The 57671-nt window shown below is 53.8% G+C and carries 34 protein-coding genes (1 of these 34 running past the window's edge); 31 read left to right on the top strand and 3 right to left on the bottom strand.

Features of this window, described 5'->3' with window-relative positions; genetic code table 11:
- Positions 1-849: the 5' portion of a T9SS type A sorting domain-containing protein gene (locus tag Q8902_14715; protein ID MDP4200810.1), read on the bottom strand. 390 nt of this gene lie to the left of the window's left edge; 849 of the gene's 1239 nt are visible here — the first part of the coding sequence; it begins with the start codon at positions 847-849; its stop codon lies beyond the left edge, outside the window.
- Positions 850-2010: 1161 nt separating this feature from the next.
- Here Q8902_14715 and Q8902_14710 point away from each other — a divergent pair.
- From Q8902_14710 to Q8902_14600, 23 genes are all read left to right on the top strand, one after another.
- Positions 2011-2682, top strand: a complete 672-nt coding sequence (locus Q8902_14710; protein ID MDP4200809.1) for an RNA polymerase sigma factor — start codon at positions 2011-2013, stop codon at positions 2680-2682.
- Positions 2683-2691: 9 nt separating this feature from the next.
- Positions 2692-3351 carry a hypothetical protein gene (locus Q8902_14705; protein MDP4200808.1) on the top strand — a complete coding sequence of 220 codons (660 nt, stop codon included), beginning with the start codon at positions 2692-2694 and terminating at the stop codon, positions 3349-3351.
- A 164-nt stretch (positions 3352-3515) separates the two neighbouring features.
- A complete protein-coding gene (locus tag Q8902_14700) occupies positions 3516-5588 on the top strand; it encodes an OmpA family protein (GenBank protein ID MDP4200807.1) in 2073 nt (690 codons plus the stop codon).
- Positions 5589-5612: 24 nt separating this feature from the next.
- Positions 5613-9584, top strand: coding sequence for a choice-of-anchor D domain-containing protein (locus Q8902_14695; GenBank protein ID MDP4200806.1), 3972 nt, complete (start codon positions 5613-5615; stop codon positions 9582-9584).
- Positions 9585-9676: 92 nt separating this feature from the next.
- The gene (locus Q8902_14690; protein MDP4200805.1) at positions 9677-11590 is read left to right on the top strand and encodes an aryl-sulfate sulfotransferase; all 1914 of its coding nucleotides are present in this window, start codon (positions 9677-9679) and stop codon (positions 11588-11590) included.
- Positions 11591-11842: 252 nt separating this feature from the next.
- Complete coding sequence (locus Q8902_14685) at positions 11843-12346, top strand: FG-GAP repeat protein (GenBank protein MDP4200804.1); 504 nt, start codon at positions 11843-11845, stop codon at positions 12344-12346.
- A gap of 510 nt (positions 12347-12856) precedes the next feature.
- Positions 12857-19267 carry a HAMP domain-containing protein gene (locus Q8902_14680; GenBank protein MDP4200803.1) on the top strand — a complete coding sequence of 2137 codons (6411 nt, stop codon included), beginning with the start codon at positions 12857-12859 and terminating at the stop codon, positions 19265-19267.
- Between the two features lie 110 nt (positions 19268-19377).
- Positions 19378-21180 (top strand): response regulator, encoded by a 1803-nt coding sequence (locus tag Q8902_14675; GenBank protein ID MDP4200802.1) that lies wholly within the window; start codon positions 19378-19380, stop codon positions 21178-21180.
- 711 nt (positions 21181-21891) lie between these two features.
- Positions 21892-25116, top strand: coding sequence for a hypothetical protein (locus tag Q8902_14670; GenBank protein MDP4200801.1), 3225 nt, complete (start codon positions 21892-21894; stop codon positions 25114-25116).
- Between the two features lie 21 nt (positions 25117-25137).
- Positions 25138-26955: a T9SS type A sorting domain-containing protein gene (locus Q8902_14665; GenBank protein MDP4200800.1), complete on the top strand. Its 1818-nt coding sequence runs from the start codon at positions 25138-25140 to the stop codon at positions 26953-26955.
- 171 nt (positions 26956-27126) lie between these two features.
- On the top strand, positions 27127-29232 hold the full coding sequence (gene fusA, locus Q8902_14660) for an elongation factor G (protein MDP4200799.1): 2106 nt from the start codon (positions 27127-27129) through the stop codon (positions 29230-29232).
- Between the two features lie 117 nt (positions 29233-29349).
- Complete coding sequence (locus Q8902_14655; GenBank protein MDP4200798.1) at positions 29350-31086, top strand: glycoside hydrolase family 57 protein; 1737 nt, start codon at positions 29350-29352, stop codon at positions 31084-31086.
- Positions 31083-32903 (top strand): POTRA domain-containing protein, encoded by a 1821-nt coding sequence (locus tag Q8902_14650; GenBank protein ID MDP4200797.1) that lies wholly within the window; start codon positions 31083-31085, stop codon positions 32901-32903. Before Q8902_14655 ends, Q8902_14650 begins: the two co-directional genes overlap by 4 nt.
- Before the next feature lie 3 nt (positions 32904-32906).
- A complete protein-coding gene (locus tag Q8902_14645; protein MDP4200796.1) occupies positions 32907-33704 on the top strand; it encodes a ribonuclease HII in 798 nt (265 codons plus the stop codon).
- A 10-nt stretch (positions 33705-33714) separates the two neighbouring features.
- On the top strand, positions 33715-34113 hold the full coding sequence (locus Q8902_14640) for a YraN family protein (GenBank protein MDP4200795.1): 399 nt from the start codon (positions 33715-33717) through the stop codon (positions 34111-34113).
- A 7-nt stretch (positions 34114-34120) separates the two neighbouring features.
- Positions 34121-34789, top strand: coding sequence for an ATP-binding cassette domain-containing protein (locus Q8902_14635; protein MDP4200794.1), 669 nt, complete (start codon positions 34121-34123; stop codon positions 34787-34789).
- Positions 34790-34846: 57 nt separating this feature from the next.
- Entirely contained in the window at positions 34847-35314 is a 468-nt protein-coding gene (ribH, locus tag Q8902_14630) for a 6,7-dimethyl-8-ribityllumazine synthase (GenBank protein MDP4200793.1), read from the top strand.
- 6 nt (positions 35315-35320) lie between these two features.
- A complete protein-coding gene (locus tag Q8902_14625; GenBank protein ID MDP4200792.1) occupies positions 35321-37603 on the top strand; it encodes a hypothetical protein in 2283 nt (760 codons plus the stop codon).
- Positions 37604-37612: 9 nt separating this feature from the next.
- A complete protein-coding gene (locus Q8902_14620) occupies positions 37613-37954 on the top strand; it encodes a zinc ribbon domain-containing protein (GenBank protein ID MDP4200791.1) in 342 nt (113 codons plus the stop codon).
- A 79-nt stretch (positions 37955-38033) separates the two neighbouring features.
- Complete coding sequence (pruA, locus tag Q8902_14615; GenBank protein MDP4200790.1) at positions 38034-39629, top strand: L-glutamate gamma-semialdehyde dehydrogenase; 1596 nt, start codon at positions 38034-38036, stop codon at positions 39627-39629.
- Positions 39630-39727: 98 nt separating this feature from the next.
- Positions 39728-41884, top strand: coding sequence for a hypothetical protein (locus tag Q8902_14610; GenBank protein ID MDP4200789.1), 2157 nt, complete (start codon positions 39728-39730; stop codon positions 41882-41884).
- A gap of 17 nt (positions 41885-41901) precedes the next feature.
- Positions 41902-42567, top strand: coding sequence for a Uma2 family endonuclease (locus Q8902_14605; protein MDP4200788.1), 666 nt, complete (start codon positions 41902-41904; stop codon positions 42565-42567).
- Between the two features lie 2 nt (positions 42568-42569).
- Complete coding sequence (locus Q8902_14600) at positions 42570-42920, top strand: VOC family protein (protein ID MDP4200787.1); 351 nt, start codon at positions 42570-42572, stop codon at positions 42918-42920.
- Here Q8902_14600 and cyaY read toward each other — a convergent pair.
- Complete coding sequence (gene cyaY / locus Q8902_14595; protein MDP4200786.1) at positions 42915-43229, bottom strand: iron donor protein CyaY; 315 nt, start codon at positions 43227-43229, stop codon at positions 42915-42917. The two genes, Q8902_14600 and cyaY, sit on opposite strands and share 6 nt — an antisense overlap.
- Before the next feature lie 74 nt (positions 43230-43303).
- Here cyaY and Q8902_14590 point away from each other — a divergent pair, with 74 nt between their 5' ends.
- On the top strand, positions 43304-43975 hold the full coding sequence (locus Q8902_14590) for a TylF/MycF/NovP-related O-methyltransferase (protein MDP4200785.1): 672 nt from the start codon (positions 43304-43306) through the stop codon (positions 43973-43975).
- Between the two features lie 15 nt (positions 43976-43990).
- On the opposite strand, the gene uvrA is transcribed toward Q8902_14590, so the two are convergent.
- Positions 43991-46909 (bottom strand): excinuclease ABC subunit UvrA, encoded by a 2919-nt coding sequence (uvrA, locus tag Q8902_14585; GenBank protein ID MDP4200784.1) that lies wholly within the window; start codon positions 46907-46909, stop codon positions 43991-43993.
- A 255-nt stretch (positions 46910-47164) separates the two neighbouring features.
- Here uvrA and Q8902_14580 point away from each other — a divergent pair, with 255 nt between their 5' ends.
- From Q8902_14580 to Q8902_14550, 7 genes are all read left to right on the top strand, one after another.
- On the top strand, positions 47165-49276 hold the full coding sequence (locus Q8902_14580; protein ID MDP4200783.1) for a hypothetical protein: 2112 nt from the start codon (positions 47165-47167) through the stop codon (positions 49274-49276).
- A 104-nt stretch (positions 49277-49380) separates the two neighbouring features.
- Positions 49381-50358 (top strand): aspartate carbamoyltransferase catalytic subunit, encoded by a 978-nt coding sequence (locus Q8902_14575; GenBank protein ID MDP4200782.1) that lies wholly within the window; start codon positions 49381-49383, stop codon positions 50356-50358.
- A 185-nt stretch (positions 50359-50543) separates the two neighbouring features.
- Positions 50544-51821: a dihydroorotase gene (locus tag Q8902_14570; GenBank protein MDP4200781.1), complete on the top strand. Its 1278-nt coding sequence runs from the start codon at positions 50544-50546 to the stop codon at positions 51819-51821.
- Positions 51822-52309: 488 nt separating this feature from the next.
- Positions 52310-53671: a cysteine synthase gene (locus Q8902_14565; protein ID MDP4200780.1), complete on the top strand. Its 1362-nt coding sequence runs from the start codon at positions 52310-52312 to the stop codon at positions 53669-53671.
- An 85-nt stretch (positions 53672-53756) separates the two neighbouring features.
- A complete protein-coding gene (locus Q8902_14560; GenBank protein MDP4200779.1) occupies positions 53757-53939 on the top strand; it encodes a hypothetical protein in 183 nt (60 codons plus the stop codon).
- A 112-nt stretch (positions 53940-54051) separates the two neighbouring features.
- A complete protein-coding gene (locus tag Q8902_14555; protein ID MDP4200778.1) occupies positions 54052-55839 on the top strand; it encodes an erythromycin esterase family protein in 1788 nt (595 codons plus the stop codon).
- A gap of 62 nt (positions 55840-55901) precedes the next feature.
- Positions 55902-57113, top strand: a complete 1212-nt coding sequence (locus Q8902_14550; GenBank protein ID MDP4200777.1) for a hypothetical protein — start codon at positions 55902-55904, stop codon at positions 57111-57113.
- The last annotated feature ends 558 nt before the right edge of the window (positions 57114-57671 follow it).

The raw sequence follows: 57671 nt of genomic DNA, 5'->3' as shown, positions 1-57671 counted from the left end.
CGGGGGAACGCTGGTCATGCACGTTGGGATTGCGATACAGACTTCCTGACAAGGCTCATAGTTGCCACCAGATACTATAATTGTACTGCCATCAGGTGAAATCGTATAGGTCCAGGGATACTGCGGGATGATAGTTGGATTGGTCCAACCCTCGCAAGGACCGTGTGGGTCCGTAGGGCTGGGATGATTGCAAGGCTGTAATGGTGGGTTGAAATTAAGAGTAAACGAATTCGGGCCAGAGCCAAGATGATTGACGCAGATGTCGATCCAGCAGTCCTGCTTGTAGACCATCAATGTATCACAGCCGCTACAATCAGTAGGTACAGGATTCCCTCCAACGCATCCTCCACAGTTCGGGATTACGCCACCTCCAACTCCAGCTGGCGCTCCAAGATTGGAGGTGTTGACGTTCCACCATGACCAGTTGCACCAGCAATTCGACGGTGCGCAGATGTAAATGTCATACACCATGCCAGGCTGTGCCGCTGGCGAGAAATCGAATTCGAATTCTCCCGCACTATTCTTTGTCACTGTAGCAACAGGCGGGTTAATGCAGGCGTGATCGATGCAGTCCGCTATTGGACTTACTGCCGAGGCAAAATCGACTACTGCCTTGTCCGTCGTCTGGTTGACTGTCAGTTGGAGATGAACGCAGCATTCGTTCGTAGTGCCACATGATCCATCGACAGCAGCCCCGATCGCATTTATGGTGTTTGGGGTTTGCGCAATGCTGACCATCGGTAGTGCTATTGTCAGGATAGCGAGTAGCGGCAAAAGGCTCCTCCATCGAGGAGTTGTGATGCGGCGGCCTGAGACCGCTCTGGGTAGTGAATTTGGCGTATTTGCCATAATCGTGTCGGTTTTGTTTAATAGAATTATTCCGAGCACGTGGGGCTTATAGCCTTGGGCGCACCAGTGGTGCTCCCCAGCCATAAGCCCACGCGCCGGAACTTTGCGGTATCGGTAATCCACTCGTGATTTCTCACGAATGGGGTGTGGCTTGGGTTAAGAAGGACGGACTGTTTCAGCAGTCCGTCTTTTTTTCGTGCCAGCCCGAAGAGAGCCAGCGCAAACTTTGATTGATCGGGACGTGCGAAGGTGCAGGAGGTGCATGGAACATCCGGACTCGTGGATGCACATAGTATTGCGACCGGCGAAGGGACGCTGGGCGAGAGAGCTCGATTGTTCGGACAATTCTTCATAGCGCTGCTCAATAACGAACACGGCTCTGAGCACCATGCTCAAAGCTTAAGCAGCCGCTTCTTTCGGGCGCGGCATCAGACGCGTCCTCCGCTTCTACTTTGTTGATCCCGGTGGCCGGGCGTTACCGAAGCGCTGGAGAACCGGAGACCCGGTCGCGCATCGGCAGGGAAAACTACCGTTCATCGAACCGCATTGCTGGGGCAAAGATTCTTGCTTCGTTCCAAAATGTCCGATCTAATTGAAACTGTGGAAATGGAGTAGTGGCTGTGCAAGGTCATGCTCGCGCACCGTTTCAATCGCACCCGATAGCCTGCCTTTTTAGAGCGACAGATATTTTTGGCGGAATTTGTATTCGTGCAAAAAATGTGTTATGTTACCTGCAAAGTGATGGGCACCAGTTTTCGGGGAAAATATGAAATATGAAGTATGAAATATGAAGAATGGGGACGGTCATTAGCTCATTGACAACTTGGGCTGTTTCCCGCAAATGGAGAGGCTGTTCATTAAATGACAATTCAAAAGAGAGAATTAAAGTTTTACTTTAACTTTGGGCACCTGTTTCAGTAGGCAAAGGCGAACTTGGCTTGAAATCGGCAGTCCGCCGAGGCGGATGAACATGAAATTTAGAACTTCTCGTGTCTTATCGGCAACTAAACGGAGGTATTTCCAGACCTCATGTAACAAACGGGCCTTGTGGCGTGTCGCTCAGATGATTCAGCATGCCAAGCTCTTCCAGAAAAATTGAAAATGGAAGGGAATCAGCGAAGGCAGGGCGTGAATCGGGTATTTCGGCAGTTGTAGACTACGATGCAGAAATCGGGAATAGGGCGAAGGCCCGCGATTGACAAGGTTTCGACGATCGAGGGGCTTTCGGGCCAACCGGATCGCGGAACGGTTCAGATCGACTCTCGAAATCGGCAGAAGGACCGCGACACCGGATTATTCAGTCGATTCCTGGATGGAAATGACGATGCATTCCGCGCGCTGTACGATCTGTACGAGCGGCCACTGTATCTTTACATCCTACGTCTTTTGAGTTCGGAGCAGGACTCTCAGGACGTGTTCCAGGAAGTGTGGGTTCGGATTTACCGGCTTCGAAACGAGAAGGCCGTCGTGACAAAGTTTTCGGGGTTGCTTTTTACGGTAGCTCGAAATCTTTCGATGAACGCGCTGAGATCGCGGAAGCTGACACCGGATCCGTTGGAAGATGCCTCTGCAGAGTTCGATGCCATGCTTCGAACGCACGAAGTCGAAGACTCGGATTTACGAGATCTCTTCGAACGAGCCCTGGCGCAGTTGCCGGTGGCACAGCGAGAGGCATTTGTTCTGAGGGAGTACAATGGGTATGCCTATCAGGAAATCGCGGACATTACGGGAGACACGATGGTCACCGTAAAGACCCGGGCCTTCAGAGCACGGGAGCGGCTCCGCAAGATCATTGCCGCATGGATGGAATTGAAAAGTGGAACAGACTTTTAAGAAAAGCCAATGACACACGACGAACGGATCAGCTCATACATCGATAACGAACTCACGCTCGAGCAAGAGCAGGAGTTCCTCATCTCGCTGGCAGCGAGCGATGGACTTCGAAAGTCCTTCCGCTCAGAGCTGGTGCTGAAGAAGGTATTGCACCGCGATGAATCGTCTGTGAATCCCCCTCACACGCTTCGCCGGTCGGTGTTCGCCGCGATTGGCCTTGCCGGCGCCGAAATGGTCGGCTCGGAGCACGCGAATGCTGCAACGCAAGCAGCGACGAAGGCGGTTACGCAGGCTGCGACCAAGAGCGCCTTCAAAACAATTTTTGCGACGAAGGTGAGCACGCTCATCACCGCCGCGGGTCTGGGTGTCTCTGCCATGGCGGGTTATGGACTTCACTCGGTCATTAGTCCGGCGCCGGTCACTCCGGCACCAGTTGTGATGCATGCAGCGTCCCCCGTTGCGCCCCTCGATCGGAGCCAGGCTGAGACCGCTATTGCGGCGCCGACCCCACAAGTTCAGGATAACCACCAGCGCGCCGCTACTGTCCGTCATCGGATGCATGAAAGCGTTAAGCTTGCGAGCACTCCGAAGGCAGCGGCAGATCCGGTCAGCGGCGTAGCTGGTGGTGGTCCGATTATCCTCGATCAACCGAAGATTGGCACGAAATGATAACTTGACACCGTAGTAACACGATCTCTCCCGATGGATGATCGATCATCCACGCAGCCCGCTCCTTTAAGCAAGGGGAGCGGGCTTCGATTTCTCCGGTGGCCAGAATGTGATTGTTTGCAGGATGTAATTTCCGTACCCTGGAAGGTGTTAATAAGGGAATCGTGACATGGAAATCGTTTGGGATTCTTTTACTGCTGTTCCGATCGGTGGCTGCACTAGCGCAATCGCCATCACGGGATACAACGGTCCTGCGCGATACCCTCGTCGAAAGCCGCTACACGATCGAGCATAGTCCACTTCGAGGTGGCTTCGAGTTGTTTGGCGGTTTGACGAGTTACTCGAACAGCAATTTTCAGGAGCCGATCTTCCAAACAGGCTGTGATCGGTTCGATCAGGGGACCGGCAGCGATTATGGTCTCCGGGCGATGGCGGAGATTCCTTTTTGGGGAGATCTTTCGAAGTGGAAATTTGCACCGGCAATCTCTGTCGATCTTCGGAAAGCGAAATTCGATTGGACGCAACGTGCGGAAGGGCTGAGCGTCGACGGAAATAGCCTCGACACGTTCACGATTCAGCACGAGATCAGCGCAACGCTAAGTACGGTTGGCATCGAAGGTCGGTTTGAGTATCAAGTGAGTCCAGCTTTTGCTCTTCATGCCGGCCCTGCAATTGGAATCTCGATCACGAGGAGCTACTCCAAAACGGAGCACATGACTGGAGCGGAATTCCTCAGCAGTCATACGCAAGATACGACACTTCAGAGTGGGTCACTAAGCGACAAGCTGACGATGTTGCCAAGCTTCTCTATTGCTGCAAGCTATGAAGTGCCTCTTTCGCGAACGCTACGTGCGGCGCCAAACATCGAGCTGGACTATCATTGGCTTGTAGCAGGAAGGTCGGCACTTTGGAGCGGAATCGATGCGAAGGCCGGTGTATCGTTAATGTTCGATCTGACTCCAAGACTAGAGACCGTTCCAACGTTTGTGAAGAGCGAGGTTCCGGTTGTGATTCATCGCGAGCCTGAGGTGGCTCCGCTGACCGCCTCCATCGAAGCAGTGGCTGTTGGCAAGAGTGGTAAAGAGTCCAAGGTCGTTCGCATGACGATTGAAGAAGTCCGCACCAGGAATGCCTATCCGATTCTGAACTATATCTTCTTCGATGATGGGTCATCGATTTTTCCCTCTCGTTACCTGCAATTCGCATCGTTCGATGAGGCGAGCCGAAGCTTCCGAGGTTCGACGGAGCGACAAGGTGTTGCGTTGATGGACCTCTACCGAGAGACGCTGAATATTCTCGGCGACCGATTGCGAAAGCACCCGAAGGCACAAGTGACGCTGATCGGAAGCACGAGTGGCAACGAACGCGGAGGATTGTCCCTTGCGCATGCCAGAGTCAATCGTGTCAAAGACTATCTCGTGCGTGTTTGGCAGATCGATCCAACCAAAATTCGCTGTGAGGCAACGCTGTTGCCGGAACGGCCAAGTCCAGTCACGACAGCCGAAGGCCAGGCCGAAAACCGGCGAGTGGAATTTCGAGTGGATGACGAGCGAGTGAATGACCCGATCGTCGTGACGAATATCGAGCACTTGGCAACACCAGATCAGATTCGACTGAAACCATCGGTTTCGCGACCAGATATTTTGCGGACTCATGCGTCGATTCAGGCTGGCGGGGTGGAGTTCCAATCCTTCAATGGCGATGCAAAATCCTCAACCACCGAGAAGTTGTGGGCTCCGACAGAAGAATTGCTTTCGAAGTTGTCGGATTCTCTTTCGATCGAATATGACGTTACCGATAGTGCGGGACATCACGCTCACGCACATTCGGCGATCCCGTTGGATATACAGCGAGTCACAAGCGACCGAGAGGAGCGAGTCGAGCGGTTCAGTTTGATCTTGTTTGGCTTTGATGAGTCGCGAGTCGAGCGCCGCAATGATCGCGAAGTTCGCAGGGCTGCGGACATGATTGCGCATATCCCAGTTCAGCGCGTTCTGGTGCAGGGGTTTACGGATGAGACCGGAGATGCTGCTCACAACGACCAGTTGAGTCAGGATCGGGCAACACAAATAGCGGATCGTTTAAAAATCGCCTTGAAGGATGAGAAGGCAGCTATTCCCGGCGATCTTCATACGGAGGGTCGGGGCTCTCACGATCTCCTCTATGATAACCGACTACCCGAGGGACGATTTTTCTCAAGAACGGTTAACATTACCATCGAGAGGGCAGTCAAATAGAATATGACATATGATGTATGAAACATGAACGGTGAAGCATTGTGTAGCACGAGTTTAGGCGGCAAGCGTTTGCGGCAATTGCGAACTGCTTCCGTGGCCCTGCTATGCTTCATATTCCATACCTCATATTTCATCCTTCCAGCCTCCGCTCAAATCGTTGCCCTTCGTCCCGATCAGGCCGCGCCGGGAATGACCGTGGTTCTTGAGCTGCTTGCACGGGCGAACGACTCTGGACGGTTTGGAGCGGACGGACTTGCGCCAGCTTCAACGGATTGCCGACTGTTATTCGCATCGGACACAAACCGAATCATCATTGGCCCGATCGAAACGAGTTGGAGCGGACGGCTCCTCCAGGTGCCTGTCTTCATCATGCCGAGCGACTCGCCCATGTTGGTGCCACTTGTGGTCAAGAATCCAAACGGCTCGGATACAGACACGGTCTTTCGCGTGGTTGGTCTACAGCAATTCACGACACTCTCCGGGAACGTCACAATTGGTGAAGGTGCGTATGGTCCGCTCTCCGATGGCAACACGATCGTCGTCGATAAGCTTATTGCAAACAATGCCACGATCACAGTCTCCGTTCAAAATCCAAATCCATTGCAACCTGGCAATCCGCGATACGTGCCGGTCACAATCCTTTCTAACGGTCCCATCATTTTAAATAACAGTACCATCTCGGTCAGGGCGCAGGGCGTGAATGCGGGACCCGGCGGCGGTGGAGGCGGACATGGCTTTGCTGGTGCAGGCGGTTTTGGGTTTACCGGCGGCGGTAATTGTGGTGTTCGTCCGCCACCTCCAACGTCGAATGCGGGTAGCGATTCCGATGCAACAATCAACAATGGTGGCAGATCGATTACCGGAGTGCTCGGCGGAGGTAGTAGCCCTGAAGAAGATCAAGGGGGCGGTGGGGGTACAGGCGCGCCATTCGGTTCCAGTGGGGCAGCGGGGCTGAACAATCATAACTCGGCGCCTGGCGGCTATGGTGGAGGTTCCGGAGGTGGTGAATCGACGCCGTCCAATCTGGCTTATGGCGGCGGCGGCGGGGGATTCGGTACCGATGGCGTAACCGGTGCAGGCGGCAGTCAGCCCAATAATGGTTTACGTAGCGGTGGCCGCTTTCTAATACCACTGGCCGGAGGTTCTGGTGGTGGTGCGGGCAACGCGGAAGGTAGCGACTCGTTGGCAGGATCGGGGGGCGGAGGTGGCGGCGCAATTTCGCTTATCACGTTCGATTCAATTTTGATTCAAAGGTCTAGCATCAATGCCTCCGGTGATTCGGGCACTAGCGACGGCGGGAAGAATGCTGCGGGCGGCGGCGGCGGCTCTGGCGGGGCGATTTATTTGGCCAGCGCGAAATCGATCACGTTCGCCGATTCCGAGCTTCTAGTATTAGGAGGTAAAGGCGGCAATGGGGGGGTGGGTCAATCCAACGGTGGTGCGGGCGGACTCGGACGGCTACGGATGGATGGCTCTGCCGTGCTGCCGGGCTCCACGACTCTTGCGCAAGTTGCGTCCGGAGGAATCTCAATCGATACTCAGCGGATGGGCAAGTTCGGCAATTTCATTCGGCTCACAGGCTTTGCACCAGACACAATCAACGATCTCGATTCAGTACGGATTTATTACAGGTCGCTTCATACCAATTGGCAACACTTCGATACAGTCCGGTCGCGGCGATTGGGTACATGGACCAAGTGGATACCAAAGAGCCATGACTCGATCGAATTTGTGATGGCGATGATAAAAGTCCGCTTCCCATCAAAGACTGCAGCGAACTCGGAGCCCGATTGGATCCTGTCGCACGTTGGAATGGCGATGCTGCCGCAGATCCCGTCTCCGTTCCTGGTGGTTGTCGATTCTCTTGATTTCGACACGGTCCGGCTGACACATTGCCGCACTCGAAAACTTATCATTGCCAACCAAGGTGCTGCGCCACTTCGCGTTGACTCGTTGAGACTCGCGGGTATTGTCTTTAGCGCCAATGCGTCGGGGCCTATCGTTCTTTCGCCAAATTCGATTGACACGATCGAAGTGACATTTTGCCCACAAGCGATTGGCAGCGCCACGGGATCACTCACGATATACTCGAATGATAGTCTGAGTCTCACACGTAGAATTACACTCAGGGGCTTTGGTGTCAAGCGCAATGACTCGTTGGTGCTGACGCCTCCCTTCATCCACTTCGCAAGGGTGTTGGTCGGTGCATGTGACACTGCGACGGTGACCTTCCGCTCAGCCGGCACCGACACGCTCTATCTGAATTCGACTGAGTGGAATTCTCCTCCATTCAGTTTGAGATTGACTCCACGAGATTCTGCATTGGCACCGGGTGCGACCGCCAAAGCCCAGATCATCTATTGCCCTTCGGATTCCGGCGATCAAGCATTCAAATTTCCGCTCGATGGAAAAGAGGATTCCCTCCTCGTTTCGGGGCATGCCGTTCTTCGTAGACTCGACATAGAATCCACCGCAGGCTTAGGAGATATTTGTCTGGGTGCCTCAACTTCATTTCAGGAAGCTATTTTGAATGTTGGGAATGACACAATAACGCTTGTCTCCGCTACGAGTGCCTCCCAGCAGATCCGGATTATTTCGCCAGCGGTCCCAACGATCATTCCGGCGCACGGCGAAGCAATCGTGCTATGGAGCTTGACAACCGATAGGGTTGGGATTTTTAAGGACACCCTTCACTATGTATCCGCCGATTCAACCTTCACCACTATCCTGGAATACCAGGTCTCGGCGCCATTGCTCGCGATGGATTCGGTTCTTGATTTCCATGATTTGTGTTTGGGCTCGAGTGATACTGCGACGATTCTGATTCGGAATCGCGACATGGATACAACCGCTCTGCATATTGATATGACACAATGGGGTGGAGCATTCGGGCTGCTGGATTCCCAAGCCACGATCTTGCCTTTGGATAGCGTGAAGATCCGTGTTGTGTTTTTTCCGGCTGCTGAAGCGATTGATTCGAACCGTCTTGATATTCTTGCGATGGCCGGACTCTGCGATTCGACTTATTCAGTGTTGCTGCGAGGTATGGGGAGCCTTTCGGTCATTAGGGCTGCGAATGTCATGTTCGATACAGCACTTGTAGGGGCTTGCATCGAGGACTCGATGCTTATCGAAAATCCGTGCGGGCCACCCCTCACAATCAATTTGCTTCCAGTCTCGGCTCCATTCGAGTTTCTGGATGCCGCGATGCTGCCAATAGTGATTTCCTCGGGCTCGTCCCGAGAACTCCATTTTCGGTTTTGCCCAAAGCAGGCAGGCGCGGCGTCCGACACGCTTCACATCGGTTCAACCGCCCGGCCGATTCTTTTTGGCGTCGGCGCGCCGATTGCCAAGCCGTGGGCACACTTTACGGTGGCAAGTGCAACAGTGCTGTCCGGAAGCATCATGCCCATCGACATTCGCCTGGACTCTTCAACTTTCAAGGATTCGATTCCTTTGTCTGTTACCCTGCTATATGATCCTCAAGTCGTGTGGCCGACCGGTGGAGGACAGAAGACGGCTTCGGGACAATACTCATTTGACCAGATAATCAACTTTGGCAAGGCCCCGCAACAAATTCATACAATACAATTACTTGGTCTGCTCGGGCCGCGGGCGAGTTCTGTTTTGAGTCTGGCAATCGAACCCGACTCGCTCTTCGAACTCCGAGTTTCTCCAGGCCAGATCACAGTTCAGGATTGTACTGGACTCAACGGCAGCATCTCAGTGAGTGGGGCGTATTCCCTGGGTCCAGTTATCCCAACCGTTGTTGCCGACGATGCAAGCGTGCCCGTCAAGCTTGGCAACGATGGCTATGTAACTGGAGAGATATTTGACATCACCGGCAATTTAGTGCGATTAGCATTTGCGGGCGGTTTTTCGCGCGGTAGCTATCGGCTGCCGGTTCAAGTTACCGGTTTGGCATCAGGGCGATATTTCCTTCGGGTGCGTTCACTGGACTGGGTGAGCACAGTGCCATTTCTAATTGATAAATAGCCGCCACAAAAGTTGATCGCGGTGTGTTCGTGATCAACGTCGCCGAAGCGTGTTTTTCTGCTTTGCGGTAGTCTGCCATTTCTAATGATGATATGAGGAATCTTCGTCGCCTTTCATGTCGGATCTTGTCGTTGCTGATTCTGCTCGCCACGCCAGGGATGGCGCAGCGGAGCAGCACGCTGAATGTTCAATATCAATTCCCATCCAGAGGCGCAACAGCGATACCTCGTCAGACGAATATTATCATTCGACCTGGCGATTCGATCAATCGTTCAACGGTCAAAGCATCGCTCCTCAAAGTTACAGGAACGTTTAGTGGCACGCATGCCGGAACATTCGTCCTTTCAGATGACAAGAAGACGCTCGTGTTTACGTCTAAGTTGGCGTTCACCTATTCTGAACGTGTCCGAGTCTCATTGGCGCGAGGAATCCGTACAACGGGCGGCAAGTTGGTGGATTCACTCTGGTTCTATTTTACAATACAGTCCAAGCCTCTTACAGGCCATTCGCAAATTCAGTCAGTGAGCAGTTTAGAGTTCGCGCCGGATGCGGCGATGGCCCCGGGCGCCGTCCCGATTCCATTCCTACCAAGTATGGTGCAGGATGATTCGTTGCCCTTTTTCCCGAAACTGACGATGACGACGATCGACAATCCTTCAGCCGGCAGTATCTTCATCGCTACATTCAATTCTGCCCAAGCCCCAACCCCATATATTCCATACCTTGCGATTATTAATGACTCAGGCCGGGTACTATGGTCCCGAGCCGGTGATAGTCGCATGACCGATTTCAAACTCAATCCGAACGGTCAGTTCAGCTTCTATCGCGACGCGACCTTCCGGTATTATGTCATGGACTCAACGTTTACTATCGTCGATAGCTTTTGGGCGAAGAATGGGTACGCGACCGATCTCCATGATATCGTTTTACTACCCAATCATCACGCATTGCTTATGGCGTATGATACGGAGCAGAAGATTGACCTGAGTCAATATGTCATGGGTGGCAACACCAATGCAAATGTTATTGGAGTGGTGATTCAGGAGTTGGACTCGGCGAAGAATGTTATTTTTAACTGGCGCAGTTTCGACTCGGGAAATTTCTCCGTTCCGGAGATGGTCGAGTACCCTCACGGCCTTGCGCAACAGAACATCGATGAAGTCCATGCAAACTCATTGGATATTGATACAGACGGCACGATTCTGCTTTCGGCCCGCCATTTGGATGAAATCACGAAGATTAGTAGGGATTCGAACCGGATTGTCTGGCGATGGGGTGGGAATAGAAATGAGTTTACTATAATCGGAGATACAATCGGCTTTTCGCACCAGCATCATGTGCGTCGAATCGCAAACGGTCATATCACCATTTTCGATAATGGTAACGACCACCGGCTTCACAATCCAAACGCCGCAAATTACTCGCGCGCTCTCGAATACGCGCTTGATGAGAAAGCGAAGACCGCTACACTTGTATGGTCGTACGATGAAGGCCGAAGAGATACCAGCACGTACATGGGGGATGTCCAGCGACTTCCGAATGGCAATACCTTTATAGGATGGGGTGGCGATAATATCCTATCGACTCGAAATCCAGCGTTCACGGAAGTGCACTCCGATGGTTCGATCGCACTCGAGATGGACATGCAGCAGCCGTATCTGACCTATCGGGCATTCAAATTCCCTTGGACTCCACCGGCATCGTTCGCTGGAGTCATCCCGCATTATCTCTCGGATATTCCTGAGTCAGCAGTACTCGGAGATGTCTACCCAAACCCCGCAATGAAGCTCACTACTATTTCGATCGCACTACCCCATGAGATGAGCGCGGACCTTCGCATTTTCGACGCACTTGGACATGAAGCTGCAGTGGTTGTTTCCGGATGGCTTCAGGCAGGCCCGCATGCATTCACAGTGGATGTCTCCGCACTCCAGAACGGTTTGTATCTCTGCGTGTTGCGAACCGGCGAGGGGACTTTCACCAAACGGATTGAGATCGCTAAATAGATGCACATACCCACCATTGGTCGAGACCGGCTCCAGCATTTTCCATTGATCACTCTTGCGATCTTCTTTGGGACGCTGGTTTTCGTTGGCTTTCTACGTATTCCAGGAATGTTGCTCGTCTGGTTGGCAGCATGGTGCGCCTATGGCCTAATTCGATTTGCCTATGTCATAAGTAAGCGGCTCCGGGAGCGTTGATCGCCATGCGATTGTGTTCCGGAGTTGTCTGTTTCCGTCACTTTTTCCAAAACAGCCATGATCATTCGATCGATTCGATTTGCTCTATTCGCGAGTGTGCTGATGTTTGCCTTCGCAGCCCCATCGAGAGCCGCGCTGAATTACTATCTGAAGATTGAAGGTGCCAAGGGGCCGGCCAAGATTGTCAAACTGATCCCATCCGGTGGTAAGCTGAAGGGGAGCTTTCCAATCATGGGAGGAGGCACCTACAAACTTTCACTCACGAATGCCAGCGGAGCCGGCCTTCCAATTAATTCGACGACTTCAGCCACGATCACTTTCACCTCGGTCATCACTGCTCATGAGACCTCATCGGGCATGGCCTCCGGTAAGCGCCAGCACCAGCCGATCACCATCACCAAAGAATGGGGCAGTGTATCCAAAGGTACTCCTCCGCAGCCAAATCTCGGATCGGTTGCAATCGGTGATGTGAATGGCGACGGCATGGCAGATATCGTAATTTCCGTCAGCAGTGCCGATGGCAGGATCAACAAGATTGAAGCGCTGACCATCAAGCAGTAAGACTGCCAGGCATTTAGAGTGTTGGAACCAGTTGTCTTTTGATATTCTGGAGTAACTGGGAGTTGCTCCAGACACTCGATTCGTGTGTTTGAAAAGTGGGTGGCCCGCTTTTTGTCGCACAGCTCTTCTGTTTTATCGCAAGACCATCAGGATGGAACAAGCTCGGTTATTGTCGCCGATTTGATGAAATCTTGCGGGGCCCGGTGTGACGGCGCGCAATTCTGTGACGCGAGTCCCGTTCCAATTTGAAATTGTAAGAGGACACCTATTTAGGAAACTGCCATGAAATCAAAGATGACGAGCAAACTGTCGAACGAAAACGGAGATGGTATCCGCAGTCGTGCTACAGAAAATCAATCCTTCGACAAGGCTGGTATGAGGGGACGTAAAGCTAAACAATCATCTTTGGGCGAGATTGGGACCGGCAGCCTTACACTCGGATCGTCGGGTAACAGCGGGTCAAATGGCCACAGTCCGAATGAAAAGGTACGTACGGAGCAGATCGATACGATGGCGGCCCGCCGATTACTTTCTACATTGGTTGCAGTCCGGAAGGGTGATTTCGCTTCGCGGTTCAATGTGGATGAGACGCTGGCCGTATCGGATCCGCTGACGTACCGGATCGCACAGGAGCTCAATGAGATCATCGAAATGAACCAGAGTCTGGTTCGCGAACTCGAGCGAACGAGTGCGGCTGTGGGCAAAGAAGGTAAGATTACCCAGCGGGCGGCGCTTCCGAATGCGGCTGGCGCATGGGCGGTCGCCGTCGAGGGCGTGAATACTCTTATTAGCGATCTGGCACAGCCACTGACGGAGGTTGCTCGCGTCATCGGTAGTGTGGCCAAGGGAGATCTATCGCAAACAATGACGCTGGAAATTGAAGGTCGGCCGCTCAAGGGTGAGTTTCTTCGGACGGGCAAGGTGGTCAATACGATGGTCGAGCAGCTTGCCTCGTTCGCATCGGAGGTGACCCGTGTGGCCCGCGAAGTAGGTACAGAAGGGAAACTTGGTGGACAAGCCGTTGTCAAGGGCGTTTCGGGAACGTGGAAAGACCTCACGGACAATGTGAACTTCATGGCCTCGAACCTGACAGGTCAAGTGCGTAACATTGCTGAGGTGACGACAGCAGTGGCGAATGGAGACCTCTCGAAGAAGATTACGGTGGATGTAAAAGGCGAAATTCTGGAGCTGAAGAATACGATCAATACGATGGTCGACCAGCTTTCGAGCTTTGCATCGGAAGTAACTCGTGTAGCCCGCGAAGTAGGTACGGAAGGGAAACTTGGTGGTCAGGCGCAGGTTAAGGGTGTCTCGGGCACATGGAAGGATTTGACAGACAATGTGAATTTCATGGCCTCGAACCTGACGGCGCAAGTCCGTAATATTGCGGAGGTTACGACGGCCGTTGCGACCGGTGATTTGTCCAAGAAGATCACGGTGGATGTGAAAGGTGAGATCCTGGAGCTGAAGAATACGATCAACACGATGGTTGATCAGCTTAACTCGTTTGCTTCGGAAGTAACTCGTGTGGCCCGTGAAGTAGGTACCGAAGGAAAGCTCGGCGGACAGGCCATTGTGAAGGGCGTTTCGGGTACATGGAAAGACCTTACCGATAATGTGAATTTCATGGCCTCGAACCTTACAGGCCAGGTGCGTAACATCGCGGAAGTTACAACGGCGGTAGCCAATGGTGATCTTTCTAAAAAAATCACAGTCGATGTAAAAGGGGAAATCCTGGAGCTGAAGAATACGATCAATACGATGGTCGATCAGCTTTCGAGTTTCGCTGCTGAGGTAACTCGTGTCGCCCGTGAAGTCGGTACGGAAGGAAAACTGGGCGGACAAGCCGATGTAAAAGGGGTTGCGGGCGTCTGGAAGGACCTTACGGATAATGTAAATTTCATGGCCTCGAATCTTACGGGGCAGGTGCGTAATATTGCCGAAGTTACGACGGCGGTCGCTAATGGCGATCTGTCGAAGAAGATTACGGTAGATGTTAAAGGTGAGATTTTGGAGTTGAAAAATACGATCAACACAATGGTCGATCAGCTTTCATCGTTTGCTGCCGAAGTGACTCGTGTTGCCCGAGAAGTGGGCACGGAAGGAAAGCTTGGCGGTCAAGCGGAAGTGAAAGGCGTCGCTGGTACGTGGAAGGACCTCACCGACAATGTGAACTTCATGGCTGCGAACCTGACATCTCAGGTGCGTAATATTGCGGAGGTTACCACAGCGGTCGCCAATGGTGATTTGTCGAAGAAAATCACGGTAGATGTTCGAGGCGAAATCTTAGAGCTGAAGAACACGGTCAATACGATGGTGGACCAGCTTAACTCGTTCGCGGCAGAGGTTACGCGTGTGGCTCGTGAAGTCGGTACGGAAGGCAAGCTTGGCGGTCAGGCCGAAGTGAAAGGCGTCGCCGGTACATGGAAAGACCTTACGGACAATGTGAATTTCATGGCCTCGAACCTCACCGGTCAGGTGCGTAATATCGCCGATGTCACGACGGCTGTGGCGAATGGTGATCTTTCGAAGAAAATCACTGTCGATGTAAAAGGTGAAATTCTCGAGTTGAAGAATACGATCAACACGATGGTCGATCGGCTCGGATCGTTTGCCTCCGAAGTAACCCGTGTGGCCCGCGAGGTAGGAACCGATGGCAAATTGGGCGGTCAGGCCGAAGTCCGTGGTGTGGCGGGTGTGTGGAAGGATTTGACAGACAATGTAAACTCGATGGCCGGTAACCTGACGGCTCAGGTGCGAAACATTGCAGAAGTTACCACGGCTGTGGCGACAGGAGATTTGTCCAAGAAGATCACGGTGGACGTGAAAGGCGAAATTTTGGAGCTGAAGAACACGATCAACACGATGGTCGATCAGCTCTCGTCATTCGCGGCTGAGGTAACGCGCGTCGCCCGAGAAGTCGGTACAGAAGGAAAGCTCGGCGGCCAGGCGCAAGTAAAAGGTGTCTCGGGTACCTGGAAGGACTTGACGGACAATGTGAATTTCATGGCCTCGAACCTTACGGCACAGGTGCGAAATATCGCAAATGTGACAACGGCTGTGGCGAATGGAGATTTGTCGAAGAAAATCACGGTCGACGTAAAGGGCGAGATCCTCGAGTTGAAGAATACGATCAATACGATGGTCGATCAACTTAACTCATTCGCATCGGAGGTAACCCGTGTGGCGCGCGAAGTAGGTACCGAAGGAAAACTTGGCGGCCAGGCGGATGTAAAAGGTGTTTCTGGAACGTGGAAGGATTTGACCGATAATGTAAATTTCATGGCCTCGAACCTCACGGGCCAAGTGCGAAATATCGCAAACGTTACGACTGCCGTGGCCAATGGTGATTTGTCCAAGAAGATCACGGTAGATGTAAAGGGCGAGATCCTGGAGCTAAAGAACACAATCAATACGATGGTGGACCAGCTCAATTCGTTCGCATCGGAAGTAACCCGTGTGGCCCGCGAAGTAGGCACCGAAGGTAAGTTGGGTGGTCAGGCAGAAGTGCGAGGTGTTGCCGGAGTCTGGAAGGACCTGACCGACAATGTAAACTTCATGGCGGCAAATCTCACGACGCAAGTGCGCGGAATTGCGCGAGTCGTTACCGCGGTCGCCAATGGAAATCTGAAGCGCAAACTTGCTGTGGAGGCCATGGGTGAAATCGCCGAACTTGCCGATACGATTAACGCCATGATCGATACACTCGCGACGTTTGCCGATCAGGTTACGACAGTTGCGCGCGAGGTCGGTATCGAAGGAAAACTCGGTGGACAGGCGAATGTGCCGGGGGCCGCCGGAACGTGGAGAGATTTGACTGATAATGTAAACCGTCTCGCGGCTAACCTGACAACGCAGGTGCGCGCCATGGCCGAAGTTGCTACGGCTGTGACCAAGGGCGATCTCTCCCGAATGATCACGGTCGAAGCGGCGGGTGAAGTTGCGTATCTCAAGGACAATGTAAACGAGATGATCCGCAACCTCAAGGATACTACTCGAAAGAATACCGAACAGGATTGGCTCAAAACGAATCTTGCAAGATTCACTCGACTATTGCAGGGGCAAAAGGACTTATGGACGGTTTCGCGCGTGATCCTGAGCGAACTGGCACCACTCGTCAATATGCAGCACGGTGTGTTTTATATTTCAGAGTCGACAGGTGATCAGCCGGTCATGAAGCTGCTTGCGAGCTATGCCTATAAAGAGCGAAAGAATTTATCGAATCAGTTCAAACTTGGAGAAGGGTTGGTGGGGCAGTGCGCGTTGGAGAAAGAACGCATTGTCATCAACGGAATCCCAAGCGAATATATCAAAATCAATTCTGGCCTTGGTGAGTCGGCTCCGCTGAATATTGTGGTGTTGCCGGTACTCTTTGAAGGCCAGGTGAAGGCCGTTATTGAACTGGCAAGCTTCCATGCGTTCAACGAGATCCATCTTGCATTCCTCGATCAATTGACGGAGTCGATCGGAATCGTTTTGAATACAATCGAAGCGAACATGCGGACGGAAGCACTGCTGGCGCAATCGCAATCGCTGACGCAGGAACTGCAATCCCAGCAGCAAGAGCTGACAGAGACAAATCGCCGTCTCGAACAGCAGGCAAAGTCACTTCAAGCTTCAGAAGAGCTGCTCAAAAAGCAGCAAGAAGAACTCCAGCAGACGAACGACGAACTTCAGGACAAGGCGCGTTTGCTGGGCGAACAAAAGACCGAAGTGGAGCGCAAGAATCGCGAAATCGAACTGGCGCGTCGAGCACTCGAAGAAAAGGCCGAACAGTTGGTGCTGACTTCGAAATACAAGAGCGAATTCCTGGCGAATATGTCGCATGAATTGCGGACTCCGCTGAATTCGATGCTGATCCTCTCGAAGATGCTCTCAGAGAATCCGGAGCACAATCTAACGGACAAGCAGATCGAATTCGCTGAAACAATTCATTCTTCCGGAGCCGATTTGCTTGCACTTATTAATGAGATCCTCGACCTGTCAAAGATCGAGTCTGGCACGGTGGCGGTGGATGTCGGGCAGGTCCAACTGAGCGAAGTTGAAGAGGACATGCACCGGACGTTCGAAAGTGTGGCCCAGGAGAAAGGACTCACGTTCGATCTCATGCGGGCCTCGGATGTGCCGGAAGAAATGATGACAGATGAGAAACGCCTGAAGCAGGTCCTGAAGAACCTGCTTTCGAACGCGTTCAAGTTCACTCATACCGGCGGTGTGAAGCTTGAGATCCGGCGCGCCCCAGATGACATGTTCTTCGGCAACGAACTGCTGAACAAAGCTTCAGCCGTGGTCGGGCTTTCTGTCATCGATACTGGCATTGGAATTCCGGCCGAGAAGCACCGTGTCATTTTTGAATCATTCCAACAGGCAGATGGTACGACGAGCCGCGAATATGGCGGCACGGGTCTCGGGCTCTCGATCAGCCGGGAGATCGCTCGGTTACTCGGCGGCGAGATTCAGCTTTCGAGTGAGCCAGGAAAGGGGAGCAAGTTTACCCTTTATCTACCGGAGAACTACGTGCCGACCACGATGGGGACGCACGAGAATGAAAACGGGAATTCAAGCGAATTTTCGGCTGGGAGCATAGAGAGAATTTCCATGCCGACCGAGCGCAATGGATTTCGAGCGAAGAACTCAATTGCCGCCTGGGAAGAACTTGCTACCAGTTCTGGCTCTAATGAAATGACTGCAACGAGTGCGGATCCCGAAGAGATCGAAGATGATCGAGATCAAATTGAACCGGGTGACAGCTTGCTGCTGGTGATCGAAGATGATCCAAAATTCGCGGCGATCTTACTCGACATGGCTCACGATAAGCAGTTTAAGGTCATTCACGCCAGCCGGGGTGAGACGGGGTTGGCCTATGCCAAACGCTACAAGCCGGATGCGATCACGCTCGACATTCTGCTGCCGGGCATTCATGGGCTTGCCGTGCTCGATCGTCTCAAGCACGACCCGGCAACACGACATATTCCGGTACACATTGTTTCGGTCGTCGACAGACTTCCACGACGCAAGCGAATGGGGGCTATTACCCATTTGCAGAAGCCGGTTTCTCCGGATGATGTAAATGAATCGCTGGAACGGATGCGCCAGTTCATCTCGCGGCCGGTCAAGCGATTGCTAGTCGCCGAGAGCGACGAGAACGACCGGAAATCCATTGCAGACATGATCGATGGAGGGCAGGACGTTGAACTGGTTTCGATCGGCACCGGACGTGAAGCACTCGAACGAGTGAAATCAGAACAGTTCGATTGCATGGTCGTAGATATGACTTTGCCGGATATGTCAGGCTTCGAAGTGATTGAAAACATCCGAAAGGACTCCCGGCTTGCCGATTTACCGATCGTGGTATATACCGGTCGAGAGTTGACGAAAAAGGAGAGTTCGCAACTGAATAAGCTTGCGGAATCCATCATCGTCAAGGACATGAACTCTGTCGACAAATTGCTTGATGAGACGGCGCTCTTTCTGCATCGAGCGCATGCGAACCTTCCGGAGGAAAAACGGCGACGAATCGATAATCTTCATACCAACGATGTGTTATTGGCTGGCAAACGGGTACTGATCGTCGACGACGATATTCGCAATATCTTTGCGATCACCAGCTTTCTCGAACGACACAATATGAAAGTCAGCTATGCGGAAAGCGGTCAGGAAGCACTCGACAAGCTGAATCAGAGTCCGGAGTTCGATGTCATCCTAATGGATATCATGATGCCGGGAATGGATGGTTACGAGGCAATGCGGCAAATCCGCCGGAATAAACGGTTGAAATCGATGCCAGTTATTGCGGTAACAGCTAAGGCCATGCGCGGGGATCGCGAGAAATGCATCGAAGCCGGAGCCTCGGATTATATTACAAAGCCGGTTGATGTCGATCAGCTATTGTCTCTATTGCGTGTATGGCTCTTCAAATAAAATACATGCATTCGGATGATCTTGGGCTAGACAAGAGCAATAGCCCTTCATCTGTGGCATCATGGTTGCCACATATTTACCGAATGCGCCATACACGATAAGAAACACACATGCCCGAAACGGATCAACCCGGCCAGCTCATCTATGGCGCACCGAATCCGCCGATACGGATTTTGCTGGTGGACGATCGGCCGGAAAACCTATTGGTCCTCGAAGCATCCCTTCGTGCCGGGCCTGAATTGCATGGGCCGCTCGAATTAGTGCGTGCCATGAGTGGCCCTGAGGCACTTCGGGCGGTACTCCAGTATGATTTTGCTGTGATCCTGCTCGATGTCCAGATGCCGGGTATGGACGGTTTCGAGACTGCTTCGCTGATTCGGTCAAAGCCGGGACGCGAGCATACTCCCATTATTTTCCTGACGGCGGTCAGCACAAGCGATAATAACGTCTTTCGCGGCTATTCGCTGGGGGCCGTTGATTATCTATTCAAACCATTCGAGCCGGAAATACTGCGCGCCAAAATCGCGGTTTTTGTCGATCTGCACCGAAAGACGCTCGAGATCGAGAGGATGGCATCAGAGGTCCGGGAGCGGGCAAAGCTTCTGCGAGAGACCAACGAAGAATTGGCAAAGACCAATAAAGTGCTTGGGGCACTATATCATGAGTTAGAAGCCAAGACCGAAGAGATGCGGCGTCTCAATGAGAATCTCGAGCTTCGAGTGATCGAGCGAACCAGAGAATTGCGTCAAATGAACGATGCCTTGCGGGTCGCGAAAGAAAGCGCAGAAATGGCGAGTCAGGCCAAGGACCAGTTCCTGGCGGTACTCAGCCATGAGTTGCGAACGCCCCTCACCCCGGCGCTTGCGATCGTTCAGATGTTCATGGAAGATCCCACGCTGCCAGCCGATGCGAAGGGATGGGTTGCTACGATTGGGCGCAACATTGAACTCGAGGCACGCCTGATTGATGATCTGTTGGATCTTACGCGGATCTCCAAAGGCAAACTCCCGCTTCATCTTGAACTCACGGATGCGCACCGGGCCATCGAGGAAACCGCAGCAATGTGCATGGATGGAATTCATGCGAAAAACCTTGAACTGATGCTTTCTCTCGAAGCATCCAACGCGCAGGTGGATGCCGACCCGGCGCGACTAAAACAGGTGCTCTGGAATCTCATCAAGAATGCCATCAAATTCACGCCCGAAGGTGGCAACATTGAAATCCGGACCGAGAGCACTCCGGATGGCGGATTTCGGTGTAACGTAACAGATACCGGCATCGGCATTCCACCCTCTTACATCGATCGCGTCTTTAATGCCTTCGACCAGGGTGATAACAGCATCACGCGGCGATTCGGTGGGCTTGGACTTGGACTCGCAATCAGCAAGGCGCTCGTCGAGCAGCATGGTGGCAAAATCACGGTCGCCAGTGCAGGAAATGAAAAGGGTACTACCTTCACACTCGAATTTCCACCGGTCACGGGGGAGTCACGTCCAACACGAAGCATAGGACGCACGTCCGAATTGCCATCTGCAGTGCATGAGAATTCTCCGCAACTCAAGGTCTTATTAGTCGAAGACAACGAAGACACCAGTCGCGCCTTGCAGGTACTTCTGGAGCGTGCCGGGTATCGAGTGCTGGCGGCACATTCCGCACAGGCGGCGCTCGAGATTGCCAAGACGTATCCGTGCGAGATTCTGATCAGCGATATTAGTCTGCCCGATGGCAATGGCATTGAACTTTTCACCCAGTTAAGCGCGCTTCGTCCGACCCGTGGAATCGCGATGAGCGGCTTTGGGATGCCGGAGGATATCCGTCGTTCGCTTCAGGCAGGATTCCATGCGCACCTGGTCAAACCTGTGAGTTTTCGTGATTTGCGCTCTGCTCTGGACCATCTGATGATGGAAGCGTAGGTCATGCCGCGATTTTGTTTTTTGAATTTCATATTCATAATCACTGCCGTTTCTGAGCCAATTTAGCCATTTGCCTCGATTTCATTCATGAATGAATTCTCTCTTTTGAGTTGTCATTTAATGAATGCCTAGCTCACACCCGCGATTCGAAATGCCTTATCTTTCAATGAGCAATTGGTGCCTGTCAACGACCCTGCAGGCATTTCCGCTAACAACGCCGTGTTCCTTCAGTTCCCAGGGGGCAGTGTCCGTCGCTGAGATTCGTCCGTCCTAAAATGACGCAACTGGCCGATAATGAGACACGCCAAGCGAAGAATTCTTCAAAGATATAATGGGAGCGAGAGCCAAATTGCTTGTACCGTCACTGGCAATGTGTTACTTTTGTGCAGGAATATTGGCGAGGTATCTCCGGTCCTCGATTCATTCGGGACTGGATGTGCCAAAACAATATTCCGCGGCTGATTTCATTTCGCCGGGTCTCCCGTTCCCTGACTCGTTCCGAGGCACTCGCACCGAGACACTCCTTCCGAGCCACCGCTCCCCGAGAACTTCTCCGATTTGATAAAAAATGGGACGAGCAATTGCGTTGCTCGTCCCAAGAATACTCTAAGCCGCTCACGATCCTCGTTTACTGGCTCACGTGAAGCTTCGAGCGTAGGCTTTAAGTCCGCGTGAGTCCAGTTAGTTTCTGAAAACTAACCAAGACATCACATGGGACATTCTAAGACCAAACTCGTTGCAGCCATGCTGCTACTTAGTATCCTTGCGGTCAGAGGGATTCATGCCCAGCCGGGGCATCCTTCGATCGCCACGACACCACGCACGCTCTCGTATCAGGGCGTCTTGCGTCCAACGGATGTGAACGGAAAGGAGGCGGCTCCCATTATAGGAGACAGGTTACTTACAATCTCGCTCTATGCCGATGAAAACGGCACGGCGAGACTTTGGCAACGAACCATGATGGTCACGGTCGGTCCGGATGGTGTCTTTAGCGTCCAGCTTGGGACGCCGGACAATCCATTGCCCGAAACCCAGGCGCTCGACCGCCCACTTTGGCTCGGCGTAGCTATTGATGGCGGTACTGAAATGAGGCCACTGGCGCAAGTCACGGCGTCCGCTTATGCGTTGAACGTCGCCGATAATGCGGTTACCACAGCGAAACTTGCCGATGGCGCGGTTACGGCCGCAAAGCTGGCGACTGATTATATTGCCGGGATCAACGTGGATGGCTACCGGCTCACCGGACATGGGAGCATCCTCAATCTCCATTCGGCGGATGATCTCTCGCTCAGATACGACTCGGCAACATCGAGCCTCACCATCGGACATCCGCAGGCGAGCTTTATCGGGTACCAACCAGCCGTCTCGCCGAACACAGACGACGGCACCTTCGGACCGAGTAATCCCGCAAGCACGAACTCGGTTGTCGGTGGCACAAATAATGAGGCGTGGGACCGACCACTCGGAGCTCCTGAGACCAATGGTCACGATTTTGTAGGGGGAGGCGCGAACAATAAGGCATGGGGGAATTATGATGCAATTGCTGGCGGCGATACAAACGTGATCATCGGGGATACATCGTTCATTGGCGGTGGACAAGCCAACCACGTAGATGCGAATTTTGGATCAGTTGTCGGAGGTCTGGGTAATCATATCTCGGGAACGGGGCCGCTGGGCTTCATAGGAGGAGGGGACTCGAACAAGGTAACTTCAAACGGCGGCATAGTCGTTGGAGGACATCATAATATTGTTGATGGATGGCCCAATGCGGATGGCGCAATACTTGGCGGAGCGAACAATTTGCTAAATGGCGCATCCGCATCAATCGCCGGTGGCGATTCGAACCATGTCGATGATTCAGCGCCAAACTCCTTCATTGGGGCGGGACATGTGAATACCGCCACGAGGTGGGGACACTCGGGCATCGTCGCGGGAGACTCCAACTATGCTTATGGCTCGAAAGCGTTCATTGGCGCAGGTATGGCCAACCGCAATCTTGGCAACATGGCAGCCATCGCAGCGGGGTATCACGGCTGGATCGATAGCACCGCAACTAACGCATTCATTGGAGCGGGTAACTACGACTCCATCGGACCGACGGGCGGCTCCTCGTTCATTGGAGGAGGCACCCTCAACCGCGTCTACGGCCTGAATGCCGCAGTGGTTGCCGGTACGACGGGAGGGATCAACGGCATCGGCAACGTCGCGTATGCCGACGCATCCGGTATCGTCGCCGGACGCTCGAATGCCACCACTGGAGCCAGCTCGTTCGTCGGTTCTGGCGCGAATGACTCCGTCGCAGCGAATGGTGCTGCGATTATCGCGGGTGAATTCAATACGATTGCCAACGGAAGCATCAACTCACTGATCGCGACTGGATACCAAAACAAGATCGACTCCGCCAGTCCATACTCGGCCATCACGAGCGGATTTAGCAATCGCATCCTTGGTGCCGATGCAACTCACGCGGCAGGCAGCCCGGCAGCATTCATCGGAGCGGGTAATGCGAATTCGATCGCGCAGGGAAGCGATAACAGCTTTATTGGAGCAGGAACTACGAACTCTCTCTCGCAGGGAAGTTATAATTCTAGTATCGTTTCCGGTGAGCAGAATATAATCGCTAGTGGTGACTGTGTAATTGCCGGGGGCGACACGAATAGTATCTTTGTAGGCTCCGAACACTCAGTCATTGCCGGCGGGAGCTCCAATGCTATCTATGAATACAATCCGTATTCGATGATCGGAGGCGGCGGACATAACAGCATAGCATCAGTTTATGCCTCGATCACTGGTGGGAAGAACAACGCTATTGATTATGCATCCGGATACTCGTTCATCGGAGGCGGACAAGATAACTGGATCCAGAATTATTATCGCTTTTCAGCAATTATCGCGGGCCACAATAATACAATCTCTACGATCAACTCGTCTCTGGGGCGCTCGAACTTCATTGGCGCGGGAGAGAACAATATCATAGATGGGGCTGGAGTGGATTTCGCTGCGGATCCGGCCTTCGCTTCAGCAATCGTCGCGGGTGTCTTTGATACAATCGATGAAGCGTACTCCTTTATCGGGGCAGGCCAAAATAATCGAAGTGAGGACGATGGCGATTTCATTGGCGCTGGGGACAGCAATAGGCTCATTGGCGGTAGCGAAAATGCGATCGTGGCTGGTCGGGGAAACTCGGCGAACCTGAGTCTCACGACCGCCCTTGCCAATGGGCTCGGCTCTGCCTTCATAGGCGCGGGCGATAGCAACGTGATTAACTCCACGGGCGTAATGGCTGCGATCCCCGCGGGGGACCACCTCACGGCCCAAAGCTATGCGCAAACCGTCATTGGCGCTTACAACGTACCGGCCGGTAGCGTTGCATATCAATCGCGGCTCGACTACGCCCACGGCGGCACGGCTATGGATGCACCAATTTTCGCTATCGGAAATGGTTCGGCTGTCGGTGGCACGTCCAATGCCGGCGAATGGTCGTATGACGGGCACTCCGTCGTGTTCGATCAGAACGACAATTCCCACGTCGTTCTCGGGACTCCAGGAAGATACCCAATCTACGGCGCTACCTACAACGATAATACGATCCTTGCGTGGGGTGATGTCAGCGCGGGTGGCCTCGTAAACGACGATTTCGGTGTAGCATACGTCACGAACCCGTCGGCGGGCGTCTATGTCGTGCGGCCGAGTACGCAGCTTCCAGATGCTCGCGGGCTACAGCAGTTCGCTCATGGATCTGTTACGGTCACAATCAATGACGACGCCGATTCCACCGTTGCGGTGGGGACATGCGGCTACGCGACAGCCTCACACCTTATCTCCGCAGCACCATATACGATGTTCATCGTGCGGACCTACTCGGGGAGCGGTTCGGCCCATATTTGCACGGATGCCGATTTGCCATTCTTCTTCAAGGTCTGCGCAAGACCGTAAGAATCGATTAACTATTTCATCATGTCGAAGAGAGAGTTCAATCGGTTCTTAAGAGTCGATGGCAATTTACTTAACAGCGCCCAGCTCCTCACGAAGAGGGGCTGGATGCCTTTCGCTTTTGTATTGATGCAATTCGTGCAATTCGTCTTTCCACGCAACTGTGATGGGCAGTGGAAGAAGCTCCTCGATGGAGGCGATTTTGGCGCCATTTACTTTCTAAACAATCAAGGCCATCCCGAAATCGGTTTCGCCGCATCCGCCTTCTATACATGGACCCAGCCGATCTTATATAAGACGACAGACGGAGGTACAACGTGGAAGGGGCTTTACAACGGTGATCTCGGCACGACCGCCCAACAATTTGACATTCGGGACATCGTATTCAAGGATAGCCTTATAGGATGGCTTGCGGATGGCTACGGGATATTCAAAACGACCAACGGTGGTGATAAGTGGCAGAGAATCGGCAACGGAAATCTGCCCGATCCTTTTCTGTGTGGATCCGTTGCGTTCGACAGCAGTAGTGGTGGGCTGTTCACAAATGCCCACGGCACGCAATACCAATTCACGTCCTGGGACGAGGGTACGACATGGACACACGTCATGGACGATTATCATGCAGGCTATGAGTTCGCCAATGGAAATTTAGGAGTAGCGACGTCCCAATATGCGGGTTTTGCGCCTGGGACGACTCATTGGTCGCGCACGACGGACGGCGGACATAACTGGCGTTCGATTGCTATGGACAGCGAGTGCTGGCAGCCACTTGCGGTCAAAGGCACCGGCACACAGTTCGCTATCACGGACCTTAGTGCAGCGGTTTTTGTGAGCGACGACGCATGGGACACTTGGAGAGAGGTCCCATTTCCTCAAAAGGAGGCCACACCCGATGCGTTTCACGTAATGAGTACCGGCTGTATTCGCGGGGATTTTTGCCATCTTTTCGTCCAAATAAAGAAGGGCTGCTATCTTTCCACTGACCAGGGCAACACGTGGCGATATACTGGAGGTCCGGTCAGTCAGCCACTGATCTTCGGACGCAGGTCTTGGGTGAACGGCAGCAAGATATTTATGGCATCGACGGACTCAACGGGCCTGAATTTTCCGCCTTTCACTTATCATCTTTGGATGCTCAATCTCGATTCGCTCGAAGTGGCGAATGTGCAGCTATCAGTGAATGGTGTGCGCATTCGTGGCGGGGACACGGTGCGGTTGGATGCCGGGTTGTCTCAGCTTGTGCCGGGCTATGATACTATCTCGTTTCGGATGCGCTATGATACAATGTCGTCGGAGCTTGTGCAAATTCAGTCTTCACCTAATTGGCTGCTATTCGATTCCAGTAGTTCGGAGGGTTACTTGCGGCTTGTCTTCAAGCGCAGAGACAGCACGATGGACGGCCACATCGCGCAGCTATTTTTTCGCACACTCGTGTCCGAAAACACCTCAGCACAATTTGTATTAGACAGCATCCACTTCATCGGCCCACCCACCCGCGCCGGCTGCGCCACACTCGCGCTCGGCGGCGGAGATTCCGTTACAATTGCAATCCAAGGCTGCGGCGACAACACCTTGCGGCAGCTCATGGCGGATTCGATTCTGTTCCGCATCGTGAGCGTCGTACCGAATCCCGCGCAGAGTGAGGTCGCCGTAACTTTTGCTGGCGAAGCGGGTTCTTCTATCGAGTACCGGCTCTATGATGCACTCGGCACCGAGCGTCTTCGCGGCGAATGCTCGAACGACCTGGCACTCGATGTTGCACCGCTCCCATCTGGCATCTACTATCTCCGGTGTTCATCCAATGGCAATGCACAAACCCGCACGCTCTCTATCGAGCGATAGTTGCCTAATGGAATTTCCGCATTGTCATTTTACGGGCATTTTTTAAGTTTGTAGTAACTTATAAGAGATGGCGTGTCACATCGCGTCTTTGAATTGCACTCCAAATGCAATCGCGCTCATGCGCTCACGCAGAGTCTTTATGTAACACCACAATTGAAAGGAGATTAAGCCATGGGAATTACCAATGGCGCTCATATCAGAAATCTTGCCCTCGTCGGTCATGCCGGCTCGGGGAAGACGACGCTGGCTGAGGGCATTGCATTCGCCGCGGGGCTGACAAACCGCCGCGGCACGATACTAGAAGGAAGCACGCTCTCGGATTATCACCCCGATGAGATTGCTCGAAAGCATTCCATAAATACCTCCCTCATCTCCCTGACCTCCGGTTCCTCCCCAAACGACACCAAACTCAATCTATTAGACTCGCCGGGTTATGCCGATTTCGTCGGTGAAGTCCGCGCAGCACTGCATGTGGCCGACACCGCTCTGATGGTCGTCGATGCCCAGCATGGAGTCGAGGCCGGCACGGCAACCATATGGCAATTTTGCGCGCACGATCAGAATTCCGTTATCTTCATCGCCAATAAACTCGATCACATCGAGAGCCATTTTGACGATACTGTCGCGCAATTGAAAAGCCGCTTCGGGCATGAAGTAGCCGTTGCCCAATTTCCACTGGACCCGGGTGAAGGCTTTAGCACAATTATCGATATCGTCAAGATGAAGGCGCTGAAGTTCGCCGCCGATGGCACATATACCGAATCGGCAATCCCTGCCTCGGTGCAAGCTCGCGCCGACGAACTGCATCGTGAGTTGGTCGAGATCGTCGCAGAGAGCGACGACGCGCTGATGGAAGAGTTTTTTGCGAACGATGGAAAGTTGGAGGAGTCACATCTATCACAGGGGCTGAAGGCGTCACTCGCGCATCGCAGACTCTTTCCGGTTCTTTGTGCATCTGCGGAAAAAAATATCGGCACGCGGCGCGTGCTGGATTTTATTATAGCAAATGCCCCGGCACCAGAGGAGCACATTGCTGATGTTCATGGCGTCAATCCGGATACGAAAAAGGAGGTAAGCCTCAATACGGCTCCTAAAGATGCGACCACGCTCTTTGTATTCAAGACGGTCAGCGAGACTCACCTCGGCGATCTCTCGTTCTTCCGTGTGTTTCATGGCGAGTTACATCCGGGTACCGATCTCGTTAACGAGTCGAACGGTAAGACCGAGCGCATCGCGCAATTGTTTGTGATGAGTGGTAAGAACCGCAAGGAAATGACCTCGGTCCCGTGTGGCGATATTGCTGCAGCCGTTAAGCTGAAAGATACGCATACCAATAATACGCTATCATCGAAGAGTTTCCCGGTCGTGCTCACGCCGATCGACTTTCCCGCGCCGGTCATCACGAGCGCGGTGCAGGCAAAGAATAAGGGGGACGAGGAGAAAGTCGCGCTGGGCATGCACACGCTGCACGAGGAAGATCCGACGTTCATCGTTCGTTTGGACCCCGAACTTCATCAAATGCTGATCGAAGGGCAGGGCGAACTCCATTTGGATATTGCTGTCAAGCGACTCCGCGAACGCTACAAAGTGGATGTCGAGATCGTCGAGCCTCGGATTCCGTTTCGTGAAACGATCAAGTCTCCGGCGGATACGCGCTATCGTCACAAAAAGCAATCAGGCGGGGCCGGACAATTCGGCGAGGTTGCGATCAAGCTTCAGCCACGCAAGCGAGGCGAAGGATACGAGTTTATCGATGCGATTGTCGGCGGAGTAATTTCCGGCAAACATATTCCGGCAGTCGATAAGGGCATTCACGAATTTCTCAAAACAGGTCCGCTGGCCGGGTATCCGGTCGTCGATCTTGCCGTGACGCTCTATGATGGTAAAGAACATCCAGTCGATTCGAATGAGAATGCATTCAAAACTGCTGGCAAGATGGCGTTCAAAGAGGCGTTCTTGTCCGCCAGGCCGGTTCTGCTCGAGCCAATTTGCGATGTGGAAGTGGCCGTGCCGGGCGATCACATGGGCGACGTGATGGGTGACATTTCTTCGCGTCGTGGCAAGATCATTGGCATGGACTCCACCGACGGATTAGAGGTTATTCGAGCACAGGTGCCGCTGGCTGAACTCTATCATTATTCAACGCGGCTTCGCTCACTAACGCAGGGCCGGGCGCAGCACAAGCAATCCTTTAGCCATTACGAGGAAGCTCCGCGTGATGTTGCCGAGAAGATTGTTGCCGAAGCCGCCAAGCATCATGTGGCGGAAGTGGAGTAGAGGGATATCGACTCAATGGGATTCCATGCGAGGCATGGGTCCCATTGGTCTCATGCGGGAGATCGAGACAATCAATGAATCATCGCATGAAGTGATTCTGCCCTGCAAAGATCACACGTGATCATTCCACCTATCAAACTTTGCCTTCTTTGGCATCAGCACCAGCCCTACTACCGGGCTGGAGCGCGCTTTCTCATGCCGTGGGCGTGGCTTCATGCGACCAAGGATTACCTGGAGATGGCGCAACATCTCGAGCGGCATCCAAAGATGCGGGCCACCATCAATCTCGTTCCCTCGCTCCTGAAACAGATCGAAGAATATCTGAGCGGTGAGGCATTCGATCCGGTCATTGATTTGATGACGAAGCCGGCCAGCGCACTCTCGCCCGCTGAGCGAACAGAGATGATTGACAATTTCTTTTTGGCAAATCAGTCTACGCTGATCGACCGCTCCGCACGCTATCGTGAACTCTACGATCTTGCGCAGTCTGCGCCAGCGAAGTTTGTCGAGCAGGACTTTCGCGATCTCGCCGTCCACTATTCGTTGGCGTGGACCGGTGAAATGGCGCGTCAATCAGAGCCATATGCAAGCCTTGTCGCCAAGGACCGTGTCTATAGTGAAGATGATAAGCAAGCGCTGATGGCGGCACAGATCGAAAATGTGCGGCGTATTATCCCGCTTCATCAAACGCTGAGTGATGGCGGGGCTGTCGAACTCACGACCACGCCGTTCTACCATCCGATACTTCCGCTGCTCATTGACACCGATATTGCCCGTGAGCCCCAGCCGCACGTTTCGCTACCGCACCAACGATTCGAAGCTCCCGAGGAAGCGGAACTGCAATTAAGACGGGCTCGCGAGTTCTTTGCGTCGCGCTTTGGTGCTGCTCCGCGTGGCGTCTGGCCCAGCGAAGGAAGCATTTCCGATGCTGCCCTCACGTTGATTCGAAAAAGCGGATTTCAGTGGGCGGCGAGTGATGAAGCTGTTCTGGCACAATCGCTGGGGGCAGAATCATTTCGAATTGGCGCGATCGAGGTTGACCCGAAGCACGCAAAGTTCTTCCCATGGCGAGTATCTACGCCGAGCGGTTCCATCTCACTGTTTTTTCGCGATCGCGGGCTTTCCGATGATATTGGCTTTAATTACCAGTCGTGGAATGCCACGGATGCCGCGCAGGATTTTGCGCAAAAGATTACCGAGATCCGCTCGACGCTCGTTGCATCCTATGGCATGGAGATTCTTCGGACGGCCTGCATCCCCGTCATACTCGACGGCGAGAATTGCTGGGAGTATTATCAAAATAACGGCTATGAATTTCTGGACGAGCTGTACTCGGTGCTCTCCACGCATGCCTGGATTCAGCCGATGACCTTCAGCGGGGCCCTTCGGGAAGCTGGTGCGTCAAATCTACCGCTTCTGGATCATGTTGTTGCGGGATCGTGGATCAATGCGAATTTTCGCATTTGGATCGGACATCCTGAGGATAACCTAGCCTGGGATCTATTGAGTGCAGCGAGGGAAGCATACGACGATGCCAAGCGTCGGGTGGTGCATCTGAAGGGTTCGGCCAAACAGCTTGCAGTGGCCAATCTCGAGCGCGCACACGAGGAACTGCTGATTGCCGAAGGTAGTGATTGGTGCTGGTGGTATGGCGATGAGCATCACAGCCCGCAAAAGAATATTTTCGATGAGCTGTTTCGGACCCATTTAAGGTCGGTCTATGCGCATCTCGATCTGATGGTGCCGGAGTCCCTGTTTCTTCCGATCCCAGTTCAGGTGGATGAGATTGGAGCGCCGGAGCCAACGGAACATCCAGACGATCATTCTCCAGCGATGTCGCGGAGCAATGGATGAAACGCAGTCATTGCTTAGTGATTACCGCGCTCACATTCTGGGCGCTTTCGCTCGCGGTGCCATTATTCGGGTATCCGATCACTAAAGTCGTTTTTCGAGGCAACGATCGCCTTCCCGCCGCCCGACTGACCGCTGCAATTGCCGAACTCCCCGAGAACCCACTGAAGCTCGATTTTACCGGTCGATCGGAGTTGTTACTCGCAGCGCAACAGATCGAAGAGCGAATTTTGCGGCTCTATATGCATGAAGGATACTTCCATGCTGGTATCGATTCGTTTCAAGTCGCTCTTGCGAATCCGGCGGATTCCGGACAGGGATACCAACTCATATTTCTGATAACGGAAGGATTCGAGTATCGCGTCCGCTCAGTGGCATTCACGGGAGTCACCCTGCTGCCTACGAGTGCGTTGCTCGCTTCGATGTCGACTGTTGCCGGTTCGCGGCTCGATAATGCGGTGCTGAAATCGGATATCGATGGCATTCTCACGATGTATGAAGCGCGTGGCTATCCCTTGGCGCACGTGCAGATCGCGTCGGTAACACCATCGTTTGATTCCGCCACTCGTATGGGCACGCTGGACATTAAACTTGCGGTTACTGAGGGCCCGCGAGCCAGGATAGGAAAGATCGTAATTACGGGAAATGAGACAACCGATCCGCAAGTGATTGTGCGAGAATTACGATTGACACCCGGGAGTTACTATAATTCGGTGGCGCTCGCATCGTCGCGAGCTCGAGTCGAGCGGCTGGGGTTTTTCGAATCCATTTCGGAGCCGGAGTTGTACCTGACTGGGGATTCCACTGTCGCCGTTGTGCTTCATGTAAAGGAAGCGAGCACGAGCGCCATTGATGGTGTGCTTGGCTATACGCCGCCGCGGAACACGACAGAATCCGGCTTTATCAGCGGTCTTGCGGATCTGAGCTTCCGGAATATCTCTGGCACAGGTCGGAGCGCATCTCTCACCTATGATCATCGAACGCAGCAATCGCAAACCCTCGAAATCCATTACCTCGAACCGTGGCTGTTTGGATATCCATTAAATGTGCAGTTCGGGTTTCTCCAGCGGCAGCAGGATTCGACCTTCACGCGGACCGAAGGTCGTGGCGATCTCATTCTTGCCTTTACACCAGATATTGGACTCATTGGTCAGCTTTCCATTGAACGAGTCATTCCGAACGATCAGCCAGACTTGCCATTCACAACGTATGACAGTCGGACGATCACGACTGGACTTTCGGCGTCGATCGATACGCGGGACAATGGGATTGCTCCCAGATCCGGAGTGTCTGGACTTCTTGGAGCGAGTTATGGTCTTAAATCGATTTACGGTCCGGCGAGCACCCTCGACTCTGCAACGCCCACGGTGGCCGGAATTCGTACAATCTTGCTGGATGCGAGCGGCTATCAAGCGATGTTTTCCTCGACCATCGTCGGCGCAATCGGCTTGCACGCTCGAAGTGTCTCCGCTCAGGGAGCGGCGCTGGATGCGGGCAATCTGTTCCGAATCGGTGGGTTATTCACGATACGAGGTTACCGAGAGGAAGAACTACTCGCCTCCCGGTATGCCTATGCGAACACTGAATTGCGATTCATGACCGGCCGATTATCGTTCTTCGATGTCTTCTGCGATGGCGGATTAACGGCGAAAGACTCGACGAATGCCGCACCGGCGGAACAGGCCCGGTACCTGCTGAGTTACGGCATTGGCGCGCAGGTGGAAAGTCCGCTTGGTGTGCTTGCTGTTTCCATCGGACTTGCGCGCGGGGAGCCGATCGATCAGGCGAAGTTTCATTTCGGACTGGTAAAGCAATTCTAAAGCGTGGAGAACGAAGACGTCATAGCCGTGACCTTTAGGTCACAATCTGATAGCGAAGAGTCTTTTGGCGATGCAGACCGTGACCTAAAGGTCACGGCTATACTGCCACGCTCGCGCAAACCGCTCTCCTGGAAGACCGAACGTGCGCATTGGAAACGCGGCGTCCGCACGATTCTTGGTATTGACGAAGCCGGACGCGGGCCACTCGCGGGTCCAGTGGTTGCCGCCGCAGTGTTCTTCGATTATGACAAGTGCCAGAAATTTCCGAAGACGCTCCGCGACCTGAACGATTCGAAGCAATTGATCGAGGAAGAACGCGAGCGATTCTTCACATTGATTCAAAAGCATGCTCGAGCCTGGGGCATCGGCATCGTTTCACGAGAAGACATCGATCGTCATAATATTCTGCAAGCAACGATGATGGCAATGACGCTTGCAGTCGATGAGGCCGCAAGGAAACTTGCCACGGAAGACACCGTGCCCGAGATGCTGCTGGTCGATGGCAATTATTTTCGGACGACGTTGCCGTATGAGTATCAGACTGTGGTCGATGGCGATGCCAAGTCCCCGCTCATTGCGGCAGCATCGATTCTCGCGAAGGTGACACGGGACCGGATCATGGTCGAGCTCGACCGCGTGTATCCGCAATACAATTTCAAGTCTCACAAAGGCTACAGCACGCCGGAACATATTCGAGCAATCAAAGAGTACGGTCCTTGCCCGGAGCATCGCATGACTTTCAATCCGGAGCGGTACGCGCAAGCGGAACTGGCGTTCGAAGTCCTTCCCGAATTGGTTTAAGCGCATCGACATGACAAATCCCGCAGATGCCCCCGGACCCAAATCACGTAAAACACTCGCTCAGGAAAAGGCGAAAGAAGGAGAGGAGCACGCCTGCAAGCATGTTGCTTCGCTTGGGTATCGGATCGTCAAGCGGAATTTCCGGTTTGGTCAGGTCGGCGAGATAGACATTGTTGCTTACGATGGCGAAGAACTGGTGTTTATCGAGGTCAAGACCCGTTCGGACCACAGCTTTGGCACTCCGGAGGCATCAGTCAATCCACGGAAGCAGGCTCAGCTCAAGCGCGTGGCGAGAAGTTACTACTATGTCAATGCTCTGCAGGACGTTGCTTGCCGATTCGATGTCATTGCGGTCGAGCTGATCAACAGGAAGGTCGAAATCCGCCACCACAAGAATGCCTTCTACTAATAGACCCATGATCGCATTTCAGAATGTGACGGCGCGGCATCCCGATTCGGAACGTCCGGTGCTTCAGGATTTCAATCTTGCCTTGGAGAAGGGGAGCCTCACCGTGCTGCTCGGTGGAAGCGGCAGTGGAAAGAGCACGGTTTGCGCATTGCTGGTGGGCGATTTGCAGCCGGAAGTCGGGAGCATTCTGGTCAATGGTGTTGACATGACATCCGCTCGGGAGCGTGATCGTGCGGAGCATCGCAAGATGCTGGGGATGGTCTCATCTTCTATGCCCCTTCTGGATGACCGGAATATTGGCGAGAACATCGCCTTACCGCTAGAACTGAATGGCGTTAGTCCAAAGCGGCGCGAGATCCGCTTGCGGGATGTTCTCGATCGATTCGAGCTCACCGCTCTGGCGAGCGCACGGCCGCAATCGCTTTCGATGGGCGAACGGCAGCGCGCGGCCATTGGTCGTGCCGTCATCGCCGAGCCATATCTTCTGATTGCGGATGAACCCACTGCGCACCTGGATGTCGTTGCATCGCAGGACATTGCCAATGCTCTGATTCGAGAGGAGCGTCGGGGTATGACGGTTCTCATCACCACCAGCGACGAAGCATTTGCCTCCTGCTTTCCGGATGGAAGAATCCTCCGCCTGGAGCGGATCCAAGGGCATCGAGAATTGCCCTAACTCAGGAGCCGCCACTCCGTACGAAGTGTTTCCATACATCGATTCTAAAATAACACTATGTCGCCCGTAATAAAAGGGAGTTTGGATGGCCACCAATTGCAGATTGGCATTGTCGTGAGCCGCTGGAATGCTGAAGTCACTGATGGATTACTCGCGGGCGCCAGACAGGCGCTGAGCTCCTGCGGAGTGCCGGACGAGCGGATTACGATCGCGGAAGTGCCCGGGGCGTTTGAGATCCCCTTGGCCGCGCAGACACTTGCAGAGCGCGCTTGCGACGCGATTGTCGCACTGGGCTGTGTCATCAAAGGAGAAACCGCTCATTTTGAGTATGTCAGCTCGATTGCGATGCAGGGCATTGCCAAGGTATCGCGGGACTATGAGGTACCCGTAACTTGCGGCATTCTGACCACGTATGACGCGGACCAGGCCATCGCGCGGTCGCGCGATGATGATGATAATAAAGGCGCCGAAGCGGCGTTGGCAGCAGTTGAGACCGCAAATATCCTCAGGGCGCTTCGTTCATAAGAATCCATGAAGTTAATCCTTCGAGTAGTTCTAATCGGTTTGGCCGTTGCTTCTCCGATTCACGCACAGTCCCTCAAGCCGGGTGAGTGGCGTAGTTACACTTCGATGCGGGACGTCCGGGCAATAGCAGTCGCTGGTGACGGCCTTCATCTTTGGGCTGCGACCGGAGGCGGTGCGTTCCGCGTGAGTCTTCGCGATCCCGGCGAGCCAATCGTTGCACTCCGAACGACAGACGGCCTTTCGGAAAATGACTTGACCGCCGTCGCCTCGGATGGAGGAGACACATATCTGGGTGGTCGCACCGGCGCCTTCGATGTCTATCATAGTTCGAAGGGAACCATCGAGAAACTTGGCAGCGACATTCAACACTCGGGGTATCCGGGAAAGGCAATTAATTCGTTCGCGGTTAACGGGGATAGTATCATCATTGCGACGGCCTATGGCCTCGAGGTGTACCGGAAAAGCGGCGCATACTATGCGACGACCGTAGCTCAACTTGGAAGTAATGCGCATCGAGGTGACAGTGTCCGTCAAGCGATTGTTGCGGGTGGGTACATCTTTGCCGCGCTTCCGAGCGCGCTGGCATCTGCTCCCAAGGATAGCGATCTTCCAACCCCATCAAGCTGGTCGTTGACGACCGATAGTGTTGGCCTGGTTATGACACTCGCGTCCTTGGGTGGCAATGTGTGCGTCGGTACGTCCACCGGGCTGTATACGGTCTCTGCCAATCGGTTGTCCCTTGTGAGGACTTCGTTTCATGCGAGCATCGACCGCCTCGCTACATCCGGCGATACCCTATACATCCTCGATAGTCTCGGCAACGTTACCGCTACACACGATCTGCAAAACTTCACGCTCGAGCCGTTTGCGAGCACCCTCGGAAGCCATGTAAATGCTCTGAGCCCGGCACCGTATGTAACGCTGGTCCTTGGCACCTCATCGAGCGGGATTGGATACTCGGCCGGTGATTCAATTCATACCAGTATTTTCCCCGCGGGACCGATTAGCAATACGATTGCGGATCTCTATTTTTCATCTGCAACCGACAAGCTCTATCTGGCGAATAAGGGCGATGGCATTGGACTATTCCAGCCGGACAGCGAAAAATGGACTAACTACCGAAACGACGCAGGCGTGATCCCTAATGTAAAATGGGAGAATATCTTCTATGATTCGGTCCGAGATGTTACGTGGTTGATGACGACCGGCGATCCGATTGTCTTGCATGGCATTGGTGGTGCATCGCCAAGTTTTCAAACCATCGATGTGCATCATAATGGCTTGCCCACGAGTGATTACAAAGATCCGAATTCGGAATTTCTTTCCGCGCCCGGCCAGCCCATTCTGGATAATAGCGGACGCATCGTGCTGACTTCGTATGCGGGTCAGGGAGAAGCCCTATCCGTGATGGACCCAGGGACAACCTATCACTTTACCAATTATAAGCTTATTGATGCTTATGATTCGTGGGGTTGCGTCACGCAAGATCACGAAGGGAACTTCTGGGCCGGAGGATTCTTCTGGCAAGATGCGCCGGCTCCCGCCGGAGTTTCCTGGCATAACATGTCCACGCATGCCTATGGCAATATCGCCGGAGGCTCCGGACATCCGTTAGCAAGCAATTACGTGAATGCGCTGTTGACCGATCAGGATGATGAAATCTGGTGTGGAACCTCCTATGGACTCCAAATCATATCGAATCCGTACGCGATCCTGGAGCCCAATCCAGATTTGATTATCCGGCCAGTTGACTTTTTGAAGTTCCAAATCATTCACGCGATGGCCACCGATGGCGTCGGCAATAAGTGGATTGGTACCGAAAACGGGATTTTTGTCGTATCGCCTGATGGCTCCGATTCGGTCGCGCATTTTACGAAAGAGAATTCGCCGCTGATCGATAATACAATTTACACAATCGCGCTTGATCCAGGGCGCGGCGAGGCCTACGCTGGAACGCCGTCCGGAATTTCGCGCTTTAGTACGCTCTTCAAGCAGGGCAAACCAGACTACAGCCAGATCCGGGTGTACCCCAACCCGATCGTGCAGACCCGAGAGACAAGCCCGACTGTTTACATCGATGGGCTGGTTGCTGGTTCAACCGTCAAGATCTTCACGCTCGATCGGAAACTTGTGGCATCGATCAATGGTACGAATCTTGGCTCTATCGTCACCTGGAATGGCCGCGACGATCTGGGCCGGCAAGTGACAAGCGGGGAGTACCTCGTGACGGCCACATCGCCGCAAGCCTCGGATAATGGCGCGGCGAAGTTAGTTATCATCGGAAAATAGCGTTGTATTATGCCCACGTATGAATACCGGTGCCAGGCCTGTGGCCAGCGACTCGAAGCAGACCAGCGCATGAGCGATCCGCCGCTCGTGCTGTGTCCCAATTGCGGTAAGGAACAGTTGACGCGGATCGTCTCTGGTGGCGCCGGCGTGATCTATCGCGGCGAAGGCTGGTACGTCACCGATTATTCAAAAAAGTCTTCCGGCGGGAAAGACACTGCATCCCCGAGTGTGACGAAAAGCGATTCAACATCGAAAGGCGCATCGAACGACACATCGAAAGAGGCAACTTCAACCCCGAGCACCGATGCGCCGAGCACAGTAACAAAACCCTCCGCACCAAAGGTGGATTGATCCGCACCCAGTCGTGCGGAGCGTTCACGACGATATTTTGTTTAGGGCCGCTCATATCATTACAGAAACATCAGAACTCATGGCCAAGACCAAACTCCCACCATTTAAGAACGAAACCTACCTCGATTTCAGCCAGCCGAAAGAGCGCGCGGCAATGCTAAAAGCCCTGGCAGCGACGGGCAAGAACTTGAGTAAGAAATACCCGCTCGTTATCGGCGGAAAGAAGATTCACACGGAGCAGCATATCACGTCGCGCAACCCGGCTCGCCCGACCGAACTCATCGGCAGTTTCGCAAAAGGCGGACTTGACCACGCGCAACAAGCCCTCGATACCGCACTGGAAGCGTTCAAGACGTGGAGCCAGGTGCCGTTTGAAAAGCGTGTGAAGCTGTTGCTCACTGCCGCAAAGATCACCCGCCGCCGCCGCCTCGAAATCGACGCGTGGATGGTCCGCGAAGTGGGTAAGAACTGGTTGGAGGCCGACGCCGATACCTGCGAAGCAATCGACTTCATGGAGTTCTACGCCCGCGAAATGCTTCGACTCGGTGGTCCGCAGCCACTCGTGCAACTCAAAGGCGAAAAAGATTGGCTCGAGTATATTCCACTTGGCGTCGGTGTGATCGTCCCACCGTGGAATTTCCCCTTCGCGATTTTGGTGGGAATGAGTGCCGCCGCGATCGTGACCGGCAACACGATCGTGCTGAAGCCATCGAGCGACTCCCCGATGATGGGCTGGCTCTTTATGGAAATCATGGAAGAGGCCGGACTGCCAAAGGGCGTACTCAACTTCGTCACCGCGCCGGGTGGGGAAGTGGGCGATCATCTGGTCAATAGCCCAATTACGCGGTTTATCTCCTTCACAGGGTCGAAAGAGGTCGGATTGCGAGTCGCGCAAAACGCGGCAACACACCGCGCCGGACAAAAGTGGATCAAGCGCGTTGTCGCTGAAATGGGCGGCAAGGACGGTATTGTCGTTGCTAAGGATGCCGATCTGGATTCCGCTGCGGATGGCATCGTGGCCAGTGCCTTTGGATTCCAGGGACAAAAATGCTCCGCTTGCTCGCGCGTCATTATCGAGCAACCAGTTTATGCGAAGATGGTGCAGAAGATAGCCGATCGCGTCGCAGCGCTCGAAGTAGGCGATCCCTTAGAGAACAAGCGCGTCGGACCGGTCGTCAACGAGCGGGCATTCAACAGCATCAAGGGCTACATCGAGATTGGCCGCTCGGAAGGACGGATCGTTGCCGGCGGCGGAACGGTCGGAAGCGAAGGATACTTCATCGCACCGACTGTTGTTGCAGACCTTTCGCCAACATCACGCATGGCACAAGAGGAAATATTCGGACCCGTACTTGCGCTGATTCCAGTCAAGAACTTCAACGAAGCGATGGAAGTCGCAAATAACACGGAGTATGGACTCACGGGCGCTCTCTACTCGAAGAGCCGCAAGAATATCGAACGCGCCGAGCGTGACTTCTTCGTGGGCAATCTCTATATCAATCGCAAATGCACGGGCGCGATGGTTGGCGCCCATCCGTTCGGTGGATTCAATATGTCCGGCACCGATTCGAAAGCCGGCGGTCGGGATTATCTGCTCCTCTTTTTGCAGGGGAAGAGTATTGCGGAGAAGGTGATGAGTCCGGCGAAGACCAAGAGAACGATCACGAAAAGATGACGTAAATTGGTTTCCGAAGACCAACGAGCGGCATTCGGTGGATTTTGAATGTAACAATCGAGCCTCGTGGGGTGTCGCTCGGTGAAATGGCACCCACCATGAAATATAAGATTGTTGGAGTACTGTTGCTGGTCGCAGCTCTTGCTCCTCATGCGTACGCCCAAAATTCGTACTTCTGGCAGCAGGGCACGGCACCTTACGTCGGATCCGTCTACGATATACTTCTCGATTCGGCAAAGCAGGACGTGTTCGCGGCGACTGACAGTGGTCTGTATCGCCTCAGCAATCATCTCCAAACGTGGACGCAGCTCTCGACTCCATTCCCGGGTGGACGCGTGGCCAGGAGACTTGCCCGGTCGGCTGGCGGAGTTATCATCGCCGCATTGGTGGATGGCTCCATTGCTATGTCCTCGGATGAAGGCAGTTCATGGGCAATCAAACCGTGTCCCATTCCTGACTTCCAAATCCAGGGTGATTTTGCAGTCTCCCGAAATGGGACAATCGCCCAGATATCCTATAGTAATACTCAGAGCATTAGGCTGCTATTCATCACCCGAAGTGCGGATTCCGTCGGAACAGTAGTTGCACTGCCTTTGAGAGTCACACCATATTGTGTCGCATTTTATGGAGATAGCACGTTGCTCGTTGGAGCCAACGGGATGGTTCTGACCAGCGATTACGGGAAGACGTGGAGTTCGATTAAGTTTCACCAGCAGAGACTTCCATCTTCTACGACAATAAGCAGTATTGCCTGTTCTAAGGACGGGTTTGCTTGCGCTGTGGATTACTCCGGCTTTTACCGTTCCTCCGATTTGGTACACTGGGACAGTATGCAGTCGCCTATCGACCCCTGGGAGCTCAGCCCGGACTCCTGGGGGCTGATATCGATCGATTCACAAAATCAGGTTTACCTGTATGGAGCCAATAGACGCGGCTTATTCGTGTCCGCAAATCAAGGAGATTCCTGGCGCACGCTTCCGCAATATTACGGGTCGAACTGGGAGGTGCCATATACGATCTTGCGTGACAGGTTTGGGGATTTGATCGCAAATCCAGGAGCCAATCAATACGTTTATCCTTCAATCCTGACTCCGACCGATACGGCCTGGCGCGTGCCAAACTTTGGACTGCGAAATGATGGAGTTGGCGCTATTCATCAACTTGGCGATTCGCTTCTCGTTGTCGTTACGAGCACATATTCTGCTTTGTCGAAGGATGGAGGCAATAACTGGTTTTTGAGTGCCAAGCCGAATGGTGATCCTTTCTTGATTTCAAGTAAGGTGTGGTTGACGATTCACTATGGTGATCTCTATGAATCGCTTGATTCTGGACGTTCCTGGGAATTAGTCCCATCGTTCCCCGGAGAAGGCCAGCAGATTAGTAGTCATCGAGGATACTTGTTCATTCGTTTTGCTCAAGGCCTCTACCGTTCCAGCGATTTGGGCCTCTCGTGGGACACCATCATTCTGGCCGAGAACCCGTCGTGCATAGTATGGGCACCTGATGGGATGGGCTTTGGTCTCCATTCCATATACCAGTCTGGTACTATTAGTACTATTGATCTTCTGGTTACCACCGATGACGGGTATTCATGGAAGGATTTACCCTCGCTCCCATTCATTCTGAACGAAGGCACCTACATGACGATTGATTCGAGTGGAGTGATGTATGTTAATGGGGGAGATTCCCTCTGGCGCTCATCCGACCGAGGAGAGACCTGGCATCCGATTATGACATTCTCTCAGGATACTAACCCACCGGGTTGCTTGGTAGCGACATCAAAAGCGCTCTATCTCGGCACTACAAAAGGGGTATTTGCGTCGACTGACCACGGGGATTCCTGGCAGAATGTCGCTCCCCCGGTTGAAGTTGCTGGCGGCTTGTTCTATATGGAGTCTATGATGTTCGATCGTCAAGGCTACCTTTGGGTTACAAGCGCAGGGCTGTTCAGGAGTCGAACACCGATCATGGACCAGTTTAGTGCTGTTCAGACTCGTCCAATCGCTTCAACAGAATGGTCCTTCAACGTCGAGAATAATCGTTTAAGACTCACGCCTCCATCGGCATCCATAAGCCTCACACTTTACGCTTACAATCTGCTCGGTGTTTTGGCCGCGGAATGGCAACCTGCTCCTGGAATGTTGAGTGCTGGTACATCGGAGTATGATCTTTCCGGGCTTGCCTCCGGTTCGTATTTCTTCATTGCCAGGGCCGAGAGTGGCAGCTTTGGCTTCAGGATTGGTGTGGAACATTAGACATTTCTTCTTCTCTGATGCGCAGCTTAACCTCATCAATCTCAAAATCCGGAACGGGATCCCATGACTCAATCCGTGAGAACCAAACGCTCAGAAAGCCGTTTTTTGACTCCAATACGATGTACCTCACAACGGGACAACCGAAGAAGATCGCAACGGCCCTCGACTATGATCGATTGCCCGAGGGTGCGCCGTATCAATTGATAGGAGGGAAGCTGATGTTGAGTCCGATCCCATCGTTCTTTCACCAGAATATCGTCGGCGAACTCTTCGCTGAACTTCACGCCTTCGTTAGACAGTACGATCTTGGTAAGGTTGTGCTCTCACCGATGGATGTCCACCTTACGGTCGTGGATGTTTATCAGCCGGACCTGCTCTTCATCTGCAAGGAGAACTTGTCGCAGATCAATCCGAATGACCGAATCCGCATCGTGCCGGACCTTGTCGTCGAGGTGCTTTCTCCCTCGACCGAGGAACAAGACTACGTCAGGAAACGAATGATTTACGGCGAGTGCGGAGTGGCGGAGTATTGGATCGTCGATCCAGCGGAGCATACGGTTGAGGTGTTGCTCAATGACCAGGGCAGGTTCGAACGAGCTTCGTTCGTCAAGGAGCCCAGCGAGCTTACTTCCCCAATGTTCCCGGGCTTCTCTATGAGTCTACAGAAGCTCTTTCAGCATTGAGGATGCACCTCAATCTCATCAATCTCAAAGTCCAGGACTGGGACCGGATGGTCCTGTGGTATCAGGATGTGCTCGGGCTCACCGCGGTCTATCTCGAACCGCACGACAAGTACGGCCAGCTCGATGCGGGTGACGTGCGTCTCTCGCTGCATTCGGGCGGTGTGCTTGCGGAGGCAGGTGTGTCGAGGCTCTCGCTTCAATTTCAAGTCGAGAATCTATTGCAAGAAATCGAGCGATTGGAATCGCTTGGATGTGTCTTCTTCGACAAGCAACTCGCGACCGGCGAAGCCTATCGCATGGCGCAATTCCGCGACCCGGAAGGGAATGCGATCACGATTTACGAACTTCTATAGCTCGATAAACTGTCCCAGATGCGTTGAGAACGTTCGCGAGAGGAAGTCATTGAGCGGCTGATCGTTCTTCTCCTTCAGCCAGTCGCCATCCTTAAGATTGAAGCGGTGACCGGCGAAGTCGGCACTGATCCACAACTGTTCGAGCGGCGACTGTGGCGTGATGACGACCCGCTCGCCATCCGAGAATTCAATTTCGAGGACATCGCCTTTGCGTTGAAAGTCGAAGTCTTTACCGGCATCCACGAGATCGCTCAGTCGAGACTCGAGATCGCGGATGGTGGTATCGTAATTACGGGCAAAACCGGACATGGCATTTAGTGGTTATCCGTTACAAACCCGATATTGTCCCGCTGAATTCACACAGTTCTGAAGAACCTTGCCGGATGAAGAAGATTAACATTGTCTCGCTGCTCGATCAATCATATAAGCTCCTTGGGGGATACGATCTCCCGCTCCCGCGTAAACTTGCATACACCTGGGAATTGGCTACGCGGTATCGTGATGTTCAGCGCCATACTCTTCTGAGCTTCGAGAAATTTTCCTCGCTCTACCGGTATCTGAAGATGAGTGCTCCCATCGCGGGATCGATTGCAGAGTTGGGCGTCTATAAGGGCGGCGCTGCAAAGCTCACTGCAACGGTCGCGTCGAACAAGAAAGTGTTCTTGTTCGACACGTTCGAAGGGATGCCGAACGAGCAACCGATCGACAAGCACAAGGCAGGCGATTTTCAGGATACGTCGATCGAGCGTGTCTCCGACTTACTTCATGGCTTGACGAATGTCGTCTTTCGCAAAGGGTATTTTCCAGACACGGCAAAGGGATTGGAAGCAGAGCGGTTCTCCTTTGTTCACATCGATGGTGATCTCTACCAGTCCACGCTCGATGCACTCCAGTTCTTCTATCCGCGTATGGCGATCGGCGGAATCATCATCCTTGATGACTACGAATGGGAGCACTGCCCGGGGGTAAAGCAGGCAATGGATGAGTTCTTAGTGGGAAAGCCGGAGCAGCCGTTTGTTCGGCGGCAATATCAAGCGGTGCTGGTGAAGGAATAAGCACGATACCACTCATCAGTCGATCGGCATCCCCAGCTCTTTCCTGAGATAGAAAGCCGTATGGCTTCCGCTGGTGCTGAAGCGGCTGGCAACATCCTCCGGAGTGCCTTCATCGACGATGAGCCCACCGCCGGAGCCACCTTCGGGTCCCAGATCGATGACCCAGTCGGCCATCTTGATCACGTCGAGATTATGCTCGATCACGATGACAGTGTTGCCGCGCGCGCGGAGTGCGAGCAGCACATGCATCAGATGGCGGATGTCTTCAAAGTGGAGACCGGTGGTTGGTTCGTCCAAAATGTAGACGGTCTTGCCGGTCGCAAGTTTGGATAGCTCGGTTGCAAGCTTCACGCGTTGCGCCTCGCCGCCGGAAAGCGTCGGCGCGGGTTGACCCAGACGGATATAGCCCAGACCAACGCCCGAAAGTCCGCCGAGTTTGCGTTTGATGCGCGGAATCTCCGAGAAGAACTGCTCGGCTTCAGTGACGCTCATCGCGAGCACGTCCGCGATCGACTTGCCTTTGTAATGCACTTCCAGCGTCTCGCGGTTGTAGCGCTTGCCTTTGCAGACATCGCACGTGACATAGACATCGGGCAGGAAGCTCATCTCGATCTTCTTGACGCCATCGCCTTCGCACTCTTCGCAGCGGCCACTCTTGACGTTAAAGGAGAAACGACCAACTTTGTAGCCGCGAATCTTCGCCTCGGGTAGCGTTGCGAAGAAATCGCGGATGTGCGTAAAGAGTCCCGTGTAAGTGGCAGGATTCGAGCGTGGCGTGCGGCCGATCGGGGACTGATCGATCTCGATTACTTTGTCCACAAGGTCCAGGCCATCCACTTTCGTGAATGGCATCGGGACGGTGTGCGAGTTGTAGAAGTGCCGATTCAGAATTGGCGCCAGCGTCTCATTGATGAGCGTTGACTTGCCGCTGCCGGATACTCCAGTGATGCAGGTGAACGTGCCGATCGGAATTCGCAGATCGACGCTCTGCAAGTTGTTGCCGGTCGCGCCCTCAAGCACGATAGTCGCGTTTTCGCGAGGCTTCAGACGCTCCGCAGGAATTTCAAGTTGCTCCTCGCCAGAAAGATACCGGGCAGTCGGCGAATCGCCTGAAACGAAATACCCTTGGGACGGATGGGTCTCATGAGTCCCATGCGCCCCATCAGTCCCATTGCTCTTCGCGGACCATCCTCGAAAATATTCCGGTGGCCCATAGGCCACAAGGTGCCCACCATGTTCGCCAGCGCGCGGGCCAATATCGATCAACAGATCGGCGGACTCCATCATCTCGCGGTCGTGCTCTACGACGATGACGGTGTTGCCGAGATCGCGCAGTTGTTCGAGCGAGTGGATGAGCCGCCGGTTATCGCGCTGATGCAATCCGATGCTCGGCTCATCCAGAATGTAGAGCACGCCGACAAGCTGCGTGCCGATCTGAGTTGCCAGCCGAATACGCTGCGACTCGCCGCCTGAAAGCGAACGCGCCGAGCGGTCCAGCGAAAGATAGCTGAGTCCGACTTGCAGAAGGAATTCGAGTCGTGGGACAATCTCGCGCAGGATCGGCTCCGCGATCGTCTGTTTGGTGCCTTCGAATTTGAGCGAGCGGAAATACCCAACGGCCTCCACAAGTGATTGCGTGACGACATCCTTTACGTTCTTGCCATGGATGCGGATTGCGAGATGCTCGGACTTGAGCCGTCCGCCATTACACTCCGTGCAGGGACTCGCAGCCATGAACTCCTCGGCCCACGACCGTTGTGCCTCGGAGTTCGACTCGCCGTACCAGTATTTCAGCGTTTCGAGAATCCCGGCCCATTTGGTTTTGTAGAGACTCTTGCGTCCCGTGCCCGAGACCCAGTTGACCGTCATCTTCGTCTTGCCCGAGCCATTCATCAACGTATCGAGCAATTCCGGCGAAAGCTTTTCGATTGCAGTCGAGACTTGCTCGCCGAATGACGCATACACCGATTCGACCTGCGCCCAGAGCCAGTTCGATTTGGGCTTGCCGAACGGGATTATCGCGCCATCATCCGCGGATTTCGTTTTGTCCGGAATAATCAGGTCCAGCACGAAGTCGCGGATCTCGCCCAGACCATGGCAGCGCGGACACGCGCTCACCGCCGAGTTGAACGAGAACGTATTCGGCTGCGGCTCTTCGTACGACCGCCCGCAATTCGGACAGCTATACTTCTCGCTAAAGAGCATATCCTCCGAGGTAGTCTTGTCGCGTTCGATAACTGCCGTCATCACGCCCTTACCCATCTTGAGCGCAGTTGTGGCGGAGTCCGTCAATCGCTGGCGGATGCCATCGGCCAGCACGAGGCGATCAACGACAGCCTCGATCGTGTGCAGCTTGTACCGATCGACTTCGAGGCCATCCGTAATTTCCTGAATCTTCCCATCGACTCGAACGCGCGTATAACCTTGTCGCAGGGTATCGCGGAACAGCTCGCGGTAGTGTCCCTTGCGCCCACGAACGAGCGGCGCAAGGATCGTAATATGCGTACCCGATGGCTGACGCAAGAGAGCGTCGATGATCTGGTCGATGGTCTGTTTCTCGACGGGAAGATTACAATCAACGCAGAACTGCGTACCCGCGCGCGCGAAGAGGAGTCGAATGAAGTCGTAAATTTCGGTCACAGTGCCGACGGTCGAGCGCGGAGTCGAGCCGATGGTCTTTTGTTCGATCGAAATGGCCGGCGAGAGGCCGTCGATGTAATCGACATCGGGGCGGTCCATCATGTCGAGGAACTGCCGCGCGTAAGCCGAGAGCGATTCGACGTAACGGCGCTGGCCTTCGGCGTAGATCGTGTCGAACGCCAGCGAGGACTTGCCCGAACCCGAAATGCCGGTAATCACGACCAACTTCTCGCGCGGAATATCGACATCCACGCCCTTCAAATTATGCACGCGCGCACCCCGTACGACGATCATGTCGCTTGGTGAAATCTCGGTGTTGGGTTGTGCCTGTTTTGCCACTAATTAGAGCTTCGTTTTGCGTGCAACCTACCTACAACACCAAATCACCCGCTCCGTGTGCCGCGCGGTGCACCATTACTTGGTGGGTGTAGGGGCGAGCTCCAGCTCGCCCTTACGCGCGACCTGGAGGTCGCGCGTACACGGTGTTTGGCAGGAACGGGAGGCTTGATGCACCCGTTGCCTCTGCGGGTCACGTTTTCACACCTCCTCATGAGTTCAAAATCTTCGTTCTCGTCCGTGGTTGCGATTGCGGCCACGCTTTCCATTTTGGTTGTTGGAGTAACATCATCGGCGTCGGCTCAGTGGGTTCGAACCCGTGGACCGTATGGTGGGTCGGTTTCATCATTAGTCTCCGACGGGGCGACGGTATACGCCGGCACAGGAGCTGGTGTGTTCAAATCAACCGATTCTGGAGTGAGCTGGTCGGCTACGGCCTGGTTAGGGTTGGGATTGGGCAATACTTGGTCGCTCGCTCTCGACAATCGCACTCTCTATGCGGGAACTCAGGATAGTGGGCTCTATCGCTCAACGAATGCCGGAGTCACGTGGAATTATCTCGGACTATCAGGAGAAACCGTGTTTTCTATCGTTATCTCCACAAATACGGTGACTGCCGCGACAAACCGCGGGATATCCCGCACGACGAATGGTGGCGATCTGTGGCTTCCTTGTAATCGTGGACTGCCGGAAAACCGCAGGGGGCTGACGCTTGTGTCGCGCGATACTACTCTCATTGTCGGGACCGATAGTGGCCTCTTCCGCATGAGTCTGAACGATACAAGTTGGACGTGGATCAACTGCGGTTATTCTACGCTCAATATCCATCAATTTGCAGCGGATAGTTCGGGGGTGTGGTCCGCGACTTCCGGCGGTGTGTATCATTCGACTGATGAAGGCAAATCCTGGGACATTCTATTGTCTGCTTCTCCAAGTCGTCAATTCAGCTCGATCTTCGCCGATCACAATGTGGTCTATGCAGGGTCAACTGTTAACATATTTCGATCAACCGATCATGGTGGAACGTGGACCTTAGTTGATAGCACCGTCGCTCAATACGCGAATGCATTCGTGTCTTGTGGGAATACAGTGATCTGTGGTGGATTGTCGGGGATGTTTCGCACGTCAGACTCCGGGCTGTCATGGCTCGATGCAAATACTGGTATTGTTGCGCAATCCATTTATGCACTCGGTGCGGAGGGTAGTACCATATTTGCGAATGCCGAGAATAGATTCTGGATCTCACCGGATGCTGGTTCGACGTGGTATAGACCAAACACTCCAAATGGGATAAAGACCGTATCGTCGTTCGCCAGCATTGGCGCAATCTTTCTGGCAGGCTCCGACAATGGGATATTGCGATCCACCGATAGAGGGTTTACATGGAACACATCGAACGTAGGCCTAACTGATATAGGTGTCACCGCGTTGTTATCCACAGACTCGATTGTCTTTGCAGCGTGTGGCACGACACTGTTTCGTTCGGCAGACAGCGGAGTAACCTGGAATCAGAAGTCAACTGTGTCAGGCTCTTATCCGATTAATGAGATTGCAACACTAGGTAGGTACGTGCTTGTCAGCAGTGTTACACATCTTTTTCGGTCCAGCGATGATGGGCAGAGTTGGCCTGACACCGAGCGCATTATGTACTCTTCTGGAATCAATCGAATCATTTCAACTGGTGGCAGGCTCTTTGTTGCCGCGGCTGTAGGAATTTACGTTTCAGCAGATAGCGGTACCACCTGGACAAGAACAGACTGGGGGAAGGATGGTGGGGGCTCACCTGGCTGGGAAGTCTTTGACCTAGAGTCGAAGGGGACAAATCTCTTCGCAGCAGCAATCGACATAATGCAGGATTTTGGCTATGATTCGGCAGGCATCTTTCAATCCAGCGATCTCGGTGGATCATGGCATAGAGTCGACGACGGCTTGCCGAAGTTTGCAGTGGTCAGACAGCTAGCAGTCGGCAAGTATGATTTGTTTGCCGGTTCGAGTGGTGTTTGGCGGCGGCCACTTGGGGAGATGATCTCCGGGTTGTCAGTCAAAGGGTTAAGTGCAGTCCCGCTGGGGTTCACATTGCGAGCATCGCCAAATCCATTCTTCAATCGGGTGAGCATTGAGTATGATGCAAATTTGCGAGAGGGTGTCGAACTCAAAGTATTCAATTCGCTTGGGGTCGAAAAGGCAAGGTTATTCTCAGGCACGCTGGAAGCAGGGCCACACAGCTTCACTTGGGACGCTTCGGGTGTTGCGCCTGGGCTGTATGAGTGCATCGTTCACACGCGGGATGGGGTGCGTTCGCTGCCGATTTTGTTGATGCAATAAGCGGTGTGTAGGGGCGAGCTCCAGCTCGCCCTTACGCGCGACCTGGAGGTCGCGCCTACACCATTGGAACAATCTGCCTCGAAATCGGCTTAACTCGGCCACTTGTGAGGCAAGACCTTCTCACCACGGAGCATCTGCCGGCCGAGACCACCCAAACCCTACTCGACCGAAGCGATTACTATTTAGAGCTTCTAAAACGCCCCGGTCGATGGACCACCCCATCGTGGGCGATGGCCAAGCCCCCTCCTATCTCGCTCCGCTCGCAGGAGGGGGAGCCAATACTTAAAGGCTACACGATTGCGAACCTGTTTTTCGAGGCTTCCACGCGCACCCGGACATCATTCGAGCTTGCCGAGCGGCGGTTAGGCGCGGATGTCGTGACGCTTACACCAGCCGTCAGCAGCCTTTCGAAAGGGGAGTCGGTGCTGGATACCGTTCGGGTGCTCGAAGCGATGCGGTTGGATGCGATCGTCGTGCGCCATGCTTCTGCCGGCATTCCGCAGTTTCTTGCCGATCATCTTCCCGAGCACGTTCACGTTATCAATGCCGGTGATGGCGCGCATGAGCATCCGACACAAGCATTGCTCGATGCCGCCGAAATGCGTACAGCGTTGGGCGCTTTGCGCGGCAAGCACGTCGCGATCGTCGGCGATATTCTCCACTCGCGCGTGGCGCGATCGAATGTCTGGCTGTTGAAGTCGCTGGGCGCCCGAGTGACGTTCGTTGCGCCGGAGACGCTGATGCCGCGCGATGCCGCTGAAGTGTTTGGAATCAAGACCACCACGAATCTGGACGAAGTGCTTCCAACGGCGGACGCGATCATGATGCTTCGAATTCAACTCGAGCGTCAGGCGCGCGGATTCTTCCCGAGTCTTGAAGAGTACCGCGCGCAATACGGCATGACGCCCGAGCGGATGTCACGCTCGAAAGCGCTCATCCTGCATCCGGGACCGATCAACCACGGCATCGAACTCGATAGCGAGACTGCGTACGGTGAGCGTTCGCTGGTGCTGCGTCAAGTCAAGCGGGGCGTGGCCGTGCGCATGGCCGTTCTCGAGTTGCTGTTTTCAATTACGAGTTAGGAATTAGGAATTACGAATGAGCGCCTCATTAATCGTCATTGCGAGAAGCGACGAAGGAGCGACGAAGCAATCCCTTCTAGGATTGGCTCGGACTTCGTGCATGGGATTGCTACGTCGGGCGTGAGATCATCGATGATCTCACTAGCCCTCCTCGCAATGACACTCGATCAGAGAATCAATACAGTATGAACCTTCTTCTCAAAAACGCGCGCCTCATCGACCCCTCGCAGAATCGCGACGAGACTGGACTCGACATTGAAATTCGGGACGGCAAGATTGCACGTATTGGCAAAGGTCTTAAGTCGGATTTCGATGCACGCGATCTCAAGGGTGCGGTCGTTGCGCCGGGGTTTTGCGACATGCACGTCCATCTGCGCGAGCCAGGTCAGGAGCACAAGGAGACGATCCAGTCGGGCCTGAATGCGGCGATGTCGGGTGGCTTCACGGCCATCTGCTGCATGCCGAACACCGAGCCGCCGGTCTCAGACCCGTTTGTCGTCAGCTTCATCAAAGAGAAGGCTCGCGGTCACTTAGTCGATCTCGCGATTTGCGGTACTATGACGAAGGCCCGAAAAGGGGAGGAACTTGCCCCGATTGCATCGCTCGCCGAAGCCGGTGTGCGAATGATCTCGGACGATGGCTCAGCCGTCAGTAACGCGATGGTCATGCGGCGCGTCTTCGAGTATGCGAAAATGTTCGACTTGCTCGTGACGCAACACTGCGAAGAGCACACGCTGACAGCCTCGGCGCCGATCAACGAGGGAAAGATTTCGACGAAGCTTGGACTGACCGGATGGCCATCCGTGGCGGAGGAGATTATTATCGCGCGGGATATTCTTTTGGCCGAGTATGTCGGCGGCGTCCGATATCATGCGGCACACGTTAGCACTGCCGGTTCAGTCCGGCTGATCCGCGAGGCCAAAGCGCGCGGCGCCAAAGTGTCCTGCGAAGTGACGCCTCATCATTTCACGCTAACGGATGAATCAATAGAGACCTATGGGACGCAGGCGAAGATGAACCCGCCGTTGCGCACGCAGGAGGACATCAATGCAATCATTGCCGGCCTTCGCGATGGCACAATCGACGCAATCTCGACCGACCACGCTCCGCACGCCGCGCACGACAAAGAGACCGATATTGTAAGTGCGGCCTTCGGAATTATTGGGCTCGAAACAGCAATTCCGATTGGCCTCACACAGCTTGTTGCGACGGGACACCTTACGCTTTCCGAGTACATTGTGCGATGCTCGACGAATCCGCGGGGGTTACTTGGGTTGCCAGCTATTCGGATTCTGGAAGGTGAGCCCGCTTCCATGACGATTTTCGCTCCGGACGATCGGTGGCGCTTCGCGGAGAGTGATATCCGGTCAAAATCCCATAACACGCCTTTTGTCGGTTCGGAATTTACGGGAAGAGTAATTGGGACGCTGAATAATGGGCAAGCTTTCTGGAGCAGAAACTAGGGGTTTTCTCATTAATATTGCGTAATTTATTCTTCCACTGGGTAACAAATCTATCCGGCATCTGTTTATAAAATGTGCCATTAAGTTGCCTGGCATGAAGTTTTGGGACTGGCCTGGAAATTGTCATCCTTTTTCGTGAAGTCTTAGATTGTGAACAGTGAAAGGATTCTTGACCGTCATAATCAGCTAAATTGATAGAAATCCAAAACCATAGCTGTAACAAACCCATAACCGATTTCGTAGAAGATTTGAAAGCAGTAGAGCAGTGAGATCAACGATGATCTCCTCATAGCTCAATAGGTTTAGCCGGGATCTAGGGACAACCCCGGCTATTTGAAGACACAACACAACTCAATCAGGCCTCGGGTAACTCTCACCACCCGAGGTTTTTTTTTGTGGTTGTCGTATTTTTGTGGCGACGGCTTCGGCGCGAGCGTTGTTAGGGCGCCGACCTCCATTCGCGGCACGTTGCTGCGCTACCACATAAAATGAAATACGCAAACTCGATCCTCGATTTCGTCGGTAACACACCGTTGCTCAAACTGCAGCGCGTCGTTTCGAAAGACCTCAAAAGCACGGTACTCGTCAAGCTCGAAGAACTCAATCCGGGTGGTTCCGTCAAGGACCGGATCGGTATTCGCATGATCGAGGATGCCGAAAAGTCGGGGCGCCTGAAACCGGGGGGTACGCTCGTCGAGCCGACCAGCGGGAACACCGGTATCGGGATGGTCCTCGCCGCCACTCAGAAAGGCTACAAGTGTGTGTTCGTCATGACGGACAAAGCTTCGATGGAGCGGGTCCGTTACCTGCGTGCAATGGGTGCGGAGATCGTGATCGTTTCGAGCGCCGCAAAGGCAAGTTCACCGGAGTACTATTACAACACAGCGGTTCGGCTGTCGCAGGAAATTCCGGGCGCGATCATGTTGAACCAGTACGATAATCCGAAGAACCCGGAAGCGCATTACGTCTCGACCGGTCCCGAAATTTGGAACGACACTGATGGCGAGGTCACCCACTTCATCGCCGGCATGGGCACGGGCGGGACGATCAGCGGCACCGGCCGATTCTTGAAAGAGAAGAACAAGAATATCCAGGTCGTCGCCGCCGATCCGGTTGGCTCGGCGATCAAGACTTTCAAGGACACCAACCGTCTTGTCGAGGCGCTACCGTATTTAGTCGAGGGTGTCGGGCAGGAGCGTATCCCGGCAAATCTGCAACTTAAGTACATCGACGACATCATCAATGTGCAGGATAAAGATAGTTTCATGATGGCGCGTCGCCTCGCAAGAGAAGAGGGGATTCTCTGCGGCGGATCGTCGGGCATGAACGTGTGGGCTGCACTCCGCGTGGCCGAACGTGCCCCGGCGGGAAGCGTGATCGTCACGATCATTTGCGACACCGGTGAGCGCTATCTCACAAAACACCACTCCGACGAGTGGCTGCGCGATAAGCGATTGCTCGAAGCCGACCGCCTTTCGATCGGTGTGCTGGCGGGGATGAAAAAGTCCCGCGTCGAGAAGCTGGTCAGCGTTTCGCCGCATGATTCGGTCCGCGAGGCAATCGGTCGCATGGATACCTCCGGTATCTCGCAGCTTCCGGTAATCGATTCCGAAGGCAAGTCCATCGGTTCGGTCCGCGAATCCCGGCTTATGGCGCGTGCGCTCGAAGACCGCGCGATACTCGAACAGCCGATCATCGATGTAATGGAAGCGTCATTTCCGGTTGTGGACGAGATGGTCGATACCAAGAGTTGCGTCGCACTGCTGAAGGATTCGCCCGCGCTGCTGATCGAGGAGTTCGGCCGCGTCACCGGCATTGTCACACGGCACGATGTGCTGGAGTATTTGTAGAATCCAGGTACCAGTGGCGGGGAATTCACTCAGGCCACCGAACCACTAGTGAGGATCGGTGTTGGGTTTGCACAACTCAAACCCAATGAAGCAGTGTATTGTCGTAGAACTTACCGCCTCTGAGTGTCTGGATCGGACACCCGATGAGATTATCGATGCCGTCAAGCAACAGTCGATCGATCTTGGCCCCAAGCGGGCATTTGTGACTTTTCACTCTCTGGAATTCGTCAGAGATTTGCTGTTGATTGCCGAAAAACCCACAATATAGCGTTCGACTCGAGGGCGGTTCGCGAGGCTGCCCATTGTGGTACTCGCATCTGGCACGAAGCGCGGGAGTATTTTGTAAGAAGACAGATTGTTTTCTACATTACCTCGATTTTATGCGAGCACTCCGCTACGTCTTTCTTTTCGTTGTCCCATCAACCATTCTGGCAGTATCCTGCCGGACGGCTTCCATGCCGGAATCCGAGTTGAACCTCGGATTCGAGCAGCGCGAGTCTGACAATACGCCCTCGCATTGGTATGTCGGTGGGGATGGCTACGTGGCCACGCTGGATAGCTCGATCGTGCATGGTGGCCGCTACAGTCTGCACTTAAAGTACGATCACGAAGGAGCCGATCCGCACAGCAGCTTTGGCGTTGGGACCTCCACATTTCCCATCGCGGCGGCCAGGGGGAAGACCATCCGGCTCAGCGGATGGATCCGCACGAAAGAAGTAACCAAATCCGCCGGCCTCTGGCTTCGGGTCGATGGTCCAGGTGGCGTGCTTGCTTTCAATAATATGTATGACAGTGCCGTCAACGATACGCGCGATTGGAAGCGATACTCTTTCGAATTGCCGGTCGATACCAGCGCGATCAATATCAATTTCGGTGTGCTGTTGAATGGACATGGCGATGCATGGTATGACGATCTGGAGATTCAGCTCGATAGCAAGCCGTATGTTGAACCCATTCCCTTCGAAGCAACATCGGCGCAACTGGACTGGCTCAAGCAGCATGCGAGCCCGATCAAGACGGTCGATGCCGGACATGGCTTCGACGATCTCGCGGTGCTTCATAATTTTATCGGCTCGGCGAAGATCGTCGGAGTGGGCGAGGCCACACACGGGACATCCGAGTTTTTTCGAATGAAGCACCGGGTGCTCGAATACCTCGTCGAAAAAGAGGGCTTCAATATTTTCGCCATCGAAGCAAACATGCCCGAGTGCGAGCGGATTAACGAGTATGTGCTGACGGGTCAGGGCGATCCCAAGAAACTGCTCGCCGGGATTTACTTCTGGACCTGGGACACGCAGGAAGTGCTCGACATGATCGAGTGGATGCACGCGTACAACGCGTCTGGAAAGGGAAGACTTCAGTTTGCCGGATTCGACATGCAGACTGCCCGCGTGGCGGCGGATGAAGTTGAGAGTTACGTGAAACGAGCGGACCCGAAGTTTAGCGATTCGGTCACCAGAGCCTACTCCATCGTTCGCGATGTCGAAGATGTGATGTGGTCGAGCGATAAAGCCAAGGCGGCCGTGAAGGATTGGGCCGCTCTGGCAGGCGCCACTGAAGTAATTAATCATCTCGAAGCGAATCAGGCGCGATATGTGCGATCGTTGCCGAGCGGCATGGTCGACCGGATGATTCAGAATGCGCGCATCGTCGAGCAGGCCGTCGCAGAGAAGACAGCGATGACCGGTGGGCTGCGCGATTCTTGTATGGCACTGAATATTGCCTGGATCGAGACTCACAATCCAGGTGCGCGGATTATGGTGTGGGCGCACAATGGTCACATTTCAAAGTCCCGAGGTCACATGGGTAGTTGGCTAAGCAAGCGGTATGGTACACAGTACGTCAATATCGGATTTGCGTTCAACGATGGTACCTATACGGCCATAACGCAATCACATGGTGGACCGATGGCCATCACCGCTTCGCCGGCGAAATTAGGATCGCTCGAGTATACTCTCCATGCCACGCAGTTACCAATGTTCTTTTTGAACCTGCGTGATGCCAAGCCAAGCGACCCGAACGCCGCGTGGCTTACTAAGCCACTACCTGTGCGCAGCATCGGTGCCGTCGAAGACAATATGTATTGGACGCAGACCCTCCCGGAGGAATACGACGGTTTGATTTACATCGATCACTCAACGGCATCACACCTATTGCCGAAGTTTTAGGCACTCGCAATTGCCCTTGCCAACCGGCACTATCCGCTACGGCTCGCACTTTGAATGGTATCATGGTCACGAAGCGACTCATCGCACTCTCCGTCTTCGTTGCGTTTGCGTTAACAAGCGCCAGTTCTCTGCACGCGCAGTGGGTGCTTGCCGTGAGAGCACTCACCTCGGTGGGCCAGGACCTCTATGCGGGTATTGCTGCTTATCCCCAGTCTTCAGGTGAGCCGTCATACGATGGTATCCTGCGTTCAACTGATCAGGGAGCAAGTTGGCATGATATCGGGCTTGCGCGTGAAACAGTCTTCGCGATTGTAGCCACGCGTGGTACATTAGTTGTGTCCGCTACCAGTGGCGTCTATTACACGAGGGACTTTGGCAAGACTTGGATCCCAGACACAAGTTTAGGTAGCCCGACAATTTCATTTTGTCTCAAAGATTCGAGCCTATATGCCGGGACGTCAGCCGGGATTTACCGTTCGACGGGCCAAGGGACTCATTGGTCGCATGTTGGCCTCTCAGACATGATTGTGGCAATCGCCGCCAGTGACACCGAAATTTTCGCCGGAGGCGGCCTCCATTACGGCCAAAGCGTGTATAGATCAACGGATAATGGTCTAACGTGGTCGATCGTCGGCCCAAAATATTCTAAAACATTAGCCTTGGCCAAGATAGGCTCGAAGTTAGTCCTTAGTACATATAGAGATGTGCCCGCCGATGTGATTTTTACTTCATCCGATAACGGAGAGACCTGGGATTCTACGCTTGCCGAGGATTGTATGGCCTTCGCACAATCCGGATCTTATCTTTTCGCTGGTACCTCTGGTCATAGTATATTCATTTCCACTGATACGGGACAAACCTGGACCAACGCTGCGATTCTTGATGCAGGTGTAACCGCATTGGCCGTATCGGATAATTACCTCGTGGCCGGAACGTCGAGTGGTGAGCTCTCCCGATTTGCTATCTCTGATCTGATTCGCGCGAGAGGAGTATCTGAGACTCCTGCGCAGCAGAATAAGTTTAGCGTTTACCCCAATCCCTTCTCCCAAACCACCACGATCTCCTTCACGCCGGAGTCGAGCGGCTATACCGAGATCTCGGTCGTGAACCTGCTGGGCGTGGAGGTTGCGCGGATATTCTCAGGCGAGGTGGCGGCGGGGGAGCATACCTTCATATGGGACGCGGCCAAGATGGCCGCGCCACGCGGGCTGTACGAATGTCTTGTGCGGATGAACGGGCGGGTTGAGAAGCTACCAATCATGCTCACTCGCTGATTGAGAATTGGGCGGCTGCTTCGCCATGGGTACTATTCAGTGCCGGAGGCACGGAGTACGCGCAGCCCAGGGTGGAGCGGAGCGGAACCCTGGGTCACGGAATCGCAACAATAGTTATTAGCCCTGAAAGGGCGATGTACATCGCCCCTTCGGGGCTTTTGATTTTTGATTGGATCCCAATCCCAGCATTCCGCTTTGGCGCACCATAGGCGCGCCTCGCTTCATGCTGGGCTGCGAGTACTCCGTCCCTTCGGGACTCGATTTCAAAACGACCGTTCGTTTTTGTCGTATATTGGCACCGGCTATTATGGGCACCTCTTTCGGGGAAAATATGAAATATGAAGTATGAAATATGAAACGGGTGCCTCCAATTAGAAGGGATGTACTACTATGGCACTAATGATTCCGGGCGTGCGGCGAATCCATCGGGAGCTATCGATCGAGCGGTTGTTTGGGCTGGCCGATCCGCCGCCTGTCCGGTCGCTCTATCACTATGAAGGACTGAAAGGCAAGATCGACGTGCCGAGCGAGTCGATTACGATGATCCTCTCACGGGAC

This window comes from Bacteroidota bacterium (assembly GCA_030706745.1).
Lineage (GTDB): Bacteria > Bacteroidota > Ignavibacteria > Palsa-1295 > Palsa-1295 > PALSA-1295.
This window is presented reverse-complemented; position numbering and strand designations above follow the sequence as displayed.

Bases quoted from the DNA above. Each gene is read 5' to 3' on its own strand.
- Q8902_14710 (MDP4200809.1), top strand. From the start codon at position 2,011: ATGCAGAAATCGGGAATAGGGCGAAGGCCCGCGATTGACAAGGTTTCG.
- Q8902_14705 (MDP4200808.1), top strand. From the start codon at position 2,692: ATGACACACGACGAACGGATCAGCTCATACATCGATAACGAACTCACG.
- Q8902_14695 (MDP4200806.1), top strand. From the start codon at position 5,613: ATGAACGGTGAAGCATTGTGTAGCACGAGTTTAGGCGGCAAGCGTTTG.
- Q8902_14690 (MDP4200805.1), top strand. From the start codon at position 9,677: ATGAGGAATCTTCGTCGCCTTTCATGTCGGATCTTGTCGTTGCTGATT.
- Q8902_14685 (MDP4200804.1), top strand. From the start codon at position 11,843: ATGATCATTCGATCGATTCGATTTGCTCTATTCGCGAGTGTGCTGATG.
- Q8902_14680 (MDP4200803.1), top strand. From the start codon at position 12,857: ATGGCGGCCCGCCGATTACTTTCTACATTGGTTGCAGTCCGGAAGGGT.
- Q8902_14675 (MDP4200802.1), top strand. From the start codon at position 19,378: ATGCCCGAAACGGATCAACCCGGCCAGCTCATCTATGGCGCACCGAAT.
- Q8902_14670 (MDP4200801.1), top strand. From the start codon at position 21,892: ATGGGACATTCTAAGACCAAACTCGTTGCAGCCATGCTGCTACTTAGT.
- Q8902_14665 (MDP4200800.1), top strand. From the start codon at position 25,138: ATGTCGAAGAGAGAGTTCAATCGGTTCTTAAGAGTCGATGGCAATTTA.
- fusA (MDP4200799.1), top strand. From the start codon at position 27,127: ATGGGAATTACCAATGGCGCTCATATCAGAAATCTTGCCCTCGTCGGT.
- Q8902_14650 (MDP4200797.1), top strand. From the start codon at position 31,083: ATGAAACGCAGTCATTGCTTAGTGATTACCGCGCTCACATTCTGGGCG.
- Q8902_14640 (MDP4200795.1), top strand. From the start codon at position 33,715: ATGACAAATCCCGCAGATGCCCCCGGACCCAAATCACGTAAAACACTC.
- Q8902_14635 (MDP4200794.1), top strand. From the start codon at position 34,121: ATGATCGCATTTCAGAATGTGACGGCGCGGCATCCCGATTCGGAACGT.
- ribH (MDP4200793.1), top strand. From the start codon at position 34,847: ATGTCGCCCGTAATAAAAGGGAGTTTGGATGGCCACCAATTGCAGATT.
- Q8902_14625 (MDP4200792.1), top strand. From the start codon at position 35,321: ATGAAGTTAATCCTTCGAGTAGTTCTAATCGGTTTGGCCGTTGCTTCT.
- Q8902_14620 (MDP4200791.1), top strand. From the start codon at position 37,613: ATGCCCACGTATGAATACCGGTGCCAGGCCTGTGGCCAGCGACTCGAA.
- pruA (MDP4200790.1), top strand. From the start codon at position 38,034: ATGGCCAAGACCAAACTCCCACCATTTAAGAACGAAACCTACCTCGAT.
- Q8902_14610 (MDP4200789.1), top strand. From the start codon at position 39,728: ATGAAATATAAGATTGTTGGAGTACTGTTGCTGGTCGCAGCTCTTGCT.
- Q8902_14605 (MDP4200788.1), top strand. From the start codon at position 41,902: ATGCGCAGCTTAACCTCATCAATCTCAAAATCCGGAACGGGATCCCAT.
- Q8902_14600 (MDP4200787.1), top strand. From the start codon at position 42,570: ATGCACCTCAATCTCATCAATCTCAAAGTCCAGGACTGGGACCGGATG.
- cyaY (MDP4200786.1), bottom strand. From the start codon at position 43,229: ATGTCCGGTTTTGCCCGTAATTACGATACCACCATCCGCGATCTCGAG.
- Q8902_14590 (MDP4200785.1), top strand. From the start codon at position 43,304: ATGAAGAAGATTAACATTGTCTCGCTGCTCGATCAATCATATAAGCTC.
- uvrA (MDP4200784.1), bottom strand. From the start codon at position 46,909: ATGATCGTCGTACGGGGTGCGCGCGTGCATAATTTGAAGGGCGTGGAT.
- Q8902_14580 (MDP4200783.1), top strand. From the start codon at position 47,165: ATGAGTTCAAAATCTTCGTTCTCGTCCGTGGTTGCGATTGCGGCCACG.
- Q8902_14570 (MDP4200781.1), top strand. From the start codon at position 50,544: ATGAACCTTCTTCTCAAAAACGCGCGCCTCATCGACCCCTCGCAGAAT.
- Q8902_14565 (MDP4200780.1), top strand. From the start codon at position 52,310: ATGAAATACGCAAACTCGATCCTCGATTTCGTCGGTAACACACCGTTG.
- Q8902_14560 (MDP4200779.1), top strand. From the start codon at position 53,757: ATGAAGCAGTGTATTGTCGTAGAACTTACCGCCTCTGAGTGTCTGGAT.
- Q8902_14555 (MDP4200778.1), top strand. From the start codon at position 54,052: ATGCGAGCACTCCGCTACGTCTTTCTTTTCGTTGTCCCATCAACCATT.
- Q8902_14550 (MDP4200777.1), top strand. From the start codon at position 55,902: ATGGTCACGAAGCGACTCATCGCACTCTCCGTCTTCGTTGCGTTTGCG.